The 44,842-nt window shown below is 69.8% G+C and carries 42 protein-coding genes; 21 read left to right on the plus strand and 21 right to left on the minus strand.

Going from position 1 to position 44,842, the window contains the following annotated elements; translation table 11 throughout:
- The first annotated feature begins 198 nt into the window (after positions 1-198).
- Together FHY06_RS33895 and FHY06_RS33900 are read left to right on the plus strand one after the other, a co-directional pair.
- Positions 199-1,716 carry an AMP nucleosidase gene (locus tag FHY06_RS33895; RefSeq protein ID WP_019657769.1) on the plus strand — a complete coding sequence of 506 codons (1,518 nt, stop codon included), beginning with the start codon at positions 199-201 and terminating at the stop codon, positions 1,714-1,716.
- Between the two features lie 124 nt (positions 1,717-1,840).
- Positions 1,841-2,854: a Bug family tripartite tricarboxylate transporter substrate binding protein gene (locus FHY06_RS33900; protein WP_019657768.1), complete on the plus strand. Its 1,014-nt coding sequence runs from the start codon at positions 1,841-1,843 to the stop codon at positions 2,852-2,854.
- A 91-nt stretch (positions 2,855-2,945) separates the two neighbouring features.
- Here the strand turns inward: FHY06_RS33900 and FHY06_RS33905 are convergent, their stop codons facing one another.
- Positions 2,946-3,641, minus strand: coding sequence for an ArsR/SmtB family transcription factor (locus FHY06_RS33905; RefSeq protein ID WP_184607611.1), 696 nt, complete (start codon positions 3,639-3,641; stop codon positions 2,946-2,948).
- 82 nt (positions 3,642-3,723) lie between these two features.
- Here FHY06_RS33905 and FHY06_RS33910 point away from each other — a divergent pair, with 82 nt between their 5' ends.
- Entirely contained in the window at positions 3,724-4,902 is a 1,179-nt protein-coding gene (locus FHY06_RS33910) for a cytochrome P450 (protein ID WP_409327484.1), read from the plus strand.
- On the opposite strand, the gene FHY06_RS33915 is transcribed toward FHY06_RS33910, so the two are convergent.
- Together FHY06_RS33915 and FHY06_RS33920 are read right to left on the minus strand one after the other, a co-directional pair.
- The gene (locus FHY06_RS33915; RefSeq protein WP_019657765.1) at positions 4,860-5,852 is read right to left on the minus strand and encodes a pyridoxamine 5'-phosphate oxidase family protein; all 993 of its coding nucleotides are present in this window, start codon (positions 5,850-5,852) and stop codon (positions 4,860-4,862) included. The two genes, FHY06_RS33910 and FHY06_RS33915, sit on opposite strands and share 43 nt — an antisense overlap.
- The gene (locus FHY06_RS33920; protein ID WP_184607612.1) at positions 5,849-6,505 is read right to left on the minus strand and encodes a glutathione S-transferase family protein; all 657 of its coding nucleotides are present in this window, start codon (positions 6,503-6,505) and stop codon (positions 5,849-5,851) included. Before FHY06_RS33920 ends, FHY06_RS33915 begins: the two co-directional genes overlap by 4 nt.
- A gap of 116 nt (positions 6,506-6,621) precedes the next feature.
- Here FHY06_RS33920 and FHY06_RS33925 point away from each other — a divergent pair, with 116 nt between their 5' ends.
- Positions 6,622-7,512, plus strand: coding sequence for a LysR family transcriptional regulator (locus tag FHY06_RS33925; RefSeq protein ID WP_132756230.1), 891 nt, complete (start codon positions 6,622-6,624; stop codon positions 7,510-7,512).
- A gap of 18 nt (positions 7,513-7,530) precedes the next feature.
- On the opposite strand, the gene FHY06_RS33930 is transcribed toward FHY06_RS33925, so the two are convergent.
- Genes FHY06_RS33930 through FHY06_RS33940 form a run of 3 tightly spaced genes read right to left on the minus strand, consistent with a single transcriptional unit; the run spans position 7,531 to position 9,640 of the window.
- Complete coding sequence (locus tag FHY06_RS33930; protein WP_184607613.1) at positions 7,531-8,115, minus strand: hypothetical protein; 585 nt, start codon at positions 8,113-8,115, stop codon at positions 7,531-7,533.
- A complete protein-coding gene (locus FHY06_RS33935; RefSeq protein ID WP_184607614.1) occupies positions 8,112-8,801 on the minus strand; it encodes a hypothetical protein in 690 nt (229 codons plus the stop codon). Before FHY06_RS33935 ends, FHY06_RS33930 begins: the two co-directional genes overlap by 4 nt.
- Complete coding sequence (locus FHY06_RS33940) at positions 8,798-9,640, minus strand: hypothetical protein (RefSeq protein ID WP_184607615.1); 843 nt, start codon at positions 9,638-9,640, stop codon at positions 8,798-8,800. Before FHY06_RS33940 ends, FHY06_RS33935 begins: the two co-directional genes overlap by 4 nt.
- 138 nt (positions 9,641-9,778) lie before the next feature.
- Here FHY06_RS33940 and FHY06_RS33945 point away from each other — a divergent pair, with 138 nt between their 5' ends.
- Positions 9,779-10,726 (plus strand): ATP-binding cassette domain-containing protein, encoded by a 948-nt coding sequence (locus FHY06_RS33945; protein ID WP_184607616.1) that lies wholly within the window; start codon positions 9,779-9,781, stop codon positions 10,724-10,726.
- A gap of 119 nt (positions 10,727-10,845) precedes the next feature.
- Positions 10,846-11,682: an ABC transporter permease gene (locus FHY06_RS33950; RefSeq protein WP_184607617.1), complete on the plus strand. Its 837-nt coding sequence runs from the start codon at positions 10,846-10,848 to the stop codon at positions 11,680-11,682.
- On the opposite strand, the gene FHY06_RS33955 is transcribed toward FHY06_RS33950, so the two are convergent.
- On the minus strand, positions 11,672-12,736 hold the full coding sequence (locus tag FHY06_RS33955) for a MerR family transcriptional regulator (RefSeq protein ID WP_184607618.1): 1,065 nt from the start codon (positions 12,734-12,736) through the stop codon (positions 11,672-11,674). The two genes, FHY06_RS33950 and FHY06_RS33955, sit on opposite strands and share 11 nt — an antisense overlap.
- 164 nt (positions 12,737-12,900) lie before the next feature.
- Here FHY06_RS33955 and FHY06_RS33960 point away from each other — a divergent pair, with 164 nt between their 5' ends.
- The 4 genes from FHY06_RS33960 (at position 12,901) to FHY06_RS33975 (ending at position 16,333) form a co-directional block, all read left to right on the plus strand.
- On the plus strand, positions 12,901-13,356 hold the full coding sequence (locus tag FHY06_RS33960; RefSeq protein WP_019657756.1) for a MarR family winged helix-turn-helix transcriptional regulator: 456 nt from the start codon (positions 12,901-12,903) through the stop codon (positions 13,354-13,356).
- A gap of 105 nt (positions 13,357-13,461) precedes the next feature.
- On the plus strand, positions 13,462-13,887 hold the full coding sequence (locus FHY06_RS33965) for an organic hydroperoxide resistance protein (protein WP_019657755.1): 426 nt from the start codon (positions 13,462-13,464) through the stop codon (positions 13,885-13,887).
- A 259-nt stretch (positions 13,888-14,146) separates the two neighbouring features.
- Positions 14,147-15,262 carry a DUF2855 family protein gene (locus FHY06_RS33970; RefSeq protein ID WP_184607619.1) on the plus strand — a complete coding sequence of 372 codons (1,116 nt, stop codon included), beginning with the start codon at positions 14,147-14,149 and terminating at the stop codon, positions 15,260-15,262.
- Positions 15,263-15,298: 36 nt separating this feature from the next.
- Entirely contained in the window at positions 15,299-16,333 is a 1,035-nt protein-coding gene (locus FHY06_RS33975; protein WP_184607620.1) for a serine/threonine protein kinase, read from the plus strand.
- On the opposite strand, the gene FHY06_RS33980 is transcribed toward FHY06_RS33975, so the two are convergent.
- Positions 16,324-17,226 carry a LysR family transcriptional regulator gene (locus FHY06_RS33980; protein WP_184607621.1) on the minus strand — a complete coding sequence of 301 codons (903 nt, stop codon included), beginning with the start codon at positions 17,224-17,226 and terminating at the stop codon, positions 16,324-16,326. The genes FHY06_RS33975 and FHY06_RS33980 overlap by 10 nt on opposite strands.
- A 100-nt stretch (positions 17,227-17,326) precedes the next feature.
- Here FHY06_RS33980 and FHY06_RS33985 point away from each other — a divergent pair, with 100 nt between their 5' ends.
- The 3 genes from FHY06_RS33985 (at position 17,327) to FHY06_RS33995 (ending at position 21,468) form a co-directional block, all read left to right on the plus strand.
- On the plus strand, positions 17,327-19,021 hold the full coding sequence (locus FHY06_RS33985) for an acyl-CoA dehydrogenase family protein (RefSeq protein ID WP_184607622.1): 1,695 nt from the start codon (positions 17,327-17,329) through the stop codon (positions 19,019-19,021).
- A gap of 35 nt (positions 19,022-19,056) precedes the next feature.
- Positions 19,057-20,034: a Bug family tripartite tricarboxylate transporter substrate binding protein gene (locus tag FHY06_RS33990; RefSeq protein WP_184607623.1), complete on the plus strand. Its 978-nt coding sequence runs from the start codon at positions 19,057-19,059 to the stop codon at positions 20,032-20,034.
- A gap of 285 nt (positions 20,035-20,319) precedes the next feature.
- On the plus strand, positions 20,320-21,468 hold the full coding sequence (locus tag FHY06_RS33995; protein ID WP_184607624.1) for a CaiB/BaiF CoA transferase family protein: 1,149 nt from the start codon (positions 20,320-20,322) through the stop codon (positions 21,466-21,468).
- Here the strand turns inward: FHY06_RS33995 and FHY06_RS34000 are convergent.
- Positions 21,451-22,797: a UDP-glucose dehydrogenase family protein gene (locus FHY06_RS34000; RefSeq protein ID WP_184607625.1), complete on the minus strand. Its 1,347-nt coding sequence runs from the start codon at positions 22,795-22,797 to the stop codon at positions 21,451-21,453. The two genes, FHY06_RS33995 and FHY06_RS34000, sit on opposite strands and share 18 nt — an antisense overlap.
- 96 nt (positions 22,798-22,893) lie before the next feature.
- On the opposite strand from FHY06_RS34000, the gene FHY06_RS34005 reads away from it, so the two are divergent.
- The 4 genes from FHY06_RS34005 to FHY06_RS34020 are packed head-to-tail and all read left to right on the plus strand — an operon-like array spanning position 22,894 to position 26,888.
- Positions 22,894-23,922: a glycosyltransferase family 2 protein gene (locus tag FHY06_RS34005; RefSeq protein ID WP_019657747.1), complete on the plus strand. Its 1,029-nt coding sequence runs from the start codon at positions 22,894-22,896 to the stop codon at positions 23,920-23,922.
- 49 nt (positions 23,923-23,971) lie between these two features.
- Positions 23,972-24,985 carry a hypothetical protein gene (locus FHY06_RS34010; protein WP_184607626.1) on the plus strand — a complete coding sequence of 338 codons (1,014 nt, stop codon included), beginning with the start codon at positions 23,972-23,974 and terminating at the stop codon, positions 24,983-24,985.
- Positions 24,975-25,757 carry a hypothetical protein gene (locus FHY06_RS34015; RefSeq protein WP_184607627.1) on the plus strand — a complete coding sequence of 261 codons (783 nt, stop codon included), beginning with the start codon at positions 24,975-24,977 and terminating at the stop codon, positions 25,755-25,757. The genes FHY06_RS34010 and FHY06_RS34015 overlap by 11 nt, the downstream gene beginning before the upstream one ends.
- A 3-nt stretch (positions 25,758-25,760) precedes the next feature.
- On the plus strand, positions 25,761-26,888 hold the full coding sequence (locus FHY06_RS34020) for a glycosyltransferase family protein (protein ID WP_184607628.1): 1,128 nt from the start codon (positions 25,761-25,763) through the stop codon (positions 26,886-26,888).
- Positions 26,889-26,895: 7 nt separating this feature from the next.
- On the opposite strand, the gene FHY06_RS34025 is transcribed toward FHY06_RS34020, so the two are convergent.
- The 7 genes from FHY06_RS34025 to FHY06_RS34055 all read right to left on the minus strand — a co-directional run bounded on the left by FHY06_RS34025 (position 26,896) and on the right by FHY06_RS34055 (position 35,272).
- The gene (locus FHY06_RS34025) at positions 26,896-27,261 is read right to left on the minus strand and encodes a nuclear transport factor 2 family protein (RefSeq protein WP_132756256.1); all 366 of its coding nucleotides are present in this window, start codon (positions 27,259-27,261) and stop codon (positions 26,896-26,898) included.
- 172 nt (positions 27,262-27,433) lie between these two features.
- Positions 27,434-29,131: a hypothetical protein gene (locus FHY06_RS34030; RefSeq protein WP_145759671.1), complete on the minus strand. Its 1,698-nt coding sequence runs from the start codon at positions 29,129-29,131 to the stop codon at positions 27,434-27,436.
- Between the two features lie 84 nt (positions 29,132-29,215).
- A complete protein-coding gene (locus FHY06_RS34035; RefSeq protein ID WP_126183903.1) occupies positions 29,216-30,169 on the minus strand; it encodes a Bug family tripartite tricarboxylate transporter substrate binding protein in 954 nt (317 codons plus the stop codon).
- Between the two features lie 150 nt (positions 30,170-30,319).
- Complete coding sequence (locus FHY06_RS34040; RefSeq protein ID WP_184607629.1) at positions 30,320-31,051, minus strand: hypothetical protein; 732 nt, start codon at positions 31,049-31,051, stop codon at positions 30,320-30,322.
- Complete coding sequence (gene htpG, locus FHY06_RS34045; protein WP_126183824.1) at positions 31,048-33,084, minus strand: molecular chaperone HtpG; 2,037 nt, start codon at positions 33,082-33,084, stop codon at positions 31,048-31,050. The genes FHY06_RS34040 and htpG overlap by 4 nt, the downstream gene beginning before the upstream one ends.
- 187 nt (positions 33,085-33,271) lie before the next feature.
- Positions 33,272-34,312 carry an ABC transporter substrate-binding protein gene (locus tag FHY06_RS34050; protein WP_184607630.1) on the minus strand — a complete coding sequence of 347 codons (1,041 nt, stop codon included), beginning with the start codon at positions 34,310-34,312 and terminating at the stop codon, positions 33,272-33,274.
- 51 nt (positions 34,313-34,363) lie between these two features.
- Complete coding sequence (locus FHY06_RS34055; protein ID WP_184607631.1) at positions 34,364-35,272, minus strand: LysR family transcriptional regulator; 909 nt, start codon at positions 35,270-35,272, stop codon at positions 34,364-34,366.
- Between the two features lie 97 nt (positions 35,273-35,369).
- Here FHY06_RS34055 and FHY06_RS34060 point away from each other — a divergent pair, with 97 nt between their 5' ends.
- Positions 35,370-36,383: a zinc-dependent alcohol dehydrogenase family protein gene (locus tag FHY06_RS34060; RefSeq protein ID WP_184607632.1), complete on the plus strand. Its 1,014-nt coding sequence runs from the start codon at positions 35,370-35,372 to the stop codon at positions 36,381-36,383.
- 186 nt (positions 36,384-36,569) lie between these two features.
- Positions 36,570-37,277 carry an aquaporin Z gene (gene aqpZ, locus FHY06_RS34065; protein WP_019657730.1) on the plus strand — a complete coding sequence of 236 codons (708 nt, stop codon included), beginning with the start codon at positions 36,570-36,572 and terminating at the stop codon, positions 37,275-37,277.
- Positions 37,278-37,316: 39 nt separating this feature from the next.
- Here aqpZ and FHY06_RS34070 read toward each other — a convergent pair whose 3' ends face one another.
- The 5 genes from FHY06_RS34070 to FHY06_RS34090 form a co-directional block, all read right to left on the minus strand.
- Positions 37,317-37,655, minus strand: a complete 339-nt coding sequence (locus FHY06_RS34070) for a hypothetical protein (protein WP_019657729.1) — start codon at positions 37,653-37,655, stop codon at positions 37,317-37,319.
- A gap of 210 nt (positions 37,656-37,865) precedes the next feature.
- Positions 37,866-39,245 carry a sensor histidine kinase gene (locus FHY06_RS34075; RefSeq protein WP_019657728.1) on the minus strand — a complete coding sequence of 460 codons (1,380 nt, stop codon included), beginning with the start codon at positions 39,243-39,245 and terminating at the stop codon, positions 37,866-37,868.
- A gap of 58 nt (positions 39,246-39,303) precedes the next feature.
- On the minus strand, positions 39,304-39,960 hold the full coding sequence (locus tag FHY06_RS34080) for a response regulator (protein WP_019657727.1): 657 nt from the start codon (positions 39,958-39,960) through the stop codon (positions 39,304-39,306).
- A 152-nt stretch (positions 39,961-40,112) separates the two neighbouring features.
- Complete coding sequence (locus tag FHY06_RS34085; RefSeq protein WP_184607633.1) at positions 40,113-41,249, minus strand: winged helix DNA-binding domain-containing protein; 1,137 nt, start codon at positions 41,247-41,249, stop codon at positions 40,113-40,115.
- On the minus strand, positions 41,216-42,055 hold the full coding sequence (locus FHY06_RS34090; RefSeq protein WP_184607634.1) for a pseudouridine synthase: 840 nt from the start codon (positions 42,053-42,055) through the stop codon (positions 41,216-41,218). The genes FHY06_RS34085 and FHY06_RS34090 overlap by 34 nt, the downstream gene beginning before the upstream one ends.
- An 81-nt stretch (positions 42,056-42,136) precedes the next feature.
- On the opposite strand from FHY06_RS34090, the gene FHY06_RS34095 reads away from it, so the two are divergent.
- Complete coding sequence (locus tag FHY06_RS34095; protein WP_019657724.1) at positions 42,137-43,207, plus strand: bifunctional nicotinamide-nucleotide adenylyltransferase/Nudix hydroxylase; 1,071 nt, start codon at positions 42,137-42,139, stop codon at positions 43,205-43,207.
- A 64-nt stretch (positions 43,208-43,271) separates the two neighbouring features.
- Positions 43,272-44,717: a nicotinate phosphoribosyltransferase gene (locus tag FHY06_RS34100; RefSeq protein WP_132802773.1), complete on the plus strand. Its 1,446-nt coding sequence runs from the start codon at positions 43,272-43,274 to the stop codon at positions 44,715-44,717.
- Positions 44,718-44,842 lie beyond the last annotated feature (125 nt).

Here is a 44,842-nt window from a genome sequence, read left to right on the forward strand (position 1 = left end):
TTATTGCGGGCTGGATAGCCCAAGGAGGAGCACAGGGTCTACCGAACGGGCTCCCTTCAGCGCTACGGGAGCGGATGAACAATATCAGGAGGAGGGGCGAAGCCCCGGGGGACATTCGCGGAGCAAGGTACCCCGTCGGCGTGATCGCGCCCCGAACAGCGGCCCGAAGCAACCCAGCAGCCATTGCACAATGCCGGCATGCCCTACATGCCCACATTCGTCGCCCCCGCCCGCTTCACCGACGCCGCCGCCGCACTCGAGCAGGTCAAGCTCATCTACCAGAGCGGCCTGACGCACCTGCGCGAATCGATGCTGCGCTTCGTCGCCGGCGAGGAACTGCCGGGGCGGGTGCGGGCCTGCTACCCCTTCGTGCGGGTGCACACCCACACCGTCTCGCGCCACACGCCGCCGGCCAACGCCGGCCTGAGCTACGGCTTCGTGGCCGGTCCCGGCCGCTACGAGACCACGCTGACGCGCCCCGACCTGTTCGCGCGCTACTACCTCGACCAGTTCCGCCTGCTGCTGGAGAACCACCAGGTCGAGCTGGAGGTGGGCACCAGCACGCAGCCGATCCCGATCCACTTCTCCTTCGCCGAGAACGACCACATCGAAGGCACCATGAGCGCCGAGCGCCGGGCCCTCATGCGCGACGTGTTCGACCTGCCCGACCTGGGCGTGATGGACGACGGCATCGCCAACGGCACCTTCGAGGCGCGCGACGGCGAGGCGCAGCCGCTGTCGCTGTTCACCGCCGCGCGGGTCGACTATTCGCTGCACCGCCTGCGCCACTACTCGGGCACGGCGCCGGAGTGGTTCCAGAACTTCGTGCTGTTCACCAACTACCAGTTCTACATCGACGAGTTCGTGCGGCTGGGCCACGAGGCCATGGCCGACGAGAACAGCGAGTACGTCGCCTTCATCGAGCCGGGCAACGTGGTCACGCGCCGGCGCGGCCTGCCCGCCGGCTCGAGCGCCACCTATGGCCACCTGCTCGACGGCAGCCAGGGCACCGCGCCCCCGCGGCTGCCGCAGATGCCGGCCTACCACCTGGTGCGCGAGGACTGCAGCGGCACCACCATGGTCAACATCGGCGTCGGCCCGGCCAACGCCAAGACCATCACCGACCACATCGCGGTGCTGCGTCCGCACGCCTGGATGATGCTGGGCCACTGCGCCGGCCTGCGCAACACGCAGCAGCTCGGCGACTACGTGCTGGCCCACGCCTACGTGCGCGAGGACCACGTGCTCGACGAGGAACTGCCGCTTTGGGTGCCTATTCCGGCGCTGTCGGAGATCCAGCTCGCGCTGGAAAAAGCCGTGGCCGACGTCACCCGCTACGAGGGGCCCGACCTGAAGAAGATCATGCGCACCGGCACCGTGGCCAGCACCGACAACCGCAACTGGGAGCTGCTGCCCGGCAACCAGCCGCAGCGCCGCTTCAGCCAGAGCCGCGCGGTGGCGCTGGACATGGAAAGCGCGACCATCGCGGCCAACGGCTTCCGCTTCCGCGTGCCCTACGGCACCCTGCTGTGCGTGAGCGACAAGCCGCTGCACGGCGAGATCAAGCTGCCCGGCATGGCCAACCACTTCTACCGTGAACGCGTGGAGCAGCACCTGCGCATCGGCATGCGGGCCATCGACATCCTGCGCGCCGAGGGCTCGACCCGGCTGCACAGCCGCAAGCTGCGCAGCTTCGCCGAAGTGGCGTTCCAGTAAGAAGAACGGCTCCAGCAGGCCCGCGACCAGGGCCGGGCCTCAGGGTTTGTCCTGCCCGCGGGCACGCCTGATCGGCGCGTTTCGCGGACATCATCCGGTCTATCCCACGACAACCGGAAAGAAGATGACCCAGTCGCGCTCCGTTCCCCCCATTTCCCGTCGCAGTTTCTCTGCATGGATCGCGGCCTCGGCCGCGGCAGCCGGCGCAGGACACGCCGCGCTGTGGCCGCGCTCCGCGCACGCCGCCGACGCGCCGTTGAGCAACCGGCTGCGCATCGTGATCCCCGCCAACGAAGGCGGCGGCTGGGACCAGACGGGCCGTGCGCTGGGCGCCGCCATGCTGGCGTCGGGCGCGGTCGGCAGCGTGGTGTACGAGAACGTCGGCGGCAAGGGCGGCACCATCGGCCTGGCCAAGTATGTCGAGAAATACGACGCCGACCCCGACACCCTGCTGATGAGCGGCATGGTCATGGTCGGCGCGGTGGCGCTGCAGAAGCCGGCCGTCACCATGGCCAGCATGGCGCCCATCGCCCGCCTCACCAGCGACTACGAGGTGATCGCGGTCAAGGCCGACTCCCCCATCAAGACGCCGAAGGACCTGATCACGCAGCTGCACGCGGACGCGGCCAACACCGTCATCGCAGGCGGCTCGGCCGGCGGCGTGGACCACATGTATGCCGGCATGCTGGCGCGCGTGGCCGAGGCCTCGCAGTCGCTGGTCTACCAGGCGCACCCCGGCGGCGCGGAGGTGGTCGAGGCGCTGGAAAGCGGCAAGGCCGCAGCAGGCATCTCGGGCTACAGCGAGTTCGCCGAGAGCATCGCCAACGGCAAGCTGCGCGCCATCGGCGTGTCGTCGAAGCGGCCGTTCCAGGGCATCGCCTCGGTGCGCGAGCAGGGCGTGGACGCCGACCTCGCCAACTGGCGCGGCGTGCTCACCGGCCGCAAGGTGCCGCCGTACCGCAAGACCGCCCTGCTGACCGTGGTGAAGCGCGCCACCGCCACCGATCTGTGGCAGAAAACCGTCAAGCAGAACAACTGGGACCCGTTCTGGCTGGAAGGCAAGGAGTTCGAGAACTTCCTCGAGACCGACACGGCGATGGCCGGGCCACTGATCTATCTGCTCAAGCTCAAGGCCTGAGGCGGGCTCACCTCCAGGCTTCGCGCCGCGCACGCCTTGCCCCTTCCGGGGGCGATGTCGCGGCGCCTTGCAGCCGGTGGCCCCTGCTCGTTCAGGCGAAGAGTTCCGGCATCTCGCGCTGCGCCTTCGGCGTCAACGTGAGCGCGCGCCCATCCAGCTCCTGCCGCACCCACCCGCGCTTCAGCGACAGCTGCAGCCATGCCGCGCCCAGCGCGCCGCCCAGGTGCGGGCGGCGCTCGCTCCAGTCGAGGCAGGCGCAGGCGAAGCGGCGGCGGGAGCGGCGCACCTCGTCGATCTTCACGCCCAGGCTCTCCAGCGCGATCGCACCTTCGGGCGTGAGTTCGTACGAGCCGCTCTGCAGGCCGCTGAGCCAGCCATGGGCGTGCAGCCGGTCGTGCAGCTCGACGCCGGCCGTGCCCGCCATGTGGTCGTAGCAGGTGCGCGCGCTGCGCAGGCGGCTGGGCGTGCTGGGCCTGAACTCGGGTGTGCGTGGAGTGCCGGCCACCACCATCAGGCTTTCGAGCGCCGAGGCGACGTCGTCGCTGGCGAGGCGGAAGTAGCGGTGCTTGCCCTGCACCAGCACGTCGACCAGTCGCTCTTCCTTCAACCGGGCGAGGTGCGCGCTGGCGGTGGAGGCGGCCACCTCGGCAACGGTGGCGAGCTCGGTGGCGGTGCGTGCGTGGCCGTCCATCAGGCAGCTCAGCATGCGGGCGCGCGCCGGCTCGGCGATGGCCCCGGCCAGTCGGGCGAGCTGGAAGTCGGCGGAGGATGAAAGGGTGTCGTCCATGCGCCCATCCTAAGACGGCGGCACACGCCACACTTCGTTCACGGGCGAAGTGTGGCGGCAGCTTCGACAGCACACTGGCGCGATGAACCCAAGCCCCACGCTCTCCGCCATGCCCGCAGATCCGGTCGCGGCTGCCACGCATGCAGACCCCTATCCTTACTACGCTGCCCTTCGCGCCGGACCGGCGCTCGCATGGAACGCGCAGCTGCGCCTGTGGGTCGCGAGCCGTGCCGACGTGATCGAGCAGGTGCTGCAGGCCCACGGCGCCCTGCGCGTGCGGCCGGCCGCGGAGCCCGTGCCGCGCGCCATCATGGGCAGCCCGGCCGGCGAGGTGTTCGGCCACCTCGTCCGCATGAACGACGGCGCCGCGCACCAGGCGCACAGGCCTGCGCTGCAGCGCGCGCTCGCCGCGCTGGACCTGGATGCGGTCTACGCGTCAACGCTGCAGGTGGCGCAGCGCGTGCTGGCGCAGCAGCAGCCGCTTTCCGAGGCGTCGTTCTCGATGCCTGTGCAGTCCGTCGCCCACCTGCTCGGCTTCGCCGACGATGCGCTGCCGCAGGTGGACCGGTGGATGCGCGACTTCGTGGCCTGCCTCTCGCCGCTTTCCACGCCCGAGCAGCTGCAGCGCGCGAGCACGGCGGCTGCGCAGCTGATGGCGCGCTTCGAAGCGCTGGCGGCCGGCAATGCGCCTCGTCACGGCACGCTGCTCGCAGCGGTGCTGGCCGAGGGCTCCGGCGATGCGCCCCCCTCGCGCTCGCTGCTCGCGAACCTCGCTGGCCTGCTCTCGCAGACCTGCGACGCCACGGCTGGCCTGGTCGGCAACAGCTTGATCTCTCTGATGCGCGAGCCATCGCTGTTGCCCTCGGCCCGCACGCGCAATGGACTGCAAGCCATCGTCGAGGAAACCGCGCGCCACGATCCCTCGGTGCAGAACACGCGGCGCTTCGCCGCCGAGGCCGCCACCATCGCCGGCACCGACGTGGCTGCAGGCGACACGGTGCTGGTGCTGCTGGCATCGGCCAACCGCGATCCGGCGTTCAACACCGAGCCCGACCGGTTCATGCCGATGCGGGAGCGCCGCCGCATGCTCGGCTTCGGCCACGGCATGCACGCCTGCCCGGGACAGGCGCTGGCCTGCACGCTGGCGGCGGCCAGCCTCCACACGCTGCTGCAGCAGCATGCAGCCGACCTCGACGCGCAGCGCCTGCGCGGCTGGAGCTACCGCCCGTCGGTCAACGGCCGCATCCCCGTGTTCCACTGACCCGTGCCCGCGAGGTGCGGCGACAGCTGCGCGTCGCCCCAGCGCAGCGGCAGCGCACCCGGACGGCGCAGCGCGTGCGTGACGTGGAAGCGCACCAGCCGCTCGGCGCCTTCGAAGGCATCCACCTCGGGTCCGTTCCACACGATCTCGGCCGTGGCCGCCACGTGCAGCAGGTCGCCGCTGTCGAAGTCGACGAAGAGCAGGCCCGCGCGCGGATGCACCGCGAGGTTGCCCAGCGTGTTGAAGAAGCGGTTGCCGTTGAAGTCCGGCAGGATGAGCGTGTCGTCGCCGTCGATGCGCACGAAGCCCGGGCGGCCGCCGCGATGCGACACGTCGACGCCGTGCGAGCTCGCGTCGGCCCCGTCGCCCGCCGCGGCTTCGTCGGGGTAGGCGGTGGCGATGAACAGCGTGTCGGCGCTGCCGATGAGGCGGTGCGCGGCAAGGTCCAGCCTGTCGAGCCATTGCGCGGGAGCCGCATCGGCAGCGCGCGGCGCGACGAACTCCGGCTCGCGCGCCTGGATGTAGCGCGGGCAGTTGCCGAAGCTCTGCTGCACCGCGACGCTGAAGCCCGCCGCATCGAGCGCCTCCACGGTTCCGTTCATGCGGTTGCGCCGCCGCGTGTGCGGCTGGATGCCGAGCAGGCCCAGCGTGGCGCCCTGCTTCAGCTGGCCGATGAGCGGGTCGCCGGCAGCCGGCAGCGCGTCGATGCGCAGGTGCGTGGCATCCGGCGAGTGCACGAAGCCGGTGGGCCCCGCGAGCACGCTGGCCCAGGGCTGCAGCTCTTCGTCGAGGCTGCCGGCCACGATGAAGGGCAGCAGCGAGAAGAACTCGCGGTGCTGGTCGGGCATGTAGTCGCGGATCACGCGGGGCCCGGCGACCTCCATCTGCTCGCGCGAGCCCGCCAGCGCCTGCAGCGTGCGCTCGCCGGCATGGAAGGGCGCGGCGATCATGACTTGGCCTCCGCAGCGAGTCCGACGGGAGTGCGCACCATCGGCACGAAGCCGGGCAGCGCTTCCACGCGCGCCAGCCACTCGCGCACGCTCGGATAGCCGTCGAGCGACACGCTGCCTTCGGGGGCATGCGCCACGTAGGCGTAGTTCGCGATGTCGGCCAGCGTGGCATCGGGGCCTGCAAGGAAGGGCTGCTGCTGCAGGTGCGTTTCCATCACCGAGAGCAGCGCGTGCGAGCGCTTGACGGTATCCGTCGGATCGGTCGCATGGCCGAACAGCACCATGACCCGCGCGGCCGCCGGGCCATAGGCCAGCGGACCGGCCGCCACCGAGAACCAGCGCTGCACGCGCGCCGCGCCGACCGCGTCGCGCGGCATCCAGCGCGTCGGATCGGACGAATAGCGCTCGTTGAGATAGACCAGGATGGCGTTGGAATCGGCCAGCGTCAGATCGCCGTCCTCGATCACCGGCACCTGGCCGAAGGGATTGCGCGCAAGGAACTCGGGCGTGCGGTTCTCGCGCTTGCGCATGTCGAGCTCGATGCTCTCGAAGGGCAGCCCGAGCATCGTGAGGAACAGGCGCACGCGATGCACGTGGCCCGAGATGGAGGAGCCGTAGAGCTTGATCGGCTGGGCGGGGCGGGTGGCGGCCATGGGCGATTCCTTTTCCGTGAAGAGATGAGGCATGGACTGGATTCTTCTCTCTTGCGTGGAATGAATGAATAGCCATTCCTGTATTTGACTGCTGCGTTTTCCGGTTTAATCGACCCATGGATCGCTTCAAGGCCCTGCAGAACTTCGTCCAGATCGCCGACCAGGGCAGCCTCACTCGCGCCGCCGAGGCGCTGGGCACCTCGCTGCCCGCCGTGGTGCGATCGCTCGCCGCCCTGGAAGCCCACCTGGGCGTGCGCCTCTTCCACCGCACCACGCGCCGCCTCTCGCTCACCGAGGAAGGGCGCAGCTACCTGCCGAGCGCGCGCGAGCTGCTGCTCGCGGCCGACGCCGCCGATCTCGCGCTGAAGGCCGAGGCCCGCGAGCCCGCGGGCCAGCTCACCATCACCGCGCCGGTGCTCTTCGGCCACATGTACGTGGCGCCCGCCATCGTTCGCTTCATGCAGCGTTACGAGAAGGTGCGCTGCAGCGTGCGGCTGTACGACCGCACGGTGAACCTGCTGGAGGAAGGCATCGACGTCGGTATCCGCATCAGCCCGCTGGAAGATTCGTCGCTCGTCGCACAGACCATGGGCACCATCCGCCGCGTGCTGGTCGCGAGCCCCGACTACCTGGCGCGGCACGGCACGCCGATGCACCCGCGCGAACTGAACGGCGCACCGTGCGTGCGCGGCCGCGTCGACGCGCCGACGCAGTGGCAGTTCTACGAGGGCGGCAAGGCGATCGGCGTGACGCCCGACACCCGGCTGGAGTTCAACCACCTCGCGCCGGCCATCGAGTCGTGCGCGGCGGGCATGGGCTTCGGCACCTTCTTCTCGTACCAGGTGATGCCCCATGTGGCACAGGGCCGGCTGAAACTGGTGCTCGAAGACTTCGAGCCGCCGCCGCGCCCGGTGAGCGTGATCTATCCGAATGCGAGGCTGCTGCCGGCGCGCACGCGGGCGTTCATCGATTGGATGAAGATGGAGTTCGAGGGGCTCAGGCTTTGAGCGGCGGCGGCCGCGATGTCATGCGGCCGCGTGCAGCGAGCTGTCGTGCAGGCAGACCTGCGAATGCTGCTTCATCAGCGGCCAGCCTTCGCGATCCAGGTGCGCGGCCAAGGCAGCGACACGCGCCTTGAAGCCGGCCAGCGGCTCGTGGCTGCGCAGCGTCACTACGTGAACATCGGGTTCATCGCCGATGTCGTCGCGCGAAAGCCGTGCACCGTGCTCTTCACACAGCTGCTGCAACGCCGAGACATCGCGCAACCGCAGCTTGCCGTGCCATCTGAAATACTGGTTCGGCCACTCAAGGCTCTCATGACTCTCGATCGGCGCCTCGACCTTCACGCGCAGCACCGCCATGCCCGCGCGGGCCAGCCATTGCGCGAGCGCCATCGCCTCGGCCTTGGCCTCTGCCAGGTCACCGCGCAGCCAGGTGGTGGCCATGGGCTGCTGCTTCTGCTCGCCGTTGGCGAGGTCGATCAGCAGCGGCTTGAGCCCGACCTGCTCGCAGACCTCGACGAAGGACGGGATCTGCGCGGCGTGCATCGCGCCGCAGGTCAGGTGCAGTTCGAGCCTGCTCTTGTTGGGTTGCCGGGCGATCGTGTTCATGGCGCGGGGGCCCTCGCGGGCAGGGGTTTGCCATCGCACAGCGCGGCCACGTCGACGACGAGGCCTCGCACAGCCTCTTCCATGCCGAGGTTGAGCACCGACATGAATTCGCCGTTGCCGTTGGCCCAGTTGGCGCGCGTGCCCATGCCGTGGTACTGGCGCACCACGGCCTCGGTGCCGGGCATGCGGAAGCTGGCCTGCAGCACGACGTGCGAGACGAGGTTGAGGCCCGACGACCACGAATGCGCCAGGCGCAGCGCGACTTCGGCCGTGGCCTGCCGCGTGGCGCCGGTGGAGGGCGGCACTGCGCTCACGACCTGCAGGCCGTAGCGGCTCGCGGACTGCAGCGCACTGCGCGTCCACTCGACCGGATCGCCGCCGGCCCGGATGGACTGCACCTTCACAGGCGTGGCGTGCAGCGTCGGCAGCATGAGCGTCAGGTTGCCGACGTTGGCCTTGTTCAGGCGGGTGTCGTCGATCCTCGGCAGGTACAGCGTGCAGCCGCTCGTCACGCGCAGCGCCGGGGCGGGCGTGCTGTTGGGCCGCTCGGCCGGCTCGGGTGCCGCCTCGTAGACCATGGGAAGCGGCTCGGTCTCGGTCAGCGCGTGCGAGATGCCCGGCATGGCGCCGAGCATGCACAGGGCGCGGAAGACGACCGGCCTCCAGGCTTGCAGCAGTGGCGTCATGGCGCAGCGCTCCTCACCGAATAGAGCGCGCCGTCCTGGTCGCGGAACAGCACGCGGCCCGGACGCTCGTCGAAGCTCTGGCCGGCCAGCGTCACCCATGAGCCGTTGACGTTGAAGCGCGCGGTCTTCACCGGCCCCGAGCGCGCGCCGGCGAGGTCGAGCGCCACCGCATGCAATGTCTGTGTCATCGACTCGCGCATCATGCCGCGCAACACCTGCCCGTCCTCCGCGGTGAGGCGGCGCAGAACGGTGGCGCGCGCGACGCCGCCCACGGGCGTCTGGAAGATGGCGGCGGCGCGGTAAGTGGGCTCGCTCCTGCCGTCCTGCCAGAGCAGCGCCGAGGTGCGCGTGGTGAAGGCGCCCAGGCCGGGCTCCAGCGCGTACTGCAGCAACAGCACCATGTAGGACGGCCCGTTCTTCGTGGCGGCGATGCGGGCCTCGTGCTCGGCCTTGGCCGGCATGGCCGGCAGCAGCTGCGCCGAGCGGATCTTCAGCGGAAAGGTCGACGGCTCGCCGAGCTGCGCCTCGAGCGCCCGGGCGGCCTCGGCGCGGTAGTCGTAGTCGAGCAGCGGGCCGACGATGGCCTGCACCTCGGCGCTCATGTCCTTCTGGCGCGACTGCTGCACCGAGGAATCGATGAGCGCGCCGATGAGCCCGCCGCCCGTGGCCGCGCTCACGCCGGGCGCCTGCGCCGAGAACATGAAGCTCTCCTGCGCGACGACGACGCGCAGGTCGACTTCGCCGACCTTGTTGCGGTCCGCGGCCGCCAGCGGCCGGTGAAAAGGTGCGCAGGCACCGAGCAGCGACAGCGCCGCCAGCGCCAACCAGAAACGCAGCATCCTTGGGCCTCCCCCCCGTTGCAATGCCAGATATTCGAACGTTGATGGACTGCGATTGTGGGGCCGCCGGGAACGCGCCCCGACCCGGGTTATCGAGGACCCGGCACGCACGCCGCCGGCGTGCGTCAGAATGGCCGCGTGCCGCCCACGACATCCTCCAGCCCGCCTCCCCTCTTCCACGCCAGCCATCTGCTCAAGCGCTATGGCGACACCACGGTCGTGGACGACCTGTCCTTCGAGATCGCGCCCGGCGAATGCCTGGGCGTGATCGGGCCGAACGGCGCCGGCAAGACCACCACCATCCGAATGTGCCTGGGCCTCACGGCGCCCGACGGCGGCGAGATCTCCGCGCTCGGGCTGCAGATGCCGCGCGATGCGCTGGCGATCAAGGCGCAGCTCGGCGTGGTGTCGCAGTTCGACACGCTCGACCCCGACTTCAGCTGCGCCGAGAACCTCGTGGTGTACGGCCGCTACTTCGGCTTCAGCAAGACACAGGTGCGCGCACGCGTGCCGCAGTTGCTGGAGTTCGCGGCGCTCTCGCACAAGGCCGATGCGAAGCCGGGCGAGCTCTCGGGCGGCATGCGGCGTCGGCTCTCTCTGGCGCGCGCATTGGTCAACGACCCGAAGCTGCTGCTGCTCGACGAGCCCACCACCGGGCTCGACCCGCAGGCGCGGCACCTGATGTGGGAGCGGCTGCAGGTGCTGCTGCAGCAGGGCAAGTCGATCCTGCTGACCACGCATTTCATGGACGAGGCCGAGCGCCTGTGCTCGCGCCTGCTGGTGCTGGACCACGGCCGCAAGATCGCCGAGGGCCGCCCACGCGACCTCATCGCCGAGCACCTGGAGCCCGACGTGGTCGAGGTGTACGGCAACGGTGCGCTGTCGCTGGCCGAGTCGGCCGAGCTGAAGGCGATGGCGGCGCGCGTGGAGGTCAGCGGCGAGACGGTGTTCTTCTACACGCAGGACTCGCGCAGGCTGCTCGAAACGCTGACAAGGCACGGTGGACTGCGCACCTTCCACCGCCCCGCGAACCTCGAAGATCTTTTCCTCAAGCTCACGGGTCGCCAGATCCGCGAGGACGGCTAAAGATGAGGCTCACCCCCCAGGCTTGCCCACGTCGTGTGGCCGCCACCCCCCTCGCCGGGGGCAATACCGGCGGCCCGGCAAAGCCGGTTCCGCGGTATTCCTGAGATGGAGCAGCAGCCATGAACAACGTATCGAGTCCGGCGTCGACTTCAACGCCCCCCTCGCCTTCACTGTGGCGCCCACCAGAGCTTTCCCTGCGCTGGTGGCCCGTGTTCCTGCGCAACCTGCTGGTGTGGCGCAAGCTCGCGATACCGAGCCTGATCGGCAACATCGCCGAGCCGCTGATCTGGCTGGTGGCCTTCGGCTACGGCATGGGGGCGCTGGTGGGGCAGGTGTCGGTCGACGGCACGAAGGTGCCGTACATCCTGTTCCTGGCCAGCGGATCGATCTGCATGAGCGCGATGAACGCGGCGAGCTTCGAGGCGCTGTACTCGGCCTTCTCGCGCATGCACGTGCAGAAGACCTGGGACGGCATCATGAACGCGCCGGTCGGCCTCGACGACATCGTGCTGGCCGAGATGCTGTGGGCAGCGTTCAAGTCGATCTTCACGGTGACGGCCATCCTCTTCGTGATGCTGGGCCTCGGCATCAGCCACAGCCCGAAGCTCGTCGTGGCATGGATGGTTCTGATCGGCGCGGGCATCACCTTCTCGTCGATCGCGCTGATCTTCAACGCGCTGGCCAAGGGCTACGACTTCTTCACCTACTACTTCACGCTGTTCATGACGCCGATGATGTTCCTGAGCGGCGTGTTCTTTCCGCTGGAACAGCTGCCTGCCGCGGTGCAGGCCGTGGCGGCCTGGCTGCCGCTGACGAACGCGGTGGCGCTGGTGCGGCCGCTGTTCATGGACCAGTGGCCCACCGGCTGGTGGGTGCACGCGGTGGTGCTGGCGGTGTATGCGGTAGCGGCGTTCTGGATCGCGCTGGGGCTGACGCGCAAGAGGTTCAAGGCGTAGCGGCAGCGGCCTGTAGCCGGCCCGGCGGACGCCATGCGATGACGCCTGCTGTCCGCGCCCGCACCTCCGGCGAGGCCAGGCAGGTGGCGACCGCTTCGTAGCCGGGCGAACCGGGATGCGGCGCGACCTGCATCGGCGGGCTGTGGTTGGCCGGGCACAGGATGATGCTTTCGTCGGGGCCCACGGCGGACAGGTCGAGGATCGCGCAGGAGCGGGTGAGCATGAAGACCGGCCGTGCGCCCGGGCCCCTTCGGCGAAGCCAGGCGATGAGGGCTTCCTGCGTCGGCTGGTCGAGGCCCTGCTCGATCATGTCCACGATCAGCGGGACAGCAGGCCCCTCGGCGACCAATGCGGCGAGCAGCACGCCCAGGGCATCCGACGGGGTTGCTCCGTCTTCCACGAGCCAGGCCACGGCCGCATCGACGCTCGACTTCGATCGATGGTCTGCAAGCGGCTTCGCCTTTGCCCCGGCCGGTTCGGTCGCATCGAGCCTCTGCAGACCCAGGAAGACGGCGCCGGGCAGCGCCTTCGCGAGGCTGTGCGCCAGCCGCGTCTTCCCGCTGCCCAGCGGGCCGACGATGTAGTTCAGCGCGCGGATGTCGCGCAGCTCGAATAGCTCGCCGCCCCAGGGCCAGGGAAGCTCGAATGCGACGCGGACCCCGGAGGCCGGTGCGCGCAGGTCCGCGAGTTCGCCGATGGTCGGCGTGCGGCCCTGCCGCAGATCGCTTCGCAGGCTGCGGATCTTCGCGACCGTGCCTGCGAGGCCATGCAGTTGCGCCTCCAGTGCGGCCTGATGGGCCTCCAATGTCTGTTCCAGGCCCTGCGGGTCTCCCTGCAGCACCCGTGCCACCTGGGCAAGGCTGAAGCCGAGCGCGCGAAGCGCGACGATCTCTGCGGCGCGAGCCATCTGCCCGGGGCCGTAGGCGCGCCAGCCGGCTGCCGTGCGCTCGGGCGCCACCAGCCCGCGCTGCTCGTAGAGCCGCAGGGCCTTGGCGGACACGCCGAGCCGCCGGGCGGCTTCGGAGGGACTGAGGAATCGGGCGTTGGACGGCATGACGGTGGCCTTTCGGCGGGAGTTTCCGCTTTTGTAAGGGCTGCCCCAGGGGCCGGGTCAACAGGCGGACACGAAAACCGGGTTTCATGTGCCCCGGACCGGCTGTATATCGATACTTTCAAATTACATTGCACGCAATTTAATTGTTCGCTACAATTCAGCCCATGCCCTCCACCGCCATCAACGCCGACGAAATGCTCAAGCTGGACAACCAGCTTTGTTTCGCCGTCTATTCCGCTTCGCTGGCCATGACCCGGCTCTACAAGCCGGTGCTGGAGAAGCTGCAGCTCACCTACCCCCAATACCTCGTGATGCTCGCCCTCTGGGAGCAGGACGGCCTCATGGTCTCCGAGCTCGGCGAGCGTCTCTCGCTCGACTCGGGCACGCTCACGCCGCTGCTCAAGCGCCTGGAGGCCAACGGCTACGTGGCCCGCGTGCGCGACGTGGCCGACGAGCGGCGCGTGCACATCACGCTGACCGCCGCGGGCCGCAGGCTCAAGAGCCGCGCCTCCAACGTGCCCGCCTGCCTGATGGCTGCGGCCGAGTGCTCGGTGCCCGAGCTGGTTTCGCTCACCCAGCAGATCCAGACGCTGCGCGACCGCATCAGGAAGGCGGCCTGACGCCACGCAACATGTTTCTCCCGCTCCGGTCGACTTCCGCAAGGAAAGAGAACGAAGCCTTTTCACCACCCTCCCTTCAACTTCATCACCACCAAAGGAATCACCATGACCACCAAGCTCGACAAAGTGCTCTACACCGCAGAAGCCCACACGGTCGGCGGCCGTGACGGCGCAGGCAAGTCCAGCGACGGCGCGATCGACGTCAAGCTGAGCTCGCCCGGTTCCGGCAAGCCCGGTACCAACCCCGAGCAGCTGTTCGCAGTCGGCTATGCCGCCTGCTTCATCGGCGCGATGAAGGCCGTCGGCCCGAAGATCGGCGTGAAGGTGCCTGAAGACGTCGCCATCGACTCCAGCGTTTCCCTCGGCCCGACGAACGGCGGCGCCGCCTACGGCATCGCCGTGAAGCTGGCGATCACGCTGCCCGGCCTCGACGCCGAAGCCAAGCAGAAGCTGGTCGACACCGCCCACCAGGTGTGCCCGTACTCGAACGCCACGCGCGGCAACATCGACGTCGAACTGACCATTGCTTGAGCTCGCCCCCAGGCTACGCGCACTTCGTGTCGCTTCGCCAACCCCCTACCGGGGGCAACACCTGAGGCCCGGCAGAGCCGGTTCCTCGGTGTTCTCTTGAAGGGATCACATACAGAGCGGCCCGGCCTCAAGCCGGGCCGCTTTTTTCATGCCCGCCGATGTCTCACGGGTGACGCCGGAAGCCGCCGCGCGATGGCGCCTTTCATCAAGCTTGGCTAACGTCGGCGAATCCCGCAACCGCCAGCCAGGAGCCACGCTCATGAGCACCACCAGCCTCCTCATCCGCAAAGACCAGCTTGCCGCCACCCGCCTTCGCACCGCCACCGACCAGGCGCTTGCCGACGGCCAGGTGCGGGTGCGCATCGACAGCTTCGCGCTCACCTCCAACAACATCACGTATGCGGCCTTCGGCGACGCGATGAGCTACTGGCAGTTCTTCCCGAGCGGCGAGGAAGGCTGGGGCAGCATCCCCGTGTGGGGCTTCGCGAGCGTGGTGCAGTCGCTGCACCCGGGCGTGCCGGTGGGCGAGCGGCTGTACGGCTACTGGCCGATGGCCTCGGGCGCGGTGCTGAGCCCCGGGCGGCTTTCGCCCGAGCGCTTCACCGACGTGGCGCCGCACCGCGCGGAGCTGCCGGCCGTCTACAACCAGTATTTCCGCTGCGCGAGCGACCCGCTCTACACGGCGGGTACCGAGGACATCCAGGCGCTGCTGCGCCCGCTGTTCATCACCTCGTGGCTGATCGACGACTTCATGGCCGACAACGATTTCTTCGGCGCCAACACCATGCTGCTGTCGAGCGCATCGAGCAAGACGGCCTATGGCACCGCCTTCCAGCTGCACAAGCGCGAGGGCATCGAGGTGATCGGGCTGACCTCGCCCGCCAACGTGGCCTTCTGCGAGAGCCTCGGCTGCTACGACCGCGTCGTGACCTACGACACGCTCGATTCCATCGCGGCCGACACGCCCTGCGTGTACGTCGACTTCGCCGGCAACGGCGCGCTGCGCAACGCCATCCACGAGCGCTTCGCCAACCTGAAGTACAGCAGCTCCATCGGCGGCACGCACGTCGAGCAGCTCGCGGCCAAGGGCGCGGGCAAGGACCTGCCGGGCCCGCGCGCCACGCTCTTCTTCGCGCCGGCGCAGATCAAGAAGCGAACCGCCGAATGGGGCCCCGAGGAGTTCGGCCGCCGCATGGTCGCCGCCTGGCACGACTTCATGGCGACCGTCACCGACGCGAAGGCGCCCTGGCTTCGCGCCGAGCATCACGATGGCGCAGCGGCCGTGCAGGCGGCCTACGCGCAGGTGCTGGGCGGCAAGGGCGATCCGCGCACGGGTCACATCCTTTCCCTTTCCAGGCAGGCCGTCACGTCCTGAGACGGACGGGCGCCCGGCGGCGACGACAATCGCCGCATGACCCAATCTTCCGCGGCGCCCGCGAACACACATCCCTATGAGAGCCTCACGCCCGACGTGGTGCTCGACGCGCTCGCGACGCTCGGCCTGTACGGCGACGGCCGGCTCACCGGCCTGAATTCCTACGAGAACCGGGTCTACCAGGTTCAACTTGAAGACCGCAGCGTGGTGGTGGTCAAGTTCTATCGCCCCGGCCGCTGGAGCGAGGCCGAGATCCTCGAGGAGCACAGCTTCTCGCTCGAGCTGGCCGCTGCCGAGGTGCTGGCCGTGCCGCCGCTGGCCTTCGACGGCAAGACGCTGCACCACCACGCCGGCTTCGCCTTCAGCGTGAGCCCTTACCGCGGCGGCCGCGCGCCCGAGCTCGACGACTTCGAAGTGCTCGAATGGGTGGGCCGCTTCCTGGCGCGCATCCACACCGTGGGCGGCGCCAGGCCTTTCGAGGCCCGGCCCGTGCTCGACCTGCAGAGCTTCGGCATCGCCTCGCGCGACTGGCTGCTCGCCAACGAAAAGATCCCGCTCGACGTGCAGCGCGACTGGGAGAAGGCCTGCAACGAGGCGCTGGACATGATCGGCGCCACGGCGCTCGCGGCGAATCCGCCTTCGTCCGACTTCCAGCCCCGCAAGCTGCGCCTGCACGGCGACGTGCACCCCGGCAACATCCTGTGGACGCCCACCGACCGCCCCGGCGGCGGGCCCCATTTCGTCGACCTCGACGACGCGCGCACCGGCTTCGCGGTGCAGGACCTGTGGATGCTGCTGTCCGGTGACCGCGCGCAGCGCACCGCGCAGCTGTCGGGCCTGCTCGACGGCTACGAGCAGTTCCGCGAGTTCGACCGGCGCGAGCTGGCGCTGATCGAACCGCTGCGCACGCTGCGCCTCATCCACTACAGCGCCTGGCTGGCGCGGCGCTGGGAAGACCCGATCTTCCCGATCAACTTCCCGTGGTTCGGCTCCAGCGACTACTGGAAGGGGCAGATCCTCATGCTCGAGGAGCAGTGCGAGCAGATGGCGGAAGAGCCGCTCTACGCCTGATCTTCCTGCGTGGCGGCGAGGCTGTCGGCCACGCCCTCCAGCAGCCGCTCGACCAGCACGTTGGCCGGGCCGTTGCGCCAGATGCCGTAGGCCTCCGACTGCACCACCGCCCTGTCGAGCGGCCTGAACACCGCGCCGCGCAGGGCCGAATGCCGCATCGCCTGCGGCACCAGCGCCACGCCCAACCCCTGCGACACCCACGAGACCACCGCCAGCCAGTGGCGCACCTCGTGCCTCACCTCGGGCAGGAAGCCCGCGTCGGCGCAGATGCTCAGGATGCGCTCGTGGTAGTCGGGCGAGACCTCGCGGGAGAACAGCACGAAGGGCTGCTCGCGCAGGTCGGCCGGTGCCAGTACCCGCTTGCGCGCCAGCGCATGGCCGGCGGGCAGGCAGGCCACGAAGGGTTCGGACAGCAGCAGCCGGTGCTGCAGCTCGGGCGGCACGCGGTGCGTGTGGGCGAAGCCCAGGTCGAGCCGGTCGTTCATCAGCTCGGCGATCTGCATGCCCGAATTGAGCTCGCTCAGCGTGATGCGCACCGCCGGATGCTTCGCCTGGAAGGCGCGCAGCGCCTGCGGCAGGCCCCGGTAGAGCATCGCGCCGACGAAGCCGATGCGCAGCCGCCCGGCCGAACCCAGCGCCACGTCGCGCGCCTCGATGGCGGCCTCCTCGGCCTGCAGGAGCAGCCGGCGCGCCGAAACCCGCAGCGCCTCGCCAGCAGGCGTGAGCCGCACCTCCTTGCTGTTGCGCTCGAAGAGGCGCGCACCGACGTTGTCCTCGAGCTGGCGTATCGCCACCGACAGCGGCGGCTGCGAGATCGACAGCCGCCGCGCCGCGCGCCCGAAGTGCAGCTCCTCGGCGAGCACGGAGAAGTAGCGCAGGTGCCGCAGTTCCATGGATAGTCAGATCGAATCGAACAAGACCAAATCGATATTAGACACGGATCGTTGCGGCTCCAACAATGCGCCAAACAAGGAACCCCAGGAGACAACGCGCATGTCCGCAGAGCACGCCCATCCGATCCCCGACCGCCACGGCCAGAACCTGTTCACCACCGACGCCGAGCTGCACGCCCTGCTCGCGCTCTACCTGCCCGAAGACCTGCGCCGCCACATGCAGCCGCACTTCGAGCGCCTGGGCGGCCTCGCAGGCGGCCTGATCGACGAACTGGCCGGCACCGCCGACCGCAACCCGCCCGTGCTGAAGCAGCGCACGCGCACCGGCCTGGACGAACAGAAGATCGTCAAGCACCCCGCCTACGTGGAGATGGAACGCCTCGCGCTCGCCGAATTCGGCCTCGCCGCCATCTCGCACCGCGACGACACGCTGGGCTGGAAGGGCAGGATGCCGCCGCTGGTCAAGTACGTGCTGACCTACCTGTTCGTGCAGGCGGAGTTCGGCCTGTGCTGCCCGGTGTCGATGACCGACTCGCTCACGCGCACGCTGAAGAAGTTCGGCAGCCCGGAGCTGGTCGCGAAGTACCTGCCGCGCCTCACCTCGCTGGACTTCGACGAACTCGCCCAGGGCGCGATGTTCATGACCGAGCAGGCCGCCGGCTCCGACATCGCCGCCACCGCCACCATGGCCCGCCGCGAATCGGACGGCAGCTGGCGCCTCACGGGCGACAAGTGGTTCTGCTCGAACCCCGACGCCGACTTCGCGATGGTGCTCGCGCGCGCCGACGACGGGCCGCAGGGCATGAAGGGCGTGTCGCTGTTCCTGCTGCCGCGCCGGCTGGACGACGGCAGCCCCAACAGCTACCGCATCATCCGGCTGAAGGACAAGCTCGGCACACGCTCGATGGCCAGCGGCGAGATCCGCCTCGAAGGCGCCACCGCCTGGCTGGTGGGCGAGGAAGGCCGCGGTTTCGTGCAGATGGCCGACATGGTCAACAACTCCCGCCTGTCGAACGGCGTGCGCGCCGCCGGCCTGATGCGCCGCGCGGTGGCCGAGGCCGAGTTCATCGCATCCGAACGCCGCGCCTTCGGCCGCACGCTGGAGCAGATGCCGCTGATGCAGCGCCAGCTCGACAAGCTGCGCCTGCCCTCCGAACAGGCCCGCACCATGGTGTGCCAGACGGCGCTGGCGCTCGCGCGTTCCGACGCCGGCGAGCCCGATGCCTATGCGCTGCTGCGCATCCTCACGCCGCTCATCAAGTTCCGCGCCTGCCGCGATGCGCGCAAGGTCACGGGCGACGCGATGGAGGTGCGCGGCGGCTGCGGCTACATCGAGGAATGGAGCGACGCCCGGCTCGTGCGCGACGCGCACCTGGGCTCGATCTGGGAAGGCACGAGCAACATCGTGGCGCTGGACGTGATCCGCGCGGTGAAGCGCGAGGGCTCGCTGCCGGTGCTGCGCGCGCATTGCGCGAAGCTGCTCGACGACGCGGCGCTCGCCCCCGGTTTCGACAAGTCGCTGCGCAGCGCGCTCGACCGCGCCGCCGCGCTCACCGAGACGGCCGCGCGCGAAGGCGGCGACGTGCTCGCGCGCCAGGCCGCCTCCGCCCTCTATCACTGCACCAGCGCCATCGCGATGGCCTGGGAGGCCTCGCGCGGCGGCTCGGCAGCGCGCCTGCGCTGGGCGCAGCTGGTGCTGCTGCACCGGGTGCTGCCGCGCGATCCGCTCTCGTCCGACGCGATGCCTGCGGACTGGAACGCGGCAGCCGTTTCGCCCACGGCCGTGCACGCCTGAGCTCTTTCCTTCATTCAAAAAATCGGAGACATCCCTTGAAACGCATCACCTTCCTGCTGGCCGCCTGTGCCACGCTGATGACTGCCATGCCCGCCGCGCAAGCGGCCGACGCCTTCCCCTCCAAGCCCCTGATGCTGGTCGTGCCCTTCCCGCCCGGCGGCCCGACCGACGCGATGGCGCGCACACTCGCCGCCGAGATGAAGGACCGCCTCGGCCAGCCCATGATCGTGGAGAACCGCGCAGGCGCCGGCGGCAACATCGGCGCCGAATACGTGGCGCGCGCCGAGGCCGACGGCCACACGCTGCTGTTCGGCACCTCGGGCCCGCTGGCCATCAACTCGAGCCTTTACCGCAAGATCAACTACGACCCGGTCAAGAGCTTCGCGCCGGTGATCCAGGTCGGCTACCTGCCCAACATCCTGGTGGTGAACCCGTCGCTGCCGGTGAAGAACGTGCAGGAGCTGGTGGCCTACGCGAAGACCAACCCCGGCAAGCTCAGCTATGCCTCGTCGGGCAACGGCGCCTCGTCGCACCTCGCGGGCGTGCTCTTCAATTCGGTGGCGGGCACCGACCTGCAGCACATTCCCTACAAGGGCACCGGCCCCGCGCTCAACGACCTGCTGGGCAACCAGGTCAGCATGACCTTCACCGACATCCTCACCGCGCTGCCCTACGTCAAGGCCGGCAAGCTGCGCGCGCTGGGCGTGGCCACCGTCGCGCGCTCGCAGGCGCTGCCGGAGGTGCCGACGATCTCGGAGCAGGGCTACAAGGGCTACGACGTGAGCGTGTTCTTCGGCATCGTCGCGCCGGCCGGCACGCCTGCCGATCGCGTGAACAAGCTCAACCATGCGTTCACGGAAGTGCTGAATTCGCCCAAGGTGAAGCAGATGTTCGCGGCCCAGGGTCTCGAAGTGCCTGCCGACACTTCGCCGCAGAAGCTCGGGCAGTTCATTGCTGGCGAGTCCGTGAAGTGGAAGGACGTCGTGAAGAAGTCGGGGGCGCAGCTCGACTGAGGCAGTCATCCGGGGAACGATCACGCCGACGGGGTGCCTTGCTCCGCGAATGTCCCCGGCCTGCGGCCTCTTCCTTTGTTTCGCTGCGCAAGGCACCCCATCGTCGTGATCGATGAGCGCTGCGCTCATGCGGCCGGCACCAGCAGAGCGTCCATGTGCACAGGGCGTCGGGTGCTCCCCGCAGCGAAACAAAGGAGGAGGGCCGCAGGCCCGGGGGACATTCGCGGAGGGGAGTACCCGGCGGCCTGTGCACGCGCCCCGCAAAGCAAAACACAGGAACAAGAAATGACGCAAGCTCCACAAGGCGCCCTCGCAGGCATCCGAGTCCTCGACATCTCCCGCATCCTCGGCGGCCCCTACTGCGGACAGATCCTCGGCGACCACGGCGCCGACGTGCTCAAGATCGAGCCGCCGCAGGGCGACGACACGCGCACCTGGGGCCCGCCCTTCAGGGAAGGCGTGGCCTCGTACTACCACGGGCTCAACCGCAACAAGCGCGTGCAGCACCTGGACTTCTCCACCGAGGAAGGCCGCGAGGCGCTGCTCGCACTGGTGGCCGAAGCCGACGTGCTGATCGAGAACTTCAAGACCGGCACCATGGAGCGCTGGGGCATCGGCTACGAGGAACTGTCGAAGCGCTTCCCGCGCCTGGTGTGGTGCCGCGTGTCGGGCTTCGGCGCCGACGGCCCGCTGGGTGGGCTGCCGGGCTACGACGCCGCCGTGCAGGCCATGACCGGCATCATGAGCATCAACGGCGAGGCCGACGGCGGTCCGCTGCGCGTCGGCCTGCCGGTGGTCGACATGGTGACCGGCCTCAACGCGGTGATCGGCGTGCTGCTCGCGCTGCAGGAACGCAACCGCAGCGGGCGCGGCCAGTTCGTGGAGGCGGCGCTGTACGACAGCGGCCTCTCGCTGCTGCATCCGCACGCCGCCAACTGGTTCATGGACGGCACCGAGCCGCGCCGCACCGGCAACGCGCATCCGAACATCTATCCCTACGACGCGCTGGCCACCGGCACCGACCCCGTGTTCGTCGCCGTGGGCAACGACCGGCAGTTCGCGAGCATGTGCCGCTGCATCGGCGTGCCCGAACTCGCGGACGATCCGCTCTTTCGCACGGCCGGCGCGCGCTCGGTGCACCGCGCGCAACTCAAGCAGCGGCTCGAGGCCGCGATGGCGGCATTCGATGGCCGCACGCTGGTCGATGAATTGATGGCCGCGGGCGTGCCCGCCGCGCCCGTGCTGCCGGTCGATGCCGCGCTGCAGCATCCGCACACGCAGCACCGCGAGATGGTGGTGGAGATGCCCGGCGGCTATCGCGGCATCGGCGCGCCGGTGAAGCTCAGCCGCACGCCGGCGAGCTACCGGCATGCGCCGCTCACGCCCGGCGACGCCTTCCTCGCGCAGGACCAGGACTCAGCCCAGCCGCAGTGACGACCGGCCGCGGCCGATGCCGTAGTAGGCGATGCCCGCCGACTCGACCTCCGCGGCGTCGTACGCATTGCGGCCATCGAAGATGACCGCAGCGCGCAGCTCTTTCGCAATGTGCGCGAAATCGGGGCGCCGGAACTCGTCCCACTCGGTGACGAGCGCCAGCGCATCGGCGCCCTGCAGTGCTTCGGGCGCCGTGGCGCACCAGCGCAGGTCCTCGCGATCGCCGAGGAGGTCGCGCGCGTTCGGCATCGCCGCGGGGTCGTAGACCTGCACGCGCGCACCGGCCGCCCACAGCCGCTGCAGCAGCACCAGGCTGGGCGCGTCGCGCATGTCGTCGGTATCGGGCTTGAAGGCCAGGCCCCACACCGCGACGGTCTTGCCGGCGATGCGGCCGCCGAAGTGGTGCGTCATCAGGTCGAAGAGGCGGCCCTTCTGCTCGTGGTTCGTGGCCTCGACCGCGGCAAGGATGCGCAGCGCGTGGCCGCCGCGGTCGGCCGCATGCACCAGCGCCCGCACATCCTTCGCGAGGCAGGAGCCGCCATAGCCCGCGCCGGCCTGCAGGAAGTCGGGCCCGATGCGCCGGTCTGCGCCGATGCCGCGCCGCACCGCCTCGATGTCGGCACCCGCCAGTTCGGCCACGCGGGCCATCTCGTTCATGAAGCTGATGCGGGTGGCGAGCATCGCGTTGGCCGCGTACTTGGTGAGCTCGGCCGAGCGGCGGTCCATCACCAGCAGCTGCATCTGCGGGTCCTGGATGAAGGGCGCGTAGAGCCGGGTCAACAGCTCGACGGCCCATGGGTCCTCGCTGCCGATCACCACGCGGTCGGGCTGGCGGCAGTCGCGCACCGCCGAGCCTTCGCGCAGGAACTCGGGGTTCACCGCCACGGCGATGCGGTGCCGCACGCCGCGCTGCGCGAGTTCGCCGCCCAGCACGGCCTCGACCTGCGCGGCCGTGCCCACGGGCGCGGTCGATTTGCAGACCACCAGTGCGTCGCGATCGCGATGCCGTCCGATGGCGGCGGCCACCGCGATCACGTGCCGCAGGTCGACCCGCCCCTGCGCATCGGCCGGCGTGTTCACCACGATGAAGAGCAGATCGCCGTGCGCGCAGGCCGCGCGCTCGTCGTCCGTGAATCGCAGGGTGCCGGCGGCGATGCCCGAGGCCACCAGCGCCTCCAGGCTCGGCTCGTGCAGCGGCATCAGGCCGCGCTGCAGCCCCTCGATGCGCGCCAGGTCCGCGTCCGCGCACAGCACCTCGTGGCCGGCCTCGGCCAGGCAGGCCGCGAAGCTCAGGCCCACGTAGCCCGCGCCGAAGATGCTCACCTTCATGGCCGGCCCCATGGCATGCGGCACTGGTGGCGGGCGCGGTTGTGCGATAAAAGCAGGATGCAAGCCTTCAAAACGATGTCCGGACAGGAAAATTCGATGATGCCCGATCAAGTTGCCGCGCGTTGCGCTCTGGTCCTGGAGACCAACAACCTGCGCGGCGGAGCCGATGCCGAGGCCAGGGCCGGTGCCAGCCTGCAGCGCCTGGTCGCCCTGCTGGGCAGGCAGAAGCTGCCGCTCGCCGCGCTCGCGCAGGTGGTCATCACGCACGACGGCCTGAGCCCGGCCACCTGCGAGGCCGTGAGCGCGCTCGCAGGCCGCCCGGTCGACTTCGTACGCATCGACGCGAGCACCGGCTACTACGACGCCAAGAACGCGGGCTTCGCGGCCACCGACGCGCAGCGCTGCACGCACGTGGTGTTCGCCGACGCCGACTGCCTGCCCGACGACGACTGGCTGCTTCAGATGCTGCTGCCCTTCACCAGGGGCGCCGAAGCGCCAGCCGTGGTGGCCGGGCGCACCAGCTATGCAGCCAGCGTGGTGGGCACCGCGCTCACCACCATCGACTTCATGTACTTCCCCAACGCCGACCACGCCGGCGCCACGAGCAACTTCTACGCGAACAACGTGGCCTTCCGCCGCGACGTGTTCGAGCAGCACAGCTACCAGGCGCTCGACGGCGTCTACCGCGCGCACTGCCAGGTGCTCGGCATGCGGCTGAAGGCGGCGGGCGTGCCCATCCATTACGCGGCCGCGGCCCACACCGAGCACCGCCTGCCCGACACCCGCGCCGAGGCGCTGAAGCTGCGCTGGATGCGTGGGCAGGACACCTACTCGCTCACGCCGCACCTGCTGCGCAGCTACGTGTCGCCGCGCTGGCAGTGGCTCGCGCGCAGCGGTCCGATCGGGCCGCTGGCGGTGCTGTTCACGCGGCTGGGCTTCAGCATGAAGGCGCTCAACCATCAAGACCTGCCGCCGCTGCGCGGCCTGCGCTGGCTCGCGGGCGTAGCGCTCATCCTGGGTTTCTCGGCCATCGACATGCTGGGCGCGTTCGCGCGCGGCATCGGCTGGCACACGACCGGGCGCACCCACGCGGATGCGCAGGCGCTGTCGTATCACCGGCCCTGATCGAGCCCTGCTCCTTTCCCTTTCCGCAGAAGAAGAACGAACAAAGACCATGCGCAACCTCCCTTCACCTGCCGTTCGCCGAGCGGCACTGGGCCTCGCGCTCGCCGGCGCCTGCGCGCTGGCCGGCGCCGCCGACTTCGCCGGCCGCGGCGTCTTCAACTTCAAGTCCGACGCCGGCTGCCCCTTCGCAGCGCTCGCGGGTGGCGGCAGCGAGTGCAACCGCCTCGCGCTGGACGACGCCGACACCCACGCCGCGCTCGACCCAGCGGCCCACACCATCCGCTTCGCCAGCACCCGCAGCTACCCCGAGAAGACCATCGTCGGCGACGTGCTGCTGCAGGGCTCCGGCCGCGCGCGCGACGGCCAGCGCGTGCCGCTGACCTTCCATGCGCTGCTGAGCCGCTCGGGCAGCGAGTGGTCGGTCAGCAGCCATGCCCATTCGCCGGTGAGCGGCGAGTTCGACGACATCCGCATCGATCCGTACAAGGTGACGGTGAACGAGCCCGGCAGCGAGCGCGTGATGCTCACCGCCGAGCAGATCGTCGAGGCGCTGGCGAAGCCCTCGCTGGCCGCGCGGCTGGCCAACGTGTTCGTGCAGGTGGACGACAACCGTGCCGATGGCGCGCGGGACGCCGACATCACCATCGGCCTCGGCCTGAGCCGGGCCTCCAAGTCGGTGGCGCGCGCGCGTTTCCGCGCGCCGGGCGCCAAGGGCCGCGACCTGGCCGAGGCGATGCGGCAGGGCAACTGGACGCTCGAGCTGCAGGCGCTCAGCAGCAAGATCCCGCGCCAGGTGATCCAGCGCGACATGTTCCTCTACGGGCTCGAATCGCAGCCTCTGCTGCAGCCCCTGCTGCAGCGCGGCTTCCGCAAGAACGAGAAGCTGCTGCTGGGCGCCGCCGACGGCAAGGGCTACATCCGCTACGACGGCCAGCAGCGTGAGTTCGCGGGCGCCGACGCGGCCGCGCGCGCATTCCTGCAGGACAGCTTCATCGGGCTGGTGCTGGGCTGGCAACAGCAACAGCCGCCGCAACCGGTGAAGACCAGGGCCGATGGCCGCTGACCCCACGCCTGGCAACCCGGCCGGCACCGCGCCCGGCTTCGAGTGCCTCTCGCCGCCGCGACTGCGCGGCTGGCCCGCGCTGCAGGCCCGGCTGGTGCACCACGTCAAGCGCGCCGCGCTGCGGCAGCTGCATGCGAGCAACGACGGAGAGATGCTGCTGCTGCGCTTCTACCTCGTGGGCGAGGAATCGTCGGAGCAGGCGCTGCAGCGCGAGCTGCGCATCGCGCCGCCCGAATGGCTGGCACGCCAGCTCGACCAGCACCTGGCCGACGAGCAGCTGCATGCGCGCCTGTTCGCACAGGCCATCGTCGAGCGCGGGGGCAGCGCGCAGGCCGCCGCATCGCCGGAGGAAGCGCCCAGGCCCGACTGGTTCAGCCGCCGCAAGCTCGCACGCTGGCAGGCGCTGATCCGCCGCCACGCGCCGCACTTCGCGCACGGCGGGCTGGTTCCCGCCTACGCCATCGGCCTTGCGGCCGAGCAGATGGCCTCGCGCATCCTGCAGCGCCACTGCGCGCTGATCGGCTCGCAGCACGCGCTGCATCCGCTGCTCGCGCGCGTGATGGCCGACGAGGACCGCCACATCCGCCTGTGCACCCGCACGCTGCAGCGCTGCGTGGCGCCGCATGAAGAGGCGCGGCTCGCGCAGCTGATGCGCGAGGTGCGCGACACCGAGCGCGGCTTCGGCGTGACGGGAGCTCTCGGCATGTGGCTCGCCGGCGTGGCGCTGCGCCTGCGCCCGGGCTCGGCGCCGCCGGTGCGGCACCACGCCTGAGCGATGCCGCCGCGCATCCTGTACCTCGCGACCGCGGACGCGCGCGGCCACCTCATGCGCGCGCAGCTGCTCACGCATGCGCTGCGCGAGGCCGGTGCGCAGGTGCGCGTGCTCACCACCTCCGACGAGGGCGCGCGCTTCCTCGCCGGTTTCGGCATCGACGCGCCGGTGCTCTCGCGCCACTACGCGGTGCAGTTCGACACGCAGCAGAACATGCTGCGCCGCGAGACCGACCGCAACGTGGCGCTGTACATGTTCAGGCCCGAACGCATGCTGCGCGACGTGTGGCGCCTGCGCGCGCACTTCCGCGATGCCGACCTGGTGGTGAACGACTCCTTCCACCCCGCGCTGCTGCTGATGGGCTGGCTGCCCTTGTGGAGGCGCAAGGTGGTGCACGTGTACGGCGCGAGCCTGCGGCATGCGCTGGAGACCAACTTCGGCGGACGCATGCCGGGCTTCGTCGCCCGTCTGTTCGGCCGCATCGTGGCCTGGCAGATCGACCGCAGCCTCGCGCGCATCGAGCACGACTTCGCCTACGGCGAGCACCGGCACGACGAACGCGGCCGTCACCGGCTGGCCACGCCGGTGGCCGTGGTCGACGCGGTGGACAGGGGCGATGCGACGCAGCATCGTGTCGCGGCCGTCTACCTCAACCCGCACTTCCAGGAACCGGCGCTGGCCGACGGGCTGGAGCAGGGCCTCGCCGACGCCGGCGTGCCCGCGCACCTCGTCGGCGAAGGCTATGCGCACCGCCCGCACTGGCACGCGCGCGACGAGCACTGGATCGAGGCGGCCGCGCACAGCGCCTTCATCGTCTCGGCACCGGGCATGGCGGCGCTGTCGATCGCGGCGGTCTACCGCAGGCCGATCCTGCTGCTGCTCACCGACCAGCCCGAGCAGGCGATCAACGCGGGCCGCGCGGCGCAGCTCGGGCTGGCGCACCGCGTGGTGGTGTGGCGCGGCGACGCGCCGAAGTTCGCACGGGCCGTGGCGGGCGCGGCCCAGGAACTGCTCGCGGCGACGGCCGATGACGCGGTGCGCACTGCCGACGGCCGGCAGGCGGCCATCGAGCGGCTACAGCACTGGGTCGTGCTGCTGCACGGGCTTGCGGCGTCGAACGCGCAGCGATAGGCGGCCGTCAGCCCTGCGCCTGCGGGCGGGCTTCGACGACGAAGGCCTGCAGCTCGGCCAGCCGGCCATCGCGAAAGCGCCAGACATCGCAGTACGCATGGCGGGTCGCCTTGCCGGTTTCGTCCTTCAGCGTGATCTCTCCGAGGGCCGCGAGAAAGTCGCCGTCGGCGATCAGGCGGTGCACCTCGAACCGGGGTGGCTCCAGGTAGGCGGTCGCCATCCATTCGCGCACCGCCTGCTTGCCGTCGAGGGTTCTGTCGCCGACGAAGGTCCACTTCGTGTCGTCGGTGCAGAACGCGAGAAATCCTTCGTGGTCGCCTTGGGCGATGGCGGCATTGGCCTTCTCGAGGATTGCCTTGTGGGTCTCGGACATCCGGAACTCTCCTGTGTTCGTGCGGCGCATGCGAATGCACGCGTGCCGGCGAAGTCCAATTTCCGTCGGTCCGGCTCTGCCGGCTGCCAGCCTGCCTGCAGCGAGGGCGTCAGTCTTCGGCTCGTGGGCTCCGGCTGCCCAGGCAAGCGCACGCGGCGGAAGGCTACTTGCGTCAGCCTGCGATTCCGCGCGCCGAATCAATCAGCGCACGGAACCTCCTGGCCATCGCGCGCACCGGATGCAGCTCGGGCCATCGCACCGCCTTCGCCTTCGGCGGCGCGGAGATCACGCCCCGGCCCATGCGCAGCGACACCTGCAGCTTCCTGATCGTGAAGGCCGGAGGCGCCGCGCGCCTGCGCATCGGGCCGCCGCGCACACCGGTACCGGCCACGACGAACTGCAGCACCAGGCATTTGCGGCCCGCGGCCGGTTCGACCTCGAACACCAGGCTGCGCCGCCGTGCGCCGGTCGTCTGCTGGCTTGGCAGCACCATCCCGTCGAACATCGCGTGCACGCTGGTGGACCTGGCGTTGCCGCGATAGTCGACGCGCACCTCCACGCGGTAGGGCTGCCGATGCGACAGCGATTGCACGCAGGCCTGTGACGGCGCCGACAGCGCGGGCAGCGGCACCACGAGGCAGGCAAGTTCCCCCTCGCTGCGCGCGCCCTCGCCGTCGAAGCCCGACCAGCCATGGCTCAGCCAGCCCGTCGCGGGGCTGCCGGGCCGGAACAGGTAGGGGCGGCCCAACTGGAGCTCGGCCACGGCGGGCAGGCCGGCGGCCTGGTCGTCGAGGCCCCAGCGCGTGAGGAAGGCGCGGTCGATGGCCGTGGAGGGCCAGGCCGCGAAGCTGCGCACGGCGTCGACGGCGGTGCCTTCTTCTTCCATGCCGCAGGCGGCTGCCATGAAGTCCTTCGATCCCAGATCCGCGCCCACCGGTATCCAGCCCGAGCAGGCGGCGGGCAGCAGTTCGCCCGCGTTGCGGTCGGCGCGGATCAGCGCGTGGGCGGGCTTGCGGAAGTAGCGCGCCTCGGTCAGGACGCTGGAAGACAGGCTGGCCGCGAAATGCACATTGCCCGCCGACAGAAGCGCATAGGTGTTCTCGCGCGTCCATGCCACGTTGGGAATGGCGCGCGCGATGGGCGCCAGGTCGTGCAGCGCGGGCTCGTACGGATGCGGCTTGACCACCAGCAGGTCCACGCCCCGGGCCAGCTCGCGCAGCGGCGCGATCACGCTGGCCGGGTGCATGGTGCGGCCGCCGCTGACGAGCGACAGGTCCACCAGGCTCTGGCCGAAGAAGAGGCCCACGCGCAGCCTCGCGTCGAAGAGCGACCCGGCTCCGTGGCGCGCGAAGCGGCCCTTGAGCGCGCTCGCGTGGTTCCAGAACAGCTCCTCGTCCACCCGGCGTGCCAGAAGCGCGGCTTCGATGGCGGGGTCGTTGGTGCGCGCGCAGAAGTGCAGGTGCTCGGTGAAGCGGCGCGGATCGATCTCGATGTCGAGGTAGCTGGCGCCGCAGGTGTCGATGCAGCGCTGCTGCGCGGGCGTGAGGCCCCAGCCGATCACCAGGCAGCCGGGGCCGAAGGCCGGCATGCCGTCGCGGCCGGCCAGCGGCGCGAGGTCGGTCACGCAGGCGCGCGCCCAGCCGGCGGGCGTGCAGGGCAGCTCCAGCCGGTCCATGAGGCGCGCGACGTCGATGCGCCCGCCCTCGGACATCGGCGCGACCTCGCTCGCGGGCAGGCCCAGGCGGCCCAGCGCGGAGTCGAAGAAGCCTCGAAGGAAGCGCCGGTTGGCGACGTGGTACTGGAGCCCGTTGGCGGAAGAACGGAAGAAATCGTCGGCGAAGACGACGTGATGGAACCGGCGGGTGGTCATGGGCCCCGCCAATCTAGGCAGGCCGTCTTAGCCCGGCGTGAGCAAGGCGCGGTGCTTCGGCAAAGTTGCCGTAAAGGCGGCGTCCTAGTCCAGCGAAAGGTTCAGGTCGCGGATCAGCGGATGCCACCGCGCCGACTCGCCCTGCAGCAGCGCCGCGAAGCGCGAGGGCGTGTCGCCCGCGGGCTCCACGCCGTACTCGGACAGCCGGCGCTGCACCGCGGGGTTGTGGATGGCGCTGGCGACCGACTGCTGCAGCCGCGAGACGATCTCGCCCGGCGTGTTGGCGGGCACCACCAGGCCCATGAGCGCGGCGGCCTCGACGCGCGGCAGGCCGATCTCGGCGAAGGTGGGCACGCGCGGCAGCTGCGCGAGGCGCGAGGGGTTCGCCACCGCCAGCGGGCGCAGCCTGCCGCTCTGGATGAAACGGCGCGAGGCGGCCAGGTCGCACATCATCACCGGCAGCTGGCCGCCGGCCACGTCGGCGACCGCGGCCGCGGCGCTGCGGTAGGGCACGTGCACCATCTCCAGCCCGGCCTCGCGTTCGAGCAGTTCCATCGACAGGTGCTGCGGGCTGCCGGTGCCGGCCGAGGCGTAGCTGACCTTGCCGGGGAAGGCGCGCGCGTCGTCGATGAAGGCCTGTGCGTCCTTCACTCCGCTGGCCGGCCCCACCAGCAGCACCATCGGCAGTCGCCCGAGCAGGGTGACGGGCGCGAAGTCGCGCGAGGGGTTGTAGCTGAGGTTGCGGTACAGCGCCGGGTTGAACACCAGCGTGCCGCTGTCCGCCGACAGCAGCGTGTAGCCGTCGGCCGGAGCACGCGCGGCCTCGATGGCGCCCAGCGCGGTGTTGCCGCCGGCCCGGTTCTCGATGCTCACCGACTGTCCCCAGTCGATGGCGAGCTGCGCGCCGATGGTGCGCGCGACGATGTCGGTGCCCGCGCCGGCCTGGTAGGGCACGATCCAGCGGATCGACCTGGAGGGATAGGCGAACTGCGCCTTCGCCGCGCGCGGCAGCCACGGTGCGGCCGCAAGCGCGGTCATGGCCAGGAGTTGCTGCAGAAGCGGTCGGCGGCTTGTCATGGAAGGGCGGACGGGTTCTGCGCCATGGTAGTGGCATCGCCGCCGGCCCGGGCGTTCGCATGCCGCGAGGCCACATGGGCCGAGCGGGGATGCGGGGCGATCAGGAAGAAGTCAGGGCGCGACCGGATTGCCCGGCGTGCCGGCCTCGCGGGCCGCTGCCGCGGCGGCGGCCACGGCCGGCGTGCGGTAGGTGACGTTGACGGCGGGTGCGGCTGCGGTCGCCGCCTGGGCGACGGGTGCAGCCGGCTCCGGCGGCGGTCGCGTGATCTTGACCAGCGGCGCCCTCCTGGAGGGAGCCGGCGCCGCAGCCACCGGCTTCGGGGGGACGACGGGTGCCACGGGCGTGAAGGGAGCCTCGGGTGTCGAGTAGTACTGCACGGGGGCGGGCGCAGCGGCGGCGGAAGAGGCGACAGGCGTGCCGGTCGGGGAAGCGCCCGATGAAGGAGCGGCTGGCGCAGCCGAAGCCACAGTGCCGGCCGCCGCGGCCGGCGCAACGGGCGCTCCAGGAGCTGCCGGAGTTCCAGGAGCCGCCGGTGCGGCCTTGGGGTCGTAGAGCACGGCCCCCTTGCTCACGCCGGTGCGCACCGGCCCCACGCCGACGCCCACGCCGGCCGAGCCCGACACCTGCCCGCCGTTGTTCACGGCGACGCCCGCGCCCAGCGGGCCGAAGCCGGTGTTGAGCCCCACGGAGAAATTGCCGTCTTTCGTGGCGCCGAGCCCCAGCGAGAGCCCGGGCACCAGCGGAATGCCGACGTGGTAGTGGGAACAGCCGCCCGCCAGGAGCAGCAGCATCGCCGCCGGAACGACGGCCGCTGCCCGGATGACGCGCGGCCGGCCGTTCACACCAGCAGCGCGTTGACGCGCCTCACGTAGGCCGCCGGGTCCGCCGGCAGGCCGCCTTCGGCCAGCAGGGCCTGGTCGAACAGGATGTTGGCCAGGTCGTCGAAGTGCGAGGAGCCCTCGAGCTTCTTCACCAGCGGATGCTCGGCGTTGACTTCGAGCACCGGCTTCAGGTCGGGCGCGGGCTGGCCGGCCTGCTTGAGCATGCGCGCGAGCTGCGTGCTCATGCCGCCGTCCTGCACCACGAGGCAGGCGGGCGAATCGACCAGGCGCGTGGTCACGCGCACGTCCTCGGCCTTGTCCTTGAGCGCTTCCTTGAGCTTCTCGAGCATCGGCTTGAACGACTCGGCGGCTTCCTCGGCGGCCTTCTTCTCGGCCTCGTCCTGCAGCTTGCCGAGGTCGACCGCGCCCTTGGCCACGCTCTGCAGCGGCGTGCCGTCGAACTCGTTGAGGTAGTTCAGCGCCCACTCGTCCACGCGGTCGGTCATCAGCAGCACCTCGATGCCCTTCTTCTTGAAGACCTCGAGCTGCGGGCTGTTCCTGGCGGCGGCGAGCGTGTCGGCCGTGATGTAGTAGATGGCGTCCTGGCCTTCCTTCATGCGGGCCTTGTAGTCCGCGAAGCTCACGCTCACCGAGTCGGTGGTGGTGGAGGCGTAGCGCAGCAGCTTGGCGATGCGATCGCGGTTGGCGAAGTCCTCGCCCAGGCCTTCCTTGAGCACCGCGCCGAACTCGGCGTAGAACTTGGCGTACTTGCCCGATTCGTCGGCCGCGGCAGCGGCGGTCTCGGCGGCGGTGGGCGCGTTCTTGTCGACCACGTCGGTCACGCCTTCGGTCGGCTCGGGGGCCGGCACCGATTCGCCGGAGCCCACGTCGATCCTGCCCTCGCCGCTCTCGGGCGAGGTCTTCTGCTTCTTGGCCAGGTCTTCCAGCATGCCGAGCACGCGCTTGGTGCTGCCCTCGCGGATCGCCTTCACGTCGCGGCTTTCCTGCAGCAGCTCGCGGCTCACGTTCAGCGGCAGGTCGGCCGAGTCGATCACGCCCTTGACGAAGCGCAGGTAGCTGGGCATCAGCGCATCGGCGTCGTCCATGATGAAGACGCGCTTGACGTAGAGCTTCACGCCCGCGCTCTTGTCACGGTTCCACAGGTCGAAGGGCGCCTTGGCCGGGATGTACAGCAGCTGCGTGTACTCGGTGCTGCCTTCCACGCGGTTGTGGCTCCATGCGAGCGGGGCCTCGTAGTCGTGGCTGATGCTCTTGTAGAACTCCTCGTACTGCTCGGGGGTGATGTCCTTCTTGGGGCGGCTCCACAGGGCGTTGGCCTTGTTGACGGTCTCCCATTCGCCGGTCTTCACCATGTCGCCGGGCTGGTCGTTCTCGCCGTCCTTCCACTCTTCCTTCTCCATGAGGATGGGCAGGGAGATGTGGTCGGAGTACTTGCCGACGATCTGCTTGAGCTTCCAGGCGTTGAGGAACTCGTCGGCATCCTCGCGCAGGTGCAGCGTGATGCTGGTGCCGCGCTCGGGGCGGGTGATGTCGGTCACCTCGAAGTCGCCGGCGCCGCCGCTCACCCAGCGCACGCCCTGGTCGGCCGGAAGGCCCGCGCGGCGCGATTCGACCGTGATCTTGTCGGCCACAATGAAGCCCGAGTAGAAGCCCACGCCGAACTGGCCGATGAGCTGCGCGTCGGCCTTCTGGTCGCCGCTCAACTTGCTCATGAAGTCCTTGGTGCCGCTCTTGGCGATGGTGCCGAGGTTGTCGATCGCCTCCTGGCGCGACAGGCCGATGCCCTTGTCGGTGATGGTGATGGTGCGCGCGGCCTTGTCGAAGCTCAGGCGCACGTCGAGGTCGGACTGGCCTTCGTACAGCTCGGGATGGTCGAGGGCCTCGAAGCGCAGCTTGTCGCAGGCGTCCGATGCGTTCGAGATCAGCTCGCGCAGGAAGATTTCCTTGTTCGAGTAGAGCGCATGGGTGACCAGATGCAGCAGCTGTGCGACTTCGGCCTGGAACGGAAGTTTGGTTTTGGAGGAATCAGCCATGGAAAAAGATATGTCGAATCCAAAAAATTCTAAGTCGGGCACGGCACCGAAGGGGCGATGCCCTGCCAACGTCGTGAAATGGGGCAACTTTTGCCATTCTCAAGGGCAGAAAGAGGCCGAATGACCAGCCCCCGGCCTCGTCCCCGGGAGCCACCGCCCCCTGTTCGCATCCGGCATCCCGACGGATCTATCTGGGCAGCGACTCCACCTCCCGCGTCCAGCGGTCGATGATGCGCTTGCGCTCGGCCGCCTTGCCGTACTTCTCGAAGTCGTACCGGATGAGCTTCACGTCGGCCATCGACGGGATGCGCGGGTCGGGCTTGAAGGTCTTGTTGGCCGGCGACTGCAGGCTGCCCGCCTTGCCGCCGATGGCCTGGCCCGCAGGGCTCATCAGCCAGTCGTAGTAGCGCTTCGCGTTCTCCTTGTTGCGCGCGCCCTTCACCAGTGCGATGCCGCCGATCTCGTAGCCCGTGCCCTCGCAGGGAGCGGCGGTCTTCACGGGAAATTTGTCGTAGCGCCAGCGTTCGAAGCCGAAGATGAAGCTCACGCCGATGGCCACCTCGCCCTTGGCGACGTTGGGCGCCTGCGCCTGGCCGCTGCGGGTGTAGCTGGTGACGTTGCGGTGCAGCTTCTTCAGGTATTCGAAGGCCTGGTCCTCGCCCATCTGCTGCACCAGGCCCGCGATGATGGTGTAGGCCGTGCCGCTGGTGGCAGGGTGCGAGATCTCGATCTCGCCCTTGTACTCGGGCTTGATCAGGTCGGCCCAGCACTTGGGCTCGGGCAGCTTCTTCTTTTTCAGCACGTCGGTGTTGAAGCCGAAGCCGATGGCGCTGGTGTAGAAGCCGCCCACCATGTTCTGCGAGAGCGCGTACTGACGCACCGCCCAGTCGTGCAGGTCGTTGATGTAGGCCGGACGGTAGGGCTCCAGCAGCCCCTGCTCCGCCGCCTGCAGGAACGGATCGCCGGTGCCGCCCCACCAGATGTCGGTCTTGGGGTTGGCCGCTTCCGCGCGCAGCTGGGCGCCGATCTCGCCGGTGCCCTTGTGGGCCTGCTGCACCTTGATGCCGGTCTCTCGCGTGAAGGCCGCGGCGGCGGCCTCGCACCAGCCGGCGTCGGTGCTGCACAGCGCGTTGACCGTACCCTGGGCCGCGGCGTTCGGCGCGGCCAGAAGAAATGCCGCGGCAATGCCCGCGGCGGTGGCGATGTGCCGGATGGCGAATGGGCGCATGCGCGGATCTCCTCGTCGTCTTTGTCGGAAGGCGCAGGATAGCGCCGCTTCTCAGCGCGCGGCCAGCAGCGGCGGCAGGTGCTCGGCCAGCCAGTCGATCACCACGCGCGTCTTCAGCGGCAGGTAGCGGCTGCGCGGGCGGATCAGGTTCAGCTCGAAGCCGAAGGGCCGCGGCTCGTCGAACACGCGCACCAGCGTGCCGGCCGCGAGCGCATCGGCCGCCAGCCACGCCGGCAGCCGCGCGAGGCCCATGCCGCCGATGGCCGCCTCCAGCAGCACCTCGGCGCTGTCGCAGCGCAGCCGCGAGGGCGGCGTCACCTCGACGAGACGGCCCTCGGCGTCGTGGAAGCGCCAGGACGACACCTGCCCGTCGCGCGCGTAGAGCACGGCCCCGTGTTGCTTCAGGTCGTCGATGCCGCCCGGATGCCCGTGCGCGGCCAGGTAGGCCGGCGAGGCGCACAGCGCCATCCACTGCATGCCGACCGGGCGCGCGACCAGCTCCGTGCTGTCGGCGAGCTCGCCGCTGCGGATGGCGAGGTCGAGCCCCTCCTCGGCCAGATCGACGCGCCGGTCGTTGAACGACAGCTCCAGCGACAGCTGCGGATGGCTGCGCGCCAGCGCCAGCAGCAGCGGCCCCACTTTCAGCCGGCCCAGCATCGCCGGCATGCTCAGCCGCACGAGGCCCGAGGCGGTGCTGCGCGCCACGTCGGCGATCGCCTCGGCCGCTTCGAGCTCGGCGAGCGCGCGGCGGCAGCGCTCGTAATAGCCGTGGCCTTCCTCGGTGAGGCTCTGGCTGCGCGTGGTGCGCAGGAAGAGCCGCGTGTCCAGCCGCGATTCGAGCCTCGCGATGCTCTTGGCGACCGCCGAGCGGGTGACGTGCAGCCGCTGGGCGGCCAGCGCGAAGCTGCCGGCTTCCACCGCCGCGACGAACTCTTCGATGCCTTGCAGACGCTGGCTCATTGGATACTTTCAGGCGCCATTGATCGGAAAATTATCCACCACCGGATATTCATGATCGTCAATAGCATGAAGGCTTCCGTTTTCCCTGGAGTCACTCATGCAAGAAAACCCCTCGCTGCGCCGCTGGCAGCTTCCCGAATTCGGCCGCGCCCATCTCGCACAGGCCGACGCCCCGCTGCCCGCACCGGGCGCGAACCAGATCCTCGTGAAGGTGGGCGCGGTGTCGCTCAACTACCGTGACCTGCTGATGATCCGCGACGGCATGGGCATGGCGATCGGCATGCCCTTCGTGCCGGGCTCCGACATGGCCGGCACCGTCGAAGCCGTGGGCCCGGGCGTCACGCGCTTCTCCGCGGGCGACCGCGTCGTCGGCACCTTCTGGGGCGGCTGGATCGACAGCCACTGGCCCGACGGCGCCACGCCGCTGGGCGGGCCCGGCGCCGGCATGCTGGCCTCGCACGTGCTGCTCGATGCCGGCTGGGCAGTGGCCGCGCCCGAGACGCTGAGCCTGGCCGAAGCCAGCACCCTGCCCTGCGCGGGCCTCACCGCGTGGTTCGCGCTGGTCGAGACCGGCGCGCTGCGCGCCGGCGAGACGGTGCTGATCCACGGCACCGGCGGCGTCGCGCTCTTCGGCCTGCAGATCGCACGGCTGCACGGCGCGCGAGCCATCGTGGTGACGGGCGGCGACGACCGCAAGCGCGCACAGGCCCTCGCGCTCGGCGCCGAGCACGTGCTCGCGCGCGACGGCGACTGGCCCGCCGAAGTGCGGCGCCTCACGCAGGGGCGCGGCGCCGACCACGTGCTCGAACTCGCGAGCGGGCCGAACCTCGACCGCTCATTGCAGGCCGTGAAGCAGGGCGGGCGCGTGTCGATCATCGGCATGCTCGGCGGCGAGACGCTGAGCGCGTCGTTCTACGCGATGGTGCTGGGCCGCGTCACGGTGCAGGGCATCGGCGTGGGCCACCGGCGCGCGCTCGAGGACCTGGTGCGCGCCGTCGACGCGAATGCGCTCAAGCCAGTGATCGCCGCGAGCTACGGCTTCGACGCGCTGCCCGATGCGCTCGACCACCTGGAGCGCGGCGCGTTCGGGAAGATCGTCGTGACGCTGTAAAAGATCACGAAATCCCGGCTTCCGCAGATGCAACGCAGTTGCGGCAGTGCACGAAAGCCGCGCGTTCCGTGAACAGGTTCCGTTAGCGCCGAAGACTTGCTCAAAGCCCTCATCCTGCGTTCCTAGAATCCGCCCGCGCATCGCCTGGCGGCCTGCGCTTTCTCATCAACTTCAGGATGGAGCGTCATGGAACACAGTACCTACAAGAAGTGGTCCGCCGAGTTCATTGGTACTTTCTGGCTCACGCTCGGAGGCTGCGGAAGCGCAGTCCTGGCGGCGGCCTTCCCGAATGTCGGCATCGGCCTGCTGGGCGTCTCGCTCGCCTTCGGCCTCACGGTGGTGACCGGGGCCTATGCACTGGGCCCGATCTCGGGCGGGCACTTCAATCCAGCCGTGTCCATCGGCCTCGCGGCCGCCGGCCGCTTCAAGGCCTCGCAGCTCGCGGGCTACATCGTGGCGCAGGTGCTGGGCGCCATCGCGGCGGCGGGCATTCTCTATCTCATCGCCACCGGCAAGCCGGGCGCCGACATCGGCGGCTTCGCCACCAACGGCTATGGCGAACACTCGCCCGGCAAGTACGGCCTCACGGCCGCGCTGCTGTGCGAAGTGGTGATGACGGCGGTGTTCCTCATCGTGATCCTCGGCGCCACCGCCCGGCGCGCGGCCGGCGGGTTCGCGGGGCTTGCGATCGGCCTGTGCCTCACGCTCATCCACCTGATCTCGATCCCGGTGACCAACACCTCGGTCAACCCGGCGCGCAGCACGGGACCGGCACTCTTCGGGCCGTCCCATGCGGTGTCGGAACTTTGGCTCTTCTGGGTGGCGCCCATCGCGGGCGCCATCATCGGCGCGGTGATCTACCGCGCACTGCTCGCCAACGGCAACGACGACTGATCGCAGCCGTCATCGCCGCAGCAGGATGCGGGCTCGCGCTCAGCTGCCGCTGCCCGACTTCACCATCGGCAGCGAAGTCGATTGGCCGATCGGCTCGGTGCCGGTCGGATGCGAGGCGGCATAGGCACCGGCCTGGATGTCGGCCACCGGCATCGTCGAACTCATCGCGGGTGCGCTGGTCGACTGGCCGACGGGCTCGGTGCCGCTCGGACGCGCGGCGGCCATCGCACCGGCCTGCACGTCGGGGTTCACCGGCGAATTCATCTGCAGCGGATGGAAGTCCGAACCGTCGGTGGTTTCGGCCGAAGCGGTGGCGGCGCCCACGGCTGCCAGCGCAGCAAGGGAACCGACGGCGAGAAGCTTGAAGGAAGTGCGCATGGTGTGTGTTCTCCTGATTGAATGAAGCAGGCTGTCTCCGGTCACATGCCATCGCGCGAACTGCGCGTGGCAGGACCTGAACGCACTCTAGGCACGCTGACTGAGTTGGATGTGAGCGAAGAGTTAGGCGCGAGTGAGGGGTGCGCCTTTTGCTGGAACTTTGGACCGCACCAGCCCCGTTCGCCGGCGTGCGGCTCCCTCCTCCGTCCGCTAGGCAGCTGACGCAGGCAGATGCACCCGTGCCATCAGGCCGGGCCCGTCGGTGCGATTGCGCAGCTCGATGCGCAGCCCATGCCGCTCCGCCGCGGTGCGCGCAATCGCCAGCCCCAGCCCGCTGCCGCCCGCTGCAGCTCCCGGCACGCGGAAGAACCGGTCGAACACGCGGTCGATGGCCTCCTTCGGAATGCCCGGGCCGTTGTCGAGCACGTCGACCACCGCATGGCCCTCGACCTTGTGCAGCTTCACGTCGACCACGCCGCCTTCGGGCGCGTAGCGCAGCGCGTTGTCGATCAGGTTGTCGAAGACGCTGCGCAGCTCCGCCGCGGGCGCGACCACCACGGCTGCGATGCTGCCCTCGAAGCCGACGTCCACGCGCCGCGCGTCGGCCAGCACCATCAGCTGGCTGACGCTGTCGCGCAGCAGCACCTCGATGTCGACGCGCTCGTTCGCGTTGCCTGCGCGCGGCGCGTCCTGCCGCGACAGGTGCAGCAGCTGCTCGATGAGATGCTGCGCGCGCGTGACGCCAGCTTCGAGCTGGTTGAAGCGTTCGGTGGCTTCGCCGGCCGGCACGTGCGCGCGCAGGTTCTCGATCTGCAGGCCGATGGCGGCCATCGGCGTGCGCAGTTCGTGCGCTGCGTCCTGCACGAAGCGCCGCTGCGTGGCGAAGGCGCTGCGCACGCGCGACAGCAGGTTGTTGAAGGCGCTCACCAGCGGCGCGATCTCGTCGGGCACGCGCGCGAGCGACAGCTCGGTGGGGCTGCGCTCGTCCTGAGAGGCCACGTCGCGGGCCACGGCACGCAGCGAGCGCGAGGCGGCCGACACGATGATCCACAGGATCAGCAGCGCCAGCGGCAGCAGCAGCGTGATCGGCAGGCCTTCGAGCAGCGCGCGGCGCAGGGCGCGGCGGCGGCGGTAGTCCTCGTTCTGCAGCACCTGCACCCGCGGCTGGTCGGCGCGCGAGCCGTGCTCGGCGGTGAACACGCGCCAGGCGGAACCCGCGTGCGTGCCGGTGTTCACGTCGCTGAAACCCGGCTGCGGCTGCAGCGGCACGGTGAGCACCGGCCACGAGGTGGCGCGCAGCGTGCCGCCGTCGGGGCTCCAGATCTGCACGATGAAGGCGCCGCGCGAGAACGCGGCCTCGCCGTCCATCGGGCGCGGCAGCTTCTGCGGATCGCTGCCCGCGTACGACTCGGCCACCAGGCGCATCTGGTCGTCGAGCGCGTTGTGCACGAGGTTGCCGTAGGCCACGAAAGAGAACCACGCCGTGAGCACAGCCGCGCCCAGGTGCAGCGTGATGAGCCACAGCAGCAGTTGCGTGCGCAGCGATCGCGGCCGCCACCAGCGGCCCTTGCCGCGAGAGCTTGCGTTCATCGGCAGGCCAGCCCGGCAGCCCGGCCCCGAAGTGCGCGAAGCCTGCGGGCGGGCATCATCATGCGGCGACGCGCCAGCCCAGGCCGCGCACGTTGCGGATCGCATCGGCGCCGAGCTTCCTGCGCATGCCGTGGATCAGCACGTCGATCGCGTTGCTGGTGACTTCCTCGCCCCAGCCGTAGATGCGGTTCTCGAGCTGCTCGCGCGAAAGAATGGCGCCGGGGCGCTCCAGCAGTGCGTGCAGCAGCGCGAACTCGCGCGCGGTGAGCGCCTCGCGCGCGCCGTTGACCACGACTTCGCGCGTGGTGAGATCGAGCTGCAGCGCGCCGCTGCCCACCAGCGAGTGCGCGGCACCGTCGCGGCGGCGCACCACGGCGCGCATGCGCGCGAGCAGCTCGCGGAATTCGAAGGGCTTGAGCAGGTAGTCGTCGGCGCCGAGGTCGAGGCTGTGGATGCGGTCGTCGAGACCGTCGCGCGCGGTGAGCACCAGCACCGGCGTGGCGTCGCCGCGTTCGCGGGCGCGGCGCAGCACCTCGGTGCCGTCCTGCTTCGGCAGGCCCAGATCGAGCAGCACGCACGTGTAGCCGCCGTCGCCCAGAGCGCTCTGCGCCAGTTCACCGTCGCGCACCCAGTCCGCTGACCAGCCCGCGCCCTCGAGCGCCTGCTTCAGGCTGCGCCCGATCATTTCATCGTCTTCCACCAACAGCACGCGCATCGCGGCGACTCCTTCGGCCGCAAGGTAGCACGCGACCGGGATGATCGGAAGAGCCTGCGCCGCGGCGCAGAGTAGGTGCGAATACTTAGGGCACGCTTAGGCGGCGGGCGCGCCGCGGGGTCAATGGCCGGACCATGCCAGGCCATGCCGGATCAGGCCAGGCGCACGGCGTGGCGCTCGCCTTCGTCGTCCGAGCTGAAGGCCAGCAGGTCGAGGGCCTCCCGCTCCACGCCGTCGCGGTCGGCCTTCGACCAGCGGCCGAAGGGCTCCAGCAGCACGGTGGCGATGTTCTTCTTGCTCCGGTTCCTGTCGCGCTCGATCTTCCACACGCCCGCGACGAAGCCGTCGAGCAGCACCGTGCCGCGCACGATGCCGTTGACGGTGAACACGCGGGCGCGATGCGACTCGCTGAGGATGCGGCTGCGGTCGGCGTGCGAAAGCAGCAGGTTGTCCCACTCGGCCACGAGGCGCGGCGGCGCAGGCGTATCGGGATCGGGCCGCGGCGCGCGGGGCAGGTCGAACAGCTCCTGGCCGTCTTCGCCCGCGAACACCCGCAACTGCGGCCGCAGGCGTTCGGCGGCCGCCTTCCATCCCGTGAGGCCCGACCATGCGCCGGCATCGGCCAGCGTGGCCGGGCCGAAGGCGGCGAGGTAGCGCAGCAGCATGTCCTCCTGCGTGGCAGGAGCGGCTTGCACGGCCTGCCCGAGCCAGTCGTCCAATGGCTGCAGCACCGCGCTCTGGTGCGAGTTCCAGGTGCCGGCCGGCGGCAGGTGCACGAGCGGCAGGTTGTTGCGGATCAGCGCGGCGAGCGATGCGGCCTCGCGGCCCGTCCACCGCAGGCCCAGCGCCTGCCCCAGCTCGGCGCCGGTGCGCGGCTGCTCGCCGAGCAGTGCGCGCCCTGCCGCGATCACCGCTGTGCGATCGAGCCCTTCGAGTTCCTTCCTGTGCGTGCTGCCCAGCAGCCCTCGCTGATGCACGGGCTCCAGCAGAGGGCGCCATGCCAGCGCGTCCTGCGCGGTCATCAGGTGCAGCGTCGCGCGCAGGGTCGACATGCGCACGATGCGGCGCCGGCGCAGGGCCTCTGTGAGCTGTTCGCGACGGAAGCCCTCGATGCGGCTCCAGAGGCCGATATAGGGCGGATTGGGTGCCTGCGCCTGCAGCCCGGCCAGCCGCTCGACGGCCTGCGTCACGCCCAGCCTGCGCCGCTCCAGCAGCATCTGCCGCGCCAGCGTGGCGCGGTTCAGCGCGCGCAGGCTCAGAACTTCTCGTGCGGCGCGAGGTATCGCCATTGCCCCAGCGGCAGGTTGCCGAGCATCACCCGGCCGATGCGCACGCGCTTGAGCCCCACCACCTTCAGGCCGACCAGCTCGCACATGCGGCGGATCTGCCGCTTCTTGCCCTCGGTGAGCACGAAGCGCAGCTGCTCGGGGTTCTGCCAGTCCACGCGCGCCGGCTTCAGCGCCTGCCCGTCGAGGCTCAGGCCGTGCCGCAGCTTCGCGAGCATGGCCTTCGGGAAGACCGCCTGCACGTTGGTGGTGACGGGATCGTCGTCGTCCAGCCGCACCAGCTGGCCCGTGGGCGCGGGCTGGCCCAGGCCGTGGTAGGCCACGCGCACGAGGTACTCCTTCTCCATCGTCGAGTCCTCGCCGATGAGCTGGCGCGCGATGCGCCCGTCCTGCGTCATGACCAGCAGGCCGGTGGAATCGATGTCGAGGCGGCCGCAGGGCGCAAGGCCGCGCAGCTGCTTCGGGCTGAAGAAGAAGCGCGCGTTGTCGTCGGCCCAGCGGTTCTGCGGCGTGAAGAGCTTGACCGCCGGGTCGTGCCCGTCCTCGGCCTGTCCGCTCACGTAGCCGATGGGCTTGTTGATGAGGATGGTGACCTGGCTGGCCTGCTGGCCCTTGGCAGCCTTGTCGACCTCGATGCGGTCGGCCGGCGTGACCTTCACGCCCATCTCGGCCGGCCTGCCGTTGACCTTCACCCAGCCGTTGGCGATCCATTCGTCGGCTTCGCGGCGCGAGCACAGCTTGAGATCGGCCATGCGCTTGTTGAGGCGCACGGCATCGGCGGGAGCGGAAGGAGAGGAAGGCTCTGTCATCGGGGCTTGATCGGAATGCGGCACCGATGCTATCCTGAACCCAGACGCGAGTTGATCGCGTCCTTTTTGGGGGATTCCCAAGTGAGCACACGCAAGTACCAGTACGCCATCGTCATCGGGCGTTTCCAGCCCGTTCATTTCGGACATCAACGACTCATCGAGGAAGGCCTTCGCGCCGCCGAGCGGGTCATCGTGGTGGTCGGCTCCGACCGGCAGCCACGCAGCGTCAAGAACCCCTTCACCTTCGACGAACGCGAACGCATGGTGCGCGCCTGCCTTCGCGGCACCGAGCAGATGCGCGTGAGCGTGGTCGGCGTGGGCGACTCGCCCTACAACGACCAGATCTGGATCGCGTCGATCCAGTCGGCGGTCGAGCGGCTCATCGCGCAGGACGGCCATGCGCCGGCCAAGGCCAAGGTGGCGCTCGTGGGGCACCTCAAGGACGCATCGAGCTACTACCTCAAGCTCTTCCCGCACTGGGAGTTCGTCGGCCAGAACAGCGTGGAGAGCCTCAACGCCACCGACGTGCGCAGCCTCTACTTCGACCCCGAGAACCGCGGCCAGCTCGCCCGCGCCGACCTGCCCGACGGCACCGCGGCCTTTCTCGACCAGTTCACCCGCACGGCCGACTACGCCGAGCTCTGCGAGGAGCGCGCCTTCCTCGCCGACTACCGAGACAAGTACCGCTACGCCGGCAGCGAATTCCCGCCGATCTACACCACGGTCGATGCGGTGGTGGTCGAGGCAGGCCACATCCTGCTGGTGCAGCGCAAGTTCCATCCCGGCAAGGGCACCTGGGCGCTGCCCGGCGGCTTCGTCGGCCAGCACGAGCGGCTGCAGGACGCGGCCATCCGCGAGCTGAAGGAAGAAACGCGGCTGAAGGTGCCGGTGCCCGTGCTCAACGGCAGCATGAAGGCCAGCCACGTGTTCGACGCGCCCGACCGCTCGCAGCGCGGCCGCACCATCACGCACGGCTTCTTCTTCGAGCTGGCGCACAACCAGTGGACGGGCCTGTCGGAAGTGCGCGCCGACGACGACGCGGCCGAGGTGCGCTGGGTGCCGATCGCCGAGTTCCTCGACATGCAGGAGCGCATCTACGAAGACCACTTCTTCATCGCGAATCATTTTTTGGGTGGGCTGGGAAAGAACTGAACGTCCCGGCCTTGTCAGCAAGAACGGCCCCGGTTGACGGGGCCAACGTGAAAGGAGCTTTCACATGAACCGCAATCTCAATTCCACGCCCCTGGGCAACAACCTGCTGCTGCGCACCGACTCGTACAAGGTCTCGCACTGGATGCAGTACCCGCCCGGCACGCAGACGGTGTACAGCTACATCGAGTCTCGCGGCGGCATCTTCAGCCACTCGCTCTTCTTCGGGCTGCAGGCCTACCTGCGCGAATACCTGCAGACGCCGGTGACGCGCGACGATGTCGAGGAAGCCGCCGCGCTCATGGCCGTGCACGGCGAGCCCTTCAACCGCGAAGGCTGGCTGCGGCTGATCGAGAAGCACGGCGGGCTGATGCCGGTGCGCATCCGCGCCGTGCCCGAGGGCAGCGTGACGCCGGTGCACAACGTGCTCGCGACCATCGAGAACACCGACCCCGAGTTCTTCTGGGTCACGAGCTTCCTCGAGACCGAACTGCTGCGCGCGATCTGGTATCCCACCACGGTGGCCACGCTCTCGGCCGCAGCGCGCACCACGTTGCTGCGCTACCTGGAAGCGACCTGCGACGACCCGCAGGGCCAGATCGCCTTCCGGCTTCACGACTTCGGCGCGCGGGGTGTCTCGAGCCTCGAATCGGCCGCGCTCGGCGGCATGGCGCACCTGGTGAACTTCATGGGCACCGACACGCTGGCCGCACTGGTGGCGGCGCGCCGCTACTACGACTGCGACGTGGCGGGCTTCTCCATTCCCGCGGCCGAGCACAGCACCATCACCGGCTGGGGCCGCGAGCACGAAGCCGATGCCTACGGCAACATGGTCGACCAGTTCGGCAAGCCCGGCGCGACCTTCGCGGTGGTGAGCGACAGCTACGACATCTTCAATGCCTGCGCGCGCATCTGGGGCGAGGAGCTGAAGGCGAAGGTGGTGGCCTCGGGCGCCACGCTGGTGGTGCGGCCCGACTCTGGCGACCCGGCCGAGACAACGCTGCAGGTTGCACGCATCCTGGCCGACCGCTTCGGCACCACGACCAACGCCAAGGGCTTCCGCGTGCTGAACAACGTGCGCATCATCCAGGGCGACGGCGTGACGCTCGACTCGCTGCGGCTGTGCCTGTCGAACTTCTATCACAACGGTTTCTCGGCGGAGAACATCGCCTTCGGCATGGGCGGCGGGCTGCTGCAGCAGGTCAACCGGGACACCATGCAGTGGGCGATGAAGTGCTCGGCGATGCAGGTGAACGGCGAGTGGCGCGACGTGTACAAGTCGCCCGTGGGGGACATGGGCAAGGCTTCGAAGAAGGGGCGTCTTGCATTGGTGCGCGATGCGAACGGCATCGAGCGCACCGTGCGGGAAGAGACGATGGCGGTTGGTCAGGCCGATTTGCTGCAGACGGTGTTCGAGAACGGGCGCATCGTGGAGAGCACCACTTTCGATGCTGTTCGCGAGCGGGCTGCTGCGGGGGTCAATCAGTTCATCACTTCGCGGGCGCCTCTTTAGGCTTTTGGTTCATTCATTCATTCAGGGCGGGTGCACAGGCCACCGGGTACTCCCCTCCGCGAATGTCCCCCGGCCTGCGGCCTCCTCCTGATATTGTTCATCCGCTCCCGTAGCGCTGAAGGGAG

The organism is Variovorax atrisoli, assembly GCF_014195185.1.
GTDB classification, from domain to species: Bacteria; Pseudomonadota; Gammaproteobacteria; order Burkholderiales; family Burkholderiaceae_C; genus Variovorax; species Variovorax atrisoli.

Excerpts from the sequence above, each read along its gene's own strand:
- FHY06_RS33895 (WP_019657769.1), top strand. The coding sequence starts at position 199 with ATGCCCTACATGCCCACATTCGTCGCCCCCGCCCGCTTCACCGACGCC.
- FHY06_RS33900 (WP_019657768.1), top strand. The coding sequence starts at position 1,841 with ATGACCCAGTCGCGCTCCGTTCCCCCCATTTCCCGTCGCAGTTTCTCT.
- FHY06_RS33905 (WP_184607611.1), bottom strand. The coding sequence starts at position 3,641 with ATGGACGACACCCTTTCATCCTCCGCCGACTTCCAGCTCGCCCGACTG.
- FHY06_RS33910 (WP_409327484.1), top strand. The coding sequence starts at position 3,724 with ATGAACCCAAGCCCCACGCTCTCCGCCATGCCCGCAGATCCGGTCGCG.
- FHY06_RS33915 (WP_019657765.1), bottom strand. The coding sequence starts at position 5,852 with ATGATCGCCGCGCCCTTCCATGCCGGCGAGCGCACGCTGCAGGCGCTG.
- FHY06_RS33920 (WP_184607612.1), bottom strand. The coding sequence starts at position 6,505 with ATGGCCGCCACCCGCCCCGCCCAGCCGATCAAGCTCTACGGCTCCTCC.
- FHY06_RS33925 (WP_132756230.1), top strand. The coding sequence starts at position 6,622 with ATGGATCGCTTCAAGGCCCTGCAGAACTTCGTCCAGATCGCCGACCAG.
- FHY06_RS33930 (WP_184607613.1), bottom strand. The coding sequence starts at position 8,115 with ATGAACACGATCGCCCGGCAACCCAACAAGAGCAGGCTCGAACTGCAC.
- FHY06_RS33935 (WP_184607614.1), bottom strand. The coding sequence starts at position 8,801 with ATGACGCCACTGCTGCAAGCCTGGAGGCCGGTCGTCTTCCGCGCCCTG.
- FHY06_RS33940 (WP_184607615.1), bottom strand. The coding sequence starts at position 9,640 with ATGCTGCGTTTCTGGTTGGCGCTGGCGGCGCTGTCGCTGCTCGGTGCC.
- FHY06_RS33950 (WP_184607617.1), top strand. The coding sequence starts at position 10,846 with ATGAACAACGTATCGAGTCCGGCGTCGACTTCAACGCCCCCCTCGCCT.
- FHY06_RS33955 (WP_184607618.1), bottom strand. The coding sequence starts at position 12,736 with ATGCCGTCCAACGCCCGATTCCTCAGTCCCTCCGAAGCCGCCCGGCGG.
- FHY06_RS33960 (WP_019657756.1), top strand. The coding sequence starts at position 12,901 with ATGCCCTCCACCGCCATCAACGCCGACGAAATGCTCAAGCTGGACAAC.
- FHY06_RS33965 (WP_019657755.1), top strand. The coding sequence starts at position 13,462 with ATGACCACCAAGCTCGACAAAGTGCTCTACACCGCAGAAGCCCACACG.
- FHY06_RS33970 (WP_184607619.1), top strand. The coding sequence starts at position 14,147 with ATGAGCACCACCAGCCTCCTCATCCGCAAAGACCAGCTTGCCGCCACC.
- FHY06_RS33975 (WP_184607620.1), top strand. The coding sequence starts at position 15,299 with ATGACCCAATCTTCCGCGGCGCCCGCGAACACACATCCCTATGAGAGC.
- FHY06_RS33980 (WP_184607621.1), bottom strand. The coding sequence starts at position 17,226 with ATGGAACTGCGGCACCTGCGCTACTTCTCCGTGCTCGCCGAGGAGCTG.
- FHY06_RS33985 (WP_184607622.1), top strand. The coding sequence starts at position 17,327 with ATGTCCGCAGAGCACGCCCATCCGATCCCCGACCGCCACGGCCAGAAC.
- FHY06_RS33995 (WP_184607624.1), top strand. The coding sequence starts at position 20,320 with ATGACGCAAGCTCCACAAGGCGCCCTCGCAGGCATCCGAGTCCTCGAC.
- FHY06_RS34000 (WP_184607625.1), bottom strand. The coding sequence starts at position 22,797 with ATGAAGGTGAGCATCTTCGGCGCGGGCTACGTGGGCCTGAGCTTCGCG.
- FHY06_RS34005 (WP_019657747.1), top strand. The coding sequence starts at position 22,894 with ATGATGCCCGATCAAGTTGCCGCGCGTTGCGCTCTGGTCCTGGAGACC.
- FHY06_RS34010 (WP_184607626.1), top strand. The coding sequence starts at position 23,972 with ATGCGCAACCTCCCTTCACCTGCCGTTCGCCGAGCGGCACTGGGCCTC.
- FHY06_RS34015 (WP_184607627.1), top strand. The coding sequence starts at position 24,975 with ATGGCCGCTGACCCCACGCCTGGCAACCCGGCCGGCACCGCGCCCGGC.
- FHY06_RS34020 (WP_184607628.1), top strand. The coding sequence starts at position 25,761 with ATGCCGCCGCGCATCCTGTACCTCGCGACCGCGGACGCGCGCGGCCAC.
- FHY06_RS34025 (WP_132756256.1), bottom strand. The coding sequence starts at position 27,261 with ATGTCCGAGACCCACAAGGCAATCCTCGAGAAGGCCAATGCCGCCATC.
- FHY06_RS34030 (WP_145759671.1), bottom strand. The coding sequence starts at position 29,131 with ATGACCACCCGCCGGTTCCATCACGTCGTCTTCGCCGACGATTTCTTC.
- FHY06_RS34035 (WP_126183903.1), bottom strand. The coding sequence starts at position 30,169 with ATGACCGCGCTTGCGGCCGCACCGTGGCTGCCGCGCGCGGCGAAGGCG.
- htpG (WP_126183824.1), bottom strand. The coding sequence starts at position 33,084 with ATGGCTGATTCCTCCAAAACCAAACTTCCGTTCCAGGCCGAAGTCGCA.
- FHY06_RS34050 (WP_184607630.1), bottom strand. The coding sequence starts at position 34,312 with ATGCGCCCATTCGCCATCCGGCACATCGCCACCGCCGCGGGCATTGCC.
- FHY06_RS34055 (WP_184607631.1), bottom strand. The coding sequence starts at position 35,272 with ATGAGCCAGCGTCTGCAAGGCATCGAAGAGTTCGTCGCGGCGGTGGAA.
- FHY06_RS34060 (WP_184607632.1), top strand. The coding sequence starts at position 35,370 with ATGCAAGAAAACCCCTCGCTGCGCCGCTGGCAGCTTCCCGAATTCGGC.
- aqpZ (WP_019657730.1), top strand. The coding sequence starts at position 36,570 with ATGGAACACAGTACCTACAAGAAGTGGTCCGCCGAGTTCATTGGTACT.
- FHY06_RS34070 (WP_019657729.1), bottom strand. The coding sequence starts at position 37,655 with ATGCGCACTTCCTTCAAGCTTCTCGCCGTCGGTTCCCTTGCTGCGCTG.
- FHY06_RS34075 (WP_019657728.1), bottom strand. The coding sequence starts at position 39,245 with ATGAACGCAAGCTCTCGCGGCAAGGGCCGCTGGTGGCGGCCGCGATCG.
- FHY06_RS34080 (WP_019657727.1), bottom strand. The coding sequence starts at position 39,960 with ATGCGCGTGCTGTTGGTGGAAGACGATGAAATGATCGGGCGCAGCCTG.
- FHY06_RS34085 (WP_184607633.1), bottom strand. The coding sequence starts at position 41,249 with ATGGCGATACCTCGCGCCGCACGAGAAGTTCTGAGCCTGCGCGCGCTG.
- FHY06_RS34090 (WP_184607634.1), bottom strand. The coding sequence starts at position 42,055 with ATGACAGAGCCTTCCTCTCCTTCCGCTCCCGCCGATGCCGTGCGCCTC.
- FHY06_RS34100 (WP_132802773.1), top strand. The coding sequence starts at position 43,272 with ATGAACCGCAATCTCAATTCCACGCCCCTGGGCAACAACCTGCTGCTG.